Source organism: Arcicella gelida, assembly GCF_034931025.1.
Taxonomy (GTDB): Bacteria; Bacteroidota; Bacteroidia; order Cytophagales; family Spirosomataceae; genus Arcicella; species Arcicella gelida.
Genome location: NZ_JAYGIL010000033.1, coordinates 1 through 57,671, shown reverse-complemented (window position 1 = coordinate 57,671; position 57,671 = coordinate 1). Strand labels below are relative to the sequence as shown.

Annotated in this window: 45 protein-coding genes (1 of these 45 running past the window's edge); 30 read left to right on the top strand and 15 right to left on the bottom strand. The window is 33.6% G+C overall.

All coding sequences use genetic code 11. The features are described 5' to 3' along the window. The 4 genes from VB776_RS20375 to VB776_RS20360 all read left to right on the top strand — a co-directional run. On the top strand, window positions 1–1,588 hold the 3' portion of the coding sequence (locus tag VB776_RS20375; protein ID WP_323698712.1) for a hypothetical protein. 137 nt of this gene lie to the left of the window's left edge; the window shows 1,588 of its 1,725 coding nt (coding positions 138–1,725); its start codon lies off the left edge, out of view; the stop codon is at window positions 1,586–1,588. 302 nt (window positions 1,589–1,890) lie between these two features. Then, window positions 1,891–2,307 (top strand): hypothetical protein, encoded by a 417-nt coding sequence (locus VB776_RS20370; protein WP_323698711.1) that lies wholly within the window; start codon window positions 1,891–1,893, stop codon window positions 2,305–2,307. 159 nt (window positions 2,308–2,466) lie between these two features. Then, on the top strand, window positions 2,467–3,228 hold the full coding sequence (locus VB776_RS20365; RefSeq protein ID WP_323698710.1) for a hypothetical protein: 762 nt from the start codon (window positions 2,467–2,469) through the stop codon (window positions 3,226–3,228). 157 nt (window positions 3,229–3,385) lie between these two features. Further along, entirely contained in the window at window positions 3,386–3,955 is a 570-nt protein-coding gene (locus VB776_RS20360; protein WP_323698709.1) for a hypothetical protein, read from the top strand. A 97-nt stretch (window positions 3,956–4,052) separates the two neighbouring features. On the opposite strand, the gene frr is transcribed toward VB776_RS20360, so the two are convergent. The 6 genes from frr to dusB form a co-directional block, all read right to left on the bottom strand. Then, window positions 4,053–4,613: a ribosome recycling factor gene (gene frr / locus VB776_RS20355; RefSeq protein WP_323255326.1), complete on the bottom strand. Its 561-nt coding sequence runs from the start codon at window positions 4,611–4,613 to the stop codon at window positions 4,053–4,055. A gap of 78 nt (window positions 4,614–4,691) precedes the next feature. Next, the gene (gene pyrH, locus VB776_RS20350; protein WP_323698708.1) at window positions 4,692–5,402 is read right to left on the bottom strand and encodes a UMP kinase; all 711 of its coding nucleotides are present in this window, start codon (window positions 5,400–5,402) and stop codon (window positions 4,692–4,694) included. Window positions 5,403–5,482: 80 nt separating this feature from the next. After that, a complete protein-coding gene (locus VB776_RS20345) occupies window positions 5,483–5,980 on the bottom strand; it encodes an acetyl-CoA carboxylase biotin carboxyl carrier protein subunit (RefSeq protein WP_323698707.1) in 498 nt (165 codons plus the stop codon). An 11-nt stretch (window positions 5,981–5,991) separates the two neighbouring features. After that, on the bottom strand, window positions 5,992–6,900 hold the full coding sequence (locus VB776_RS20340) for a DMT family transporter (RefSeq protein ID WP_323698706.1): 909 nt from the start codon (window positions 6,898–6,900) through the stop codon (window positions 5,992–5,994). A gap of 74 nt (window positions 6,901–6,974) precedes the next feature. Then, a complete protein-coding gene (locus tag VB776_RS20335) occupies window positions 6,975–7,853 on the bottom strand; it encodes an Rpn family recombination-promoting nuclease/putative transposase (protein ID WP_323698705.1) in 879 nt (292 codons plus the stop codon). Between the two features lie 128 nt (window positions 7,854–7,981). Continuing rightward, a complete protein-coding gene (gene dusB, locus VB776_RS20330) occupies window positions 7,982–8,995 on the bottom strand; it encodes a tRNA dihydrouridine synthase DusB (RefSeq protein ID WP_323698704.1) in 1,014 nt (337 codons plus the stop codon). Between the two features lie 93 nt (window positions 8,996–9,088). Between dusB and VB776_RS20325 the strand changes: the two genes are divergently transcribed. The 5 genes from VB776_RS20325 to VB776_RS20305 all read left to right on the top strand — a co-directional run bounded on the left by VB776_RS20325 (window position 9,089) and on the right by VB776_RS20305 (window position 12,877). Beyond that, on the top strand, window positions 9,089–10,021 hold the full coding sequence (locus tag VB776_RS20325) for a CPBP family intramembrane glutamic endopeptidase (RefSeq protein WP_323698703.1): 933 nt from the start codon (window positions 9,089–9,091) through the stop codon (window positions 10,019–10,021). A 39-nt stretch (window positions 10,022–10,060) separates the two neighbouring features. Next, a complete protein-coding gene (locus VB776_RS20320; RefSeq protein WP_323255314.1) occupies window positions 10,061–10,288 on the top strand; it encodes a putative signal transducing protein in 228 nt (75 codons plus the stop codon). Window positions 10,289–10,314: 26 nt separating this feature from the next. Further along, the gene (locus VB776_RS20315; protein WP_323698702.1) at window positions 10,315–11,151 is read left to right on the top strand and encodes a phosphatidate cytidylyltransferase; all 837 of its coding nucleotides are present in this window, start codon (window positions 10,315–10,317) and stop codon (window positions 11,149–11,151) included. 122 nt (window positions 11,152–11,273) lie between these two features. Beyond that, window positions 11,274–11,999: a carboxypeptidase-like regulatory domain-containing protein gene (locus VB776_RS20310; protein ID WP_184135297.1), complete on the top strand. Its 726-nt coding sequence runs from the start codon at window positions 11,274–11,276 to the stop codon at window positions 11,997–11,999. Window positions 12,000–12,142: 143 nt separating this feature from the next. Next, window positions 12,143–12,877, top strand: a complete 735-nt coding sequence (locus VB776_RS20305) for an acyl-[acyl-carrier-protein] thioesterase (protein WP_323698701.1) — start codon at window positions 12,143–12,145, stop codon at window positions 12,875–12,877. A gap of 59 nt (window positions 12,878–12,936) precedes the next feature. Here VB776_RS20305 and VB776_RS20300 read toward each other — a convergent pair whose 3' ends face one another. The 4 genes from VB776_RS20300 to VB776_RS20285 form a co-directional block, all read right to left on the bottom strand. Beyond that, entirely contained in the window at window positions 12,937–13,584 is a 648-nt protein-coding gene (locus VB776_RS20300) for a response regulator transcription factor (RefSeq protein WP_323698700.1), read from the bottom strand. Window positions 13,585–13,594: 10 nt separating this feature from the next. Then, window positions 13,595–14,386: a sensor histidine kinase gene (locus VB776_RS20295; protein WP_323698699.1), complete on the bottom strand. Its 792-nt coding sequence runs from the start codon at window positions 14,384–14,386 to the stop codon at window positions 13,595–13,597. A 705-nt stretch (window positions 14,387–15,091) separates the two neighbouring features. Then, the gene (locus VB776_RS20290) at window positions 15,092–15,538 is read right to left on the bottom strand and encodes a hypothetical protein (protein ID WP_323698698.1); all 447 of its coding nucleotides are present in this window, start codon (window positions 15,536–15,538) and stop codon (window positions 15,092–15,094) included. A 59-nt stretch (window positions 15,539–15,597) separates the two neighbouring features. Continuing rightward, window positions 15,598–16,146, bottom strand: a complete 549-nt coding sequence (locus tag VB776_RS20285) for a hypothetical protein (protein ID WP_323698697.1) — start codon at window positions 16,144–16,146, stop codon at window positions 15,598–15,600. Window positions 16,147–16,463: 317 nt separating this feature from the next. Between VB776_RS20285 and VB776_RS20280 the strand changes: the two genes are divergently transcribed. Further along, complete coding sequence (locus tag VB776_RS20280; RefSeq protein WP_323698696.1) at window positions 16,464–18,221, top strand: ABC transporter ATP-binding protein; 1,758 nt, start codon at window positions 16,464–16,466, stop codon at window positions 18,219–18,221. Between the two features lie 113 nt (window positions 18,222–18,334). Here the strand turns inward: VB776_RS20280 and VB776_RS20275 are convergent, their stop codons facing one another. Together VB776_RS20275 and VB776_RS20270 are read right to left on the bottom strand one after the other, a co-directional pair. After that, entirely contained in the window at window positions 18,335–19,291 is a 957-nt protein-coding gene (locus VB776_RS20275; protein WP_323255294.1) for a sulfite exporter TauE/SafE family protein, read from the bottom strand. A gap of 153 nt (window positions 19,292–19,444) precedes the next feature. Next, a complete protein-coding gene (locus VB776_RS20270; protein WP_323698695.1) occupies window positions 19,445–20,032 on the bottom strand; it encodes a DUF4202 domain-containing protein in 588 nt (195 codons plus the stop codon). 352 nt (window positions 20,033–20,384) lie between these two features. On the opposite strand from VB776_RS20270, the gene VB776_RS20265 reads away from it, so the two are divergent. The 6 genes from VB776_RS20265 (at window position 20,385) to VB776_RS20240 (ending at window position 30,711) form a co-directional block, all read left to right on the top strand. After that, window positions 20,385–22,964, top strand: coding sequence for a PAS domain S-box protein (locus VB776_RS20265; protein WP_323698694.1), 2,580 nt, complete (start codon window positions 20,385–20,387; stop codon window positions 22,962–22,964). Then, the gene (locus tag VB776_RS20260) at window positions 22,961–23,362 is read left to right on the top strand and encodes a response regulator (RefSeq protein ID WP_323698693.1); all 402 of its coding nucleotides are present in this window, start codon (window positions 22,961–22,963) and stop codon (window positions 23,360–23,362) included. The genes VB776_RS20265 and VB776_RS20260 overlap by 4 nt, the downstream gene beginning before the upstream one ends. A 602-nt stretch (window positions 23,363–23,964) precedes the next feature. Then, window positions 23,965–24,330 carry a hypothetical protein gene (locus tag VB776_RS20255; protein WP_323698692.1) on the top strand — a complete coding sequence of 122 codons (366 nt, stop codon included), beginning with the start codon at window positions 23,965–23,967 and terminating at the stop codon, window positions 24,328–24,330. Window positions 24,331–24,928: 598 nt separating this feature from the next. Further along, a complete protein-coding gene (locus VB776_RS20250; RefSeq protein WP_323698691.1) occupies window positions 24,929–28,330 on the top strand; it encodes a PAS domain-containing sensor histidine kinase in 3,402 nt (1,133 codons plus the stop codon). A gap of 126 nt (window positions 28,331–28,456) precedes the next feature. Next, entirely contained in the window at window positions 28,457–29,692 is a 1,236-nt protein-coding gene (locus VB776_RS20245) for a TCR/Tet family MFS transporter (RefSeq protein WP_323698690.1), read from the top strand. Between the two features lie 284 nt (window positions 29,693–29,976). Then, window positions 29,977–30,711, top strand: a complete 735-nt coding sequence (locus tag VB776_RS20240; RefSeq protein WP_323698689.1) for an outer membrane lipoprotein-sorting protein — start codon at window positions 29,977–29,979, stop codon at window positions 30,709–30,711. Between the two features lie 95 nt (window positions 30,712–30,806). On the opposite strand, the gene VB776_RS20235 is transcribed toward VB776_RS20240, so the two are convergent. After that, window positions 30,807–31,772: a hypothetical protein gene (locus VB776_RS20235; RefSeq protein WP_323698688.1), complete on the bottom strand. Its 966-nt coding sequence runs from the start codon at window positions 31,770–31,772 to the stop codon at window positions 30,807–30,809. Window positions 31,773–32,765: 993 nt separating this feature from the next. Between VB776_RS20235 and VB776_RS20230 the strand changes: the two genes are divergently transcribed. From VB776_RS20230 to VB776_RS20210, 5 genes are all read left to right on the top strand, one after another. After that, window positions 32,766–33,878 carry a hypothetical protein gene (locus VB776_RS20230; protein ID WP_323698687.1) on the top strand — a complete coding sequence of 371 codons (1,113 nt, stop codon included), beginning with the start codon at window positions 32,766–32,768 and terminating at the stop codon, window positions 33,876–33,878. Between the two features lie 104 nt (window positions 33,879–33,982). Beyond that, the gene (locus tag VB776_RS20225; RefSeq protein WP_323698686.1) at window positions 33,983–34,192 is read left to right on the top strand and encodes a hypothetical protein; all 210 of its coding nucleotides are present in this window, start codon (window positions 33,983–33,985) and stop codon (window positions 34,190–34,192) included. Window positions 34,193–34,198: 6 nt separating this feature from the next. After that, window positions 34,199–34,636: a nuclear transport factor 2 family protein gene (locus VB776_RS20220; RefSeq protein ID WP_323698685.1), complete on the top strand. Its 438-nt coding sequence runs from the start codon at window positions 34,199–34,201 to the stop codon at window positions 34,634–34,636. Between the two features lie 164 nt (window positions 34,637–34,800). After that, entirely contained in the window at window positions 34,801–35,910 is a 1,110-nt protein-coding gene (locus tag VB776_RS20215) for a family 20 glycosylhydrolase (protein ID WP_323698684.1), read from the top strand. Window positions 35,911–35,923: 13 nt separating this feature from the next. Beyond that, window positions 35,924–37,117, top strand: coding sequence for a DUF5009 domain-containing protein (locus VB776_RS20210; RefSeq protein WP_323698683.1), 1,194 nt, complete (start codon window positions 35,924–35,926; stop codon window positions 37,115–37,117). Window positions 37,118–37,151: 34 nt separating this feature from the next. On the opposite strand, the gene VB776_RS20205 is transcribed toward VB776_RS20210, so the two are convergent. Together VB776_RS20205 and VB776_RS20200 are read right to left on the bottom strand one after the other, a co-directional pair. Continuing rightward, window positions 37,152–37,838: a LytR/AlgR family response regulator transcription factor gene (locus VB776_RS20205; RefSeq protein WP_323698681.1), complete on the bottom strand. Its 687-nt coding sequence runs from the start codon at window positions 37,836–37,838 to the stop codon at window positions 37,152–37,154. Between the two features lie 217 nt (window positions 37,839–38,055). Beyond that, entirely contained in the window at window positions 38,056–39,597 is a 1,542-nt protein-coding gene (locus VB776_RS20200; RefSeq protein WP_323698680.1) for a sensor histidine kinase, read from the bottom strand. 1,133 nt (window positions 39,598–40,730) lie between these two features. On the opposite strand from VB776_RS20200, the gene VB776_RS20195 reads away from it, so the two are divergent. The 9 genes from VB776_RS20195 to tnpA all read left to right on the top strand — a co-directional run bounded on the left by VB776_RS20195 (window position 40,731) and on the right by tnpA (window position 57,284). Beyond that, window positions 40,731–42,992, top strand: a complete 2,262-nt coding sequence (locus tag VB776_RS20195; RefSeq protein WP_323698679.1) for a fasciclin domain-containing protein — start codon at window positions 40,731–40,733, stop codon at window positions 42,990–42,992. A gap of 69 nt (window positions 42,993–43,061) precedes the next feature. Continuing rightward, window positions 43,062–46,328 carry a SusC/RagA family TonB-linked outer membrane protein gene (locus VB776_RS20190; protein ID WP_323698678.1) on the top strand — a complete coding sequence of 1,089 codons (3,267 nt, stop codon included), beginning with the start codon at window positions 43,062–43,064 and terminating at the stop codon, window positions 46,326–46,328. A 46-nt stretch (window positions 46,329–46,374) separates the two neighbouring features. Further along, window positions 46,375–47,877, top strand: a complete 1,503-nt coding sequence (locus tag VB776_RS20185; RefSeq protein WP_323698677.1) for a RagB/SusD family nutrient uptake outer membrane protein — start codon at window positions 46,375–46,377, stop codon at window positions 47,875–47,877. A gap of 113 nt (window positions 47,878–47,990) precedes the next feature. Continuing rightward, on the top strand, window positions 47,991–49,652 hold the full coding sequence (locus VB776_RS20180) for a fasciclin domain-containing protein (protein ID WP_323698676.1): 1,662 nt from the start codon (window positions 47,991–47,993) through the stop codon (window positions 49,650–49,652). A gap of 39 nt (window positions 49,653–49,691) precedes the next feature. Continuing rightward, on the top strand, window positions 49,692–51,152 hold the full coding sequence (locus tag VB776_RS20175) for a fasciclin domain-containing protein (RefSeq protein ID WP_323698675.1): 1,461 nt from the start codon (window positions 49,692–49,694) through the stop codon (window positions 51,150–51,152). A gap of 31 nt (window positions 51,153–51,183) precedes the next feature. Further along, the gene (locus tag VB776_RS20170; RefSeq protein ID WP_323698674.1) at window positions 51,184–54,396 is read left to right on the top strand and encodes a SusC/RagA family TonB-linked outer membrane protein; all 3,213 of its coding nucleotides are present in this window, start codon (window positions 51,184–51,186) and stop codon (window positions 54,394–54,396) included. Between the two features lie 69 nt (window positions 54,397–54,465). After that, window positions 54,466–56,274: a RagB/SusD family nutrient uptake outer membrane protein gene (locus tag VB776_RS20165; RefSeq protein WP_323698673.1), complete on the top strand. Its 1,809-nt coding sequence runs from the start codon at window positions 54,466–54,468 to the stop codon at window positions 56,272–56,274. Window positions 56,275–56,504: 230 nt separating this feature from the next. Next, window positions 56,505–56,675, top strand: a complete 171-nt coding sequence (locus VB776_RS20160) for a hypothetical protein (RefSeq protein WP_323698672.1) — start codon at window positions 56,505–56,507, stop codon at window positions 56,673–56,675. Between the two features lie 156 nt (window positions 56,676–56,831). Further along, window positions 56,832–57,284 (top strand): IS200/IS605 family transposase, encoded by a 453-nt coding sequence (tnpA, locus tag VB776_RS20155; protein ID WP_323698671.1) that lies wholly within the window; start codon window positions 56,832–56,834, stop codon window positions 57,282–57,284. Window positions 57,285–57,671: the final 387 nt, after the last annotated feature.

Genomic DNA, 57,671 nt, shown 5'->3' with positions numbered 1-57,671 from the left:
ACTTTCCTCGCCACAGCGACAACTTCTATATTTAGCGGGTTTAAATGTTACATCCGAAATTCCAGCTGCAGGACTTAAAGCTAAATACAGCGATGAAGACTTAGATCACATGAAAGTGCTATTGAATGGAATAGAAAATGGATATACAGAGTTTTTTTACCCTAGGCCCGCCGATGTAGTTGATGAAGACTGGAAAATGAGAAGAATGATAGCAATGCCAACATTCTTGGGGTATTTCAATCACGGACTGCTAAACTATGAAGAACAAATCATTGAAAGAGTACAGGAGTATTTCACTCCATTTAACGAGGAAATAAAAAATCATTTCAAATTAGAAGTTCAAGATTTTATAAATATTTACAACTACATCGATAAACTACCCAATGAATTTCTAAATCAAAAGATTAATAAAAAAGAAGGGCAACAAACTTGGGAAGAGTTTTGTGATGAAATGAAAGAAAAAGACCTCATGCCGATGGAATGGCAGGAGCATCTTCCACAACATTTACAAGATTTATTCGATTGGATGTATGATAAGGGTAAAATGTATCGCTATTCTAAACAGCAATTGGTTGACAATTTCGGAATTGATAAAGCTGAAGCTTTCCTAAACACTTTCACAAGTAAAAGAGAAAAGACAGGCTTTCTATATTATACAGAAAGCAACATCATACATTCAAGACCAATTTTTAAAGTGTCCGATGATGAATTTCAACTTGTTGAGGCACATCAATTAATTCAGGCAGTTTACAATGCCTTGTTCGAATTTTGCACCCAAGCAACATTTAGAGAAAAATTTTATGCAGTACGTGGCAAGAAACTTGAAATAAAAATCGAAAATGTTTTTCAACGGTTTTTTAAAGGGAAGGCTTTTATTTACAAAAGTTTTTTTACCCAGGATGGGCATGAACAAGATTTACTTTTTCTTATTGATGGCATGGCTTTAATTGTTGAGGCTAAAGCTTCGAAAAGAGACGAACCAAGACGAGAACCAGACAAAGCATATCCCCTTATTCAATCAAATTTTGAAGAAACAATTCAAAAAGGCTACGACCAAGCATATCGTGTAAAATCAAAATTTATAAGCAAAGAAGCTTTGAATATTTACAGCGATGAGAAACTAAAAAAACATGTGATTGATATTAGGACTAAAAATTATCATTCCGCCTTCTCAATTATAGTAACACTTGAAAGGTTTGGACAAATTCAAACGGATTTAAGTAGTCTACTTGAAATTTACGATGATGATGAATTTCCTTGGAGTGTTTGTATTGACGATTTAGAAATATTTCTTTTACAGTTAGAAAAACTTGGAAAAAATAAATCTCAATTAATGGCATTTCTAAATCTAAGAGAAAAACTACATGGCAAATTGATTACTGCTGATGAATTAGAAGTTTGCGGTGCGTTCATAAATGAAAAAATAACTACCAAAGAACTCAATTCCGATGCAACAGTTTTTGCCTTAACTCCTGACTTGACAGATATTTTCGACCAGACATATCAAACTAAAGGACTTGGCTTTGAAAATGAAAAAAACTTGAAAATAAAGACAAGTGGAAAATATTTACCTATTGGTGGCATATAGTTTGACGAAAAGCACGAACCGCTAACAAAAGGTTTTGTGCAATTGGGGCTTGACGGAAGTACAATCATCAGCAGTGCATATCCAAGCTTTGGTTTCGGCGGACGGAATTCTGTTGGGCAGTAGTTCTAAACTTCAACTTTTATTTATAAATTTAACTCAAACTGGTCGTAGGTTAAGCGTAGCGTTCCTACGACCCCAAACATCAAAGAGCGTCTCGCTCGCAGTGTGTATACAACAGAACTAATATGTTTTCCTTCAATTTTGATTGAAAAACAAGAATTATATTGACAACAAATATAATTATGGTAGTACTTAAACGATATATTTCTCCATACTCAGGAAAAAACATTGTGCTTGGTGTTTACAGCACAACTAAAATTGCAAATGATGCAAAACAATTGTATTTAGAAAAATGTAAAACCGTAGATAAATGGTCAGAACAACCGTACAGAAAAGTAAATCTTGATATAGACGTAAGCATTGAAGACATTTCTGATATTTTAGTTTTTCACGAGGGGTTATCGAATGGAATTATATATTTAATTAATTCAGTAGAAGAAGGTTTTGGACAAATTGGTAGTAGAATTATCAAGGTTTTTTTTGACGAATCAGATGCTAAAGAGTATGTTATCGAAATGGAGAAACAAGAAAAAGAATATGAACCTAGTTGGTACGAAATTGAAATCAAGACACTTGATAGTTTTGACCTCGAGGATTAAGCCCTCGCTAGTCTAAGTGTTTTTTCAATTAGACTGATTAGAATATGTTTTTTGTTAAGAGTTGTACGCCATTCGTAGAACAATTGTTAAAAATTTTCGTAAATGCACTACTTCAATACCACCATTAGCACTAATTTAAACTGAACATTAAAAAAAACAATGAAGACATCAAAAACACCAATATTTTACTTTCTTGTTAGCTTTTTTATCTTTTCTTGCTCACCAAAAAGTAATCTAGAACCAGAACCTGTCGAAATAATTGAAACTGCAAAAATTTCCTTCACACTGGACACACTTGGAAAAGTACAATTTTATTTTAAACCGACAAGTACGAATACTTTTAAAGTAGATTTTGGAGACTCAACAAAAACTACTTTAATTGAATCTACTTTTTCACATAAGTATGAAAATGCAGGTATTTATCCAATTATTATTAAAAATACAACCAATAAAATAATCGCTTTAGACACATTAATAATTCCATTTATCTCGAAACCATACAACTTTAGCCAAACAAAGTTTAATTGTGGGGAAAATATTTTGAGCTTCGAAGATAACTTAAATAACATTGGATGCTTACCTCAAGGAGAACAAAGTTTTAGGTACACAAAAGAAAACTCAATTCTAATCTACTATGTTAAACAAAACCCTTACGTAAATATCGTTTTTGAGATAAAATCATTTACTTCAAATGGTTCATATCTTATCGACAAAAGAAAAAAAGTTGAAGGTTATTATCTTTCAGAGATAAATAAGTTTGGTAATGGACAAGGGTATTGCAATTTGTTTTTTGACAATTCTTCGAAAAAATTTACAGGCGATTACAAAATGGATTTAATGAGTAACACAACAAAGAAAAAAGTTATCGTAATGGGTAATTTTAAAAATATGAAATCAGAAAAATTTAATTTTTTTTATTAAAACCTGTTTTACTGAAAAAGTGAATTGGAAAGCATTTGAAATTGGAAAAGATTATAGAGCCTTTTTAATCACAAAAAGCTCGGTAGCTTTTGTAGTTCCATACACTTCTTTACAAATATTTTTTCGTAACAAATAAACATTATTTTGATATACCAAAATGCTTTTAGAATATATCAACAGAAAAAAAGAATCCCATTTTTTTATCTCTAAAATGACAAAAAATGGAAAGGAACGCTTCTATGTTGTGAAAGATAAAAGCAAATACCCAAAATCGGAGCTATTAATAGAGCTTCCAAAAGGCTTTGAGTTTTATGAACATCCAGAAGATGCAAAGGTCGTCCTCAGAAAAGTATTGAAATCTGTAGTCTTGCAGGACGAAGTTGAAATTGTTACGGAAATAATGGAAAACCATATAACAGCCAAAGACTATATTATTGATAAGACTGAAAATTCAATTGATGTTTATTTGGGACATCTTGACAAAGACGACTATATAGAATTACAAAAACATTATTACAAAATTCAATCATACAGACACATACTGAGATTTGAAAAAGTGAACAATACAACATATAAAGCACAACGCTTTTGTAGTTTGAGTCGCTACTACGGTTGGATAACAATGGAAACAAGTGAAAGTCTAGATTACTTAGCAGACAAATATTGTTTTCACATTGACAAGGAAAGTCTATTAGAATTTTGGATTGAAGGAGAAGAAGATTGGTGATAACAATTTAGTATCTTGTAAAAACACCCACAAAAAAAAGTTTTGAATACTAAAATTGTCATTCAGCATTCAAAACTCTTCCCTAAAAAATCTTTACTTACACCGACATAATATCTTTTTCTTTATCAGCAAATACTGCATCTACTTTAAGAATATAGCTATCAGTCATTTTTTGAATACGCTCCTCTCCTGCTTTTACAGCATCTTCAGAAACGCCTTCATTTTTCAATTTTTTAATAGAACTGTTCGCATCTTGACGAACGTTTCTTACATTAATTTTCGCCGTTTCAATTTCCGCTTTTACTCTCTTTACTAAATCACGACGACGTTCTTCAGTAAGTGGAGGAATGTTTAAACGGATAATTTCACCATCGTTCATCGGTGTTAAACCAATGTTTGAGTTACGAATTGCTTTTTCACATTCAGCAATCATTTTTTTCTCGAAAGGTTTAACAACAATTGTACGAGCATCAGGCGTATTGATTGATGCTGCTCCAGTAAGTGGAGTCATCATTCCATAATAATCTACTTGAATACCATCTAACATTGAAGGCGTTGCTTTTCCTGCACGAATTTTAGAAAGCTCAATTGCTAAGTGCTTGAGTGCTCCATCCATCGTTTCTTTGGCTGCATCAATGTAAAATTCTATTTCTTCCATTGTTTAATTTGGGATTTTCTATATTGATTACAAGGTTTTCGATTGAATTAGAAAATCTTCATCGGTTTACCTAAACCATTAACTAATTAAAGTTCCTACTTCTTCTCCTCTTGCTAAATCTACTAAGTTGTTACTTTTGTTCATATCAAATACAATGATTGGAACTTTGTTTTCTTGGCATAAAGTAAATGCCGTAGTATCCATAATTTTTAAACCTTTGCTAATTGCTTCTGCAAATGAAAGATTTGTATAACGAGTAGCAGTTGGGTCTTTTTCTGGGTCGGCAGTGTAAACGCCATCAACTCTAGTTCCTTTCAATACCACATCTGCTTCGATTTCAATCGCACGCAAAGCCGCAGTAGAATCTGTTGTAAAATATGGGTTTCCAGTTCCTGCTCCGAAAATAACAATACGTCCTTTCTCTAAATGACGCATCGCTCTGCGACGAATAAATGGTTCACAAACAGCATCCATTTTGATAGCAGTTTGTAAACGAGTAAACATTCCGTGTTTTTCTAAAGAACCTTGAATAGCCATGCCATTAATAACGGTAGCGAGCATTCCCATATAATCGCCTTGAACACGGTCAATACCTGCTTTAGCTGCTGCTGCCCCACGGAAGATATTTCCTCCGCCAATCACAATGGCAATTTCAACGCCTAATTCCTTTACTTTCTTAATTTCAAGAGCGTATTGCTCTAAAATTGATGGGTCAATAACTTCACCATCTGAACTGAGGGCTTCGCCTGATAGTTTGAGAAGAATTCGTTTATACTTCGGTTTGTCCATGATTTAAGGTTTTTTTCGGAGGCAAAGATATACTTTTTTTTTATTTGGAGGGGAAAATTGTCGCTTATCAGGATAAAGACTTACTCAAATTCTATTAAAACTTGATTCTTTTCCACATTCTGTTTATTATTTACTTTAATGCTTTTTACTTTACCGTCGCCAATAGCTTTCAAAACATTTTCCATTTTCATCGCCTCTAATATCAATAAAGAATCTCCTTTTTTGATATTATCACCCACTTGTACTTGTATTGATACGATAAGCCCTGGCATGGGTGCTTTCAAATCATTTACTTTGGCATTGGCAGCGTCAGTCATTCCTAATTGTTCTAACAATATATCAAAACGGTCTTTAACGTTTACCACAAATTGTTTTTTGTTCAAACTTAGTAAAAAAGACTTTGTTTGAAAATCTGCTTCTAATACTTCGGCATTGTAAGAACGATTTTTATACAGAATATGAAAATGATTTTTGCGGATTTCAACAATGTCCCAGTCCAATGTTTGACCATCAATGATAGTGGCTGAATCATCAGCATGAATATTAAATGTTTGCTGGTTTACGATGGCTTTCAACATGAGAAAATTAATTAAGATTTGTTCACCAAATATACACCAATAAGAATAATACTCATTCCTAAATAATGCTGAAATAATATAGTTTCACCATCAATTACTCCCCAAAGAATCGCTACGATTGGAATAAGATAAGTAACAGAACTTGCCAACACGGCACTCGTCATCTGAATTAAACGGTTGAAAAGTACCATTGCAATGGCAGAACCCAATACGCCAAGTAATACTGCAAACACTAAGGCTTGAATTGCATTAGGTTCTTGTAATTTTGAAACAAAGTCGGTTGAAAATAAAACGCCCGCTGCAATTGGTCCAATCGTCATGAAAATACATGAAGTAATCAAGAATGAGTCCATTCCTAAACCTGTCAAGTATTTTTTAGTAATATTCAAATTAATGCCATAGAGTAAAGTAGCAAGAATTACAAAAAAAGCATAGCCATTTACATGGAAACCTGAAGCACCAGCTAAAATCAATAAAATAGCACCGATAAAGCCAAGTATAATTCCAAAACTTTGGCGTTGGGTGATTTTATTTCCAAAGAAACTTGCCCCAATAATCAATGTAAACAAAGGCGTTGTTGAATTTAAAGCACCAGAAACACCACTATCAAGTTTTGAACCTGCTAACGAAAATAAGAAAGCTGGCAAAAGATTACCAAGTAAACCTGCTAATAAAAAGTACTTGGCTTTAGCAAAAGGTATTTTTTTAAGGTTATAAAGAAAGAATGGGAGGAAAAAACAAAAAGCCGAGAAAATACGCAATGAACCGACTTGGGCAGGGTCAAAAACGACTAAGCTTTTTTTGACTAAAATAAAAGAACTTCCCCAGATGCCAGCTAAAAGTGCTAATAAGCCCCAAACAAGTAAAGGATTTTGAAGTTTCGTGGAGGTTGTTGTTGAAGTAGTAAGGGTTGTTTTCATAAAAAGATAACCCTTGCAAAATCAAGAAAGTTTCTTCTGAATTGAAGATAACCCTTTAAAGGAGAATGTTCAACTTAACCATCACTTAATTTTTTAATTTCCTCCTCAGAAAGTCCAGTCGCTTGCATAATAATATCAGTAGAAACATTCATAGATAACATATTTATGGCTACTTCAATCTTACCTTCTAACTTCCCTTTCAATTTACCTTCCATTTCACCTTCTTCTCTCGCTGTATCTAAAGAGTTCTTTAAATCTCTGTAATACTTCAAACTATCTTCATAAGATAATACTTGTTCTTGGCTAAACTTAGCTATTTCAGCTGTTTCAAATACTTTTTCAAAGATTTGTTCTCGTAAACTATCGGGGATTCTATCTAATTTGTTAAGGTTACTGATAACATACAACCATTTATCAAATCTCGTTTCTAGTTGCTCTATCGTTTTTTTAAATTTAGGCATTTCTAAATAAATGAAAGTCAATTTATCATAGAATACTTTATTGGTTTCTATGTCTTTTAACTTTACATCGTATCTGAACTTTTCTGGTTCATTTTTATCTGCTTCAAATACAAAGTCAAGAATTGCGATGGTATAAACAGCTTTTAATTCGTAATTCCAATCTGCTCTTTTAGCTTGTTCTCTGATTGGGAAAGTTGAATAATAAACTGTTCTATCTTTAAAGAAATTCTGCTTCGATTTTTGTAGCTCTACAATAAATTTCTCGCCACGTTCATTTTCACAATACAAATCAAAAATTGCTTTTCTATCTAGCTCCGTCAAACCTAAATGTTCTGTTTTTAGGTAAGTCAGTTCCTTGATTTGCCCTTGTTCTTCTTTTAATAATTCGTTCAGAAAATCCATTAACAAATCCTTGTTCAACTCTTCGCCAAACAATTTCTTAAAACCATAATCGGTAAAAGGATTAATGTATTTCTCTACAAACTCTGCCATTTGTCTATAATTTTAAACAAATATACAATTTTTGGAAAACTGATAGATTATTTTCTTTATTGCTAAAAGTCAATCCTACTAAAACTCAATTTTATTTAAAAACTAAAAAGGCGAAGTAAAATCAATGTTTACTTCGCCTTTTTAGTTTTTACGAGCAATTCTTCTTCGCCGTAAAATATTGAGACTTCATTGAGAATTCCTAGAATCTCTTCATAGTCCATCGAAGTAACTAATCGCATTCTGAACTCTTTGAAATGCGATATCCCTTTGAAGTAATTAGAATAATGTCTTCGCATTTCAACGATACCAACATGGTTTCCTTTCCATCGAATACTAAAATCTAAATGTTTTTTACAAACATCAATTCTATCTTGAATCGTTGGCGGAGCAAGATGTTCTCCAGTTTCCATAAAATGTTTGATTTCATTGAAAATCCAAGGATAACCGATTGATGCTCTGCCAATCATGATACCATCTACGCCATAACGATTTTTGTATTCTAGTGCTTTTTCTGGCGAATCAATATCTCCATTGCCAAAAATGGGAATTCTAATTCTTGGGTTTTCTCTTACTTTAGCAATCAATCGCCAATCGGCATCGCCTTTATACATTTGTACTCTGGTTCTTCCATGAATCGTAAGAGCCTCAATACCAATATCTTGTAAACGTTCGGCTACATCTTCAATATTTTTGGTCGTATCATCCCAACCTAAACGAGTTTTTACGGTTACGGGTAAATGCGTAGATTCTACAACGGCTTTGGTCATCAATACCATTTTAGGAATGTCTTGCAATAAAGCCGCACCAGCACCACGACAAGCCACTTGTTTAACAGGACAGCCATAATTGATGTCAATTAAATCTGGACCAGCTTTGGTAGCAATTTCTCCACAATTTCTCATGGTTTCAATATCCGAACCAAAAAGCTGAATGCCAATCGGGCGTTCGTATTCAAAAATATCTAATTTCTGAATGGATTTTGCTGCATCACGGATGAGTCCTTCAGAAGAAATAAATTCAGTGTACATTAAATCGGCACCATTTGCTTTACAAACTGCACGGAAGGGAGGATCGGAAACATCTTCCATCGGAGCAAGTAATAAAGGAAATTCGCCTAATTCTATGTTTTTAATCTTGACCATTGTTCTTTTTTGTGTGAATATTAATTTAAACAGTTCTTTACACTGTTTTCAATAATTGTCCACTGCTAATTTTTACGTAAATTTACAACCATTATGACAGAATTCGATACTTTTCGTCCACAAACTGAACGCCCCTTTATAGCTAAGCTAATGATTTTAGTGGGTTTGACCTTAATTTTCTTGTTTGTTGGTTCTACAATAGGACTTTTTGCACTTTCAGCAATTACAGGAATGCCTTTTGAGGAGGCTGCAAATTTCCAACAACATCTCAACGATTATCCAAATGTTTATCTTGGAGTGATGGTACTTCAGATGATTTCAACTCCGATGGCATTTATTGGAACATCTCTGTTTTATTGGTCGGTTATCGAAAAACAAAGCATTCAAGCTTTAAGTTTCCAACCTACTACTTTGCAGGTACTGGCACTTGTTGCTATTTTAGTGATTGGTTTTATGCCTTTCGATGCTGTTTTTATTGAATTGAATCAAAAAATGCAATTACCAGCATCAATGAAAGGCGTAGAAGAATGGATGAGAACATCAGAAAAATCAATGGGCGGACTCACCAAATTTTTGACTAATTTTAAAAATCAAGCACAATTTGCTTTGGCGATTTTTGTTGTTGCAGTCTTGGCAGGTATAAGTGAAGAATTATTGTTTAGAGGCGTTTTACAAAATTTAGCTTTAAAAACCTTCAAAAATCCTCATATCGCTATTTGGTTTGCTGCTTTTTGGTTTAGTTTTATTCACTTTCAATTTTTTGGATTCATTCCAAGAATGCTATTAGGAGCTATGTTTGGGTACTTATATTATTGGACTCAAAATTTGTGGTTATCAATGTTTGCCCATTTTGTAAATAATGGTTTTACTTTGTTGATGGCTTACCTTTATCAAATGAAAGTAACTAAAACTGATATTGAACAAACAGAATCTGTACCTGTTGGCTTTGCATTAGCATCATGTTTATTTACTGTTTTGTTACTTCGTTGGTTTTGGCAACATAGTATTTATAGAAGTGATGATTGATTTATATTTGTGTTGAATCTTAAAAATAAGGCTTACTTAATGAATGATTGGAAGAAAATTTACGAGTCTGCAAATCCATTTAAAGCAGAATTAGCCAAAGCTTATTTGGAAGATGAACATCAAATCAATGCGGTTATCGTCAGTAAAAGAGATAGTTCTTATCTTATCGGGCTGTGTGAAGTATATGTTCACCAGAAAGATGCTGTTTTAGCCAAGTTTTTATTGGATAATGAAGGAGGTTTGGAAGAAAGTAAAGAAATTGCATAAGTATCACTAATTAAAAAATAATCAATATGAATGAAAAACTACAAGGAATGTCGAATCTGAAACAAAGGGTAATTGCAGCGGTTGTGGCTGTTCCTTTTTTGATATTTTGCATTGTTTTTAGCGATTGGACTTTCTTTGGGCTTTTTGCTATTATTGCCATCTTAGCACAGCTTGAATTTTATAAATTATTGGGACTAGATGGTGACGAACCTTTAACTTATTACGGTACTTTTTGTGGCTTTGTGTTGGTTTCAGTTACTTTCCTTATCGAAAAAGGAATTATTCCCGAAGCCAATTATTACATACTTTCACCTTTGATGGCTTTGATATTTTTTATCAAACTTTACAAGGTTCAAGATGAAAAACCATTTAAAAATATCGCTTATACTTTTTTAGGCGTTATTTATGTAGCATTGCCATTTGCTTTAATTATCATTTTGGCATTTTTAAATAGTACAAATTTTAGTTGGCAACGTCCTTTAGGTTGCTTATTTTTGTTATGGGCAAGCGATACAGGTGCTTATTTTGCCGGAACAAAGTTTGGTAAAACCAAGTTATTTGAAAGAGTATCCCCAAAAAAATCATGGGAAGGAAGTGTTGGTGGTTTTTTGGCTTCAATGCTTGTTTCTTTTATTCTTTCAACATATTTTACTGACCTTTTAACTTGGCAGTGGTTTGGTTGTGGAGCAATTATTGTAGTAGCTGGTACTTATGGAGATTTAGTAGAATCATTATTTAAAAGAAGTATTAAAATAAAAGACTCTGCTTCAACAATTCCTGGACATGGTGGTTTCTTAGATAGATTCGATGGTTTGTTACTTTCTATTCCATTTATCATTACTTTTTTAAAGCTGTTTCCGTAAATTTAGCCTGAATTCTACTAGACTTACGAAACGTTAAAAACTGTTAAAGCAACACAAGATTATCATTTGAAAGCGTTAAATTGAGTAAGTTTACATAAAATTCATCATCTGAAAGTGAAACGATGTTATTAAAATTAAAATACATATTTACAATTGCTTTTATCATTTGTCTATCTCAATATACAAGCTTTGGACAAGGACAAGACAAATCCGTGATTTTTTCGGGTAGAGTTGTTGCCGACCGTAGTTCTGAGTTTCTACCGAATGCTTATGTTTTCAATCCACAGTCAGGAAGAGGTACTTTGACAGACGATTTTGGCAATTTTTCTTTGTATGTATATCCTGGCGATAGCGTGGTATTTACTTACGTTGGCTATAAAAAGAAGTACTACATCATTCCAAGAACCAACGATCAGACTCAAGTAGCTACCATTTTTATGACAGAAGATTCTAAGATGTTGGCAGAAGTAAAAATTTATCCATACAGAACAGAAGATGAATTTAAAAAGGCATTTCTGGACATGAAATTGGATAATGAAGCAGGAAGAAAAGCTTTAGCTAAAAACCTTGAGCAATCGAAATTAAATGTATTGGCTTTAAGAGCTGGATTGAGTGGTGCAGGAAATTTCAAGAATTTTTCAGACCAAATGACTTTCTCAGCTGCTAATAGAAGCTTCGTGCAAAGTCCTTTAATGGCATTTACCAATCCTTTTGCTTGGGCAAATTTCATTAAGTCAATTAAAAATGGAGATTTAAAAAAGACTGAGTACAAAAAAGCTTATGAAGATGCTCCTTCAGAGGGAATTTCTCGTCAGAAATTCTTGAAAGAACAAAAAACTGGAAATTAGATTGAATGTTATTTTGCTTAGTTACCATTTTCCAGTAATTTTCACAGCATTTATCAATTATAAAAACTTCCAGAAAAACGGTTCGTTTAAACTGTTTTTTGGAAGTTTTTCATTTTTATAAACATATTTAACCACTTTGAGTATTGGAGTTTATTACTGAATCATACCGAATTAGAATTACCGAAGTAGATGCTCACAGCAATCTAACAATTCCTGCTTTGAATGGACTGTTTCAAGAAATGGCTTGGCGACATTCTGTTGTTGCTAATGTTTCTGCCCCAGATTTGAGTGCCCAACATAATATTACTTGGGTGTTATCCCGCATGAAAATATGGATTGAACAATTGCCATCTTATGATGAAACAGTTGTTGTAAAAACTTATGTTCAAGAAATAGACAAGTATTTTTATTACCGAGATTTTAAAGTCTACAATGCAGCTGGCGTTGAAATAATTCGTGCCAATGCTCTATTTGGCTTAATTGATATTGCTCGTCGTAGAATTACTTCTGTGCCAGATTGGATGCGTGCCATTACTCCAACTTGTGGAAGTGAAGAACCCGTGCAAAAGGTTGCTGGTAAAATTTCACCCTTGACCTCTATTGAAACACAAAGATCTTTCGATATTCGTTGGCATGATATTGATTCAAACCAACATGCGAATAATAATCGATATGTAGAATGGCTGATGGAAAGCGTTCCAACCAATGTGTTGAACGATGGAGTACTGAAAACTTTTGAAATTATTTTTAAGAACGAAAGTATTTTTGGAGATAAAATCATCACTCAAAGCCAAAGAGGAAATGATGGATTTATCCACAAAATGGTCAATCAAAACGGACTAGAATTGGTAACAGGCGCAACCGTTTGGACTTTGTAAGCTATCAGTAATGAGCTTTGAGTCATCAGCCATGGCAATCCAACGCTGATGACTCAAAGCTACAAAGTAACAATTCCTAGTTTTATTGCAACTACAACAACTCCTGTTCTTGTCTTTACTTTCATTTTGTAGAATACTTGTTCACGATAGCCATCAACCGTTCTGACACTACAACACATCAAATCTGCTATTTGATTATAAGTAAGTTCTGTACAAGCATGACGAACAAATTCAAGTTCACGGTCGTTCAAACCTAATTCTTTGATGGGATTTTTAACTTTTTCAGGATTCAAGCTTTTCAATAATTTATCCGTCACGAATTCTGTGTAGTGGAATCCTTTATTGATAATATTATCTAAAGCCGTTCTGAGTTCAGAGGGTTTACAGCCTTTCAGTAAATAACCTTTAGCACCATTTCTTAACATGCCAACAATCGCCTCCTCTTTGTCGAACATCGAAAGTGCTAATACTTTTACTTCTGGATGATTATTTTTTAACCATAAAGCCGTTTCGTAGCCATCCATTTCAGGCATATTAATATCTAACAATACCACATCAGGAATCATTTTTAATTTAAAGTGATGTATTAATTCTTTTCCATTACCAACCTCAAACATCACTTCATAAGTTTCCATTTTTTGAACTAAACCTGCCAAAGCGTTAGCAAATAAAGTGTGGTCATCTACAATAGCAATTTTGTATTTCATCTTTAAAATCTTAGTGGTTTAAAGTAATTGTAATCTTTGTTTCTTTCCCAATTTCAGAACTAATCTGGCAAGTACCTCCTATCAATTTTACTCTTCTTTGAATATTTCTAAGTCCCGCACCCGATTGATTCATTTCATTTTGCTGAATCATTTCGATATCAAAACCTTTTCCATCATCTTTGATAATTAGCTCAAAAGTTTCTGGCGTGTAACTTAAAAGTACTGTTAAATTTTTGGCTTTAGAGTGTTTGAGTGCATTATTTAGAATCTCTTGAGCTACTCTAAATAAAACAATTTCACGTTCATAACCAAGCGAATACTTTTCGCCAACAATATTGATTTCAGTAGCAAAGCGTTTTGTTTTACGGATTCTAGTGATTTCGTGCGAGAGACTTTCTTCTAAACCAAATTGTTGTACAAAATCTCCATCAAAGCTTTTTGTTAAAGCACGCAAATCGTTAATTGACTGATTGATAATTTCGTTCGTTTGTTTGATATAACCATCTTTATCATCGCCTTCCTCTTCCATCACATTCAAATTAATCCTAGCCACAGAAAGTAACTGACCAATATTATCATGCAATTCTTGAGCAATATCCTGCAAAGTCTGGTTTTGGATTTCTAATTGAGATTTAAGAATCTCTTGTTCGTAAGCGATTTTGAGAGCTTGCTTTTCTTGGCGGTGTTTTGCTTGGCGTTTTTGGAAGAGAAAAATAAAGCTTACAATGAAAGAAGTAAGACCTAAGAAAATAATTGTTCCGAAAGCTAAAACCAATACTACGTCATCTATCTTCTTTTGCATAAGAATCCTACAATAAACATAATGTATAAAAATATATTAAGAATAGTATTTATATTAAATAAAGGATTTACCAAATCGGAGTGCATCCTTTCTAAAGTGTCTATTAAACCCATTAAAAAAAAATTACCTGCATAAAAAGCAAAATTACCAACACTTATCCAAAACATAGGTAGCCTAGTCAAAATTACGACCTCATCCTTTTGGTATAATTCATAAAAATAAAACAGCGATAATCCAATAATAAGTAAACACCTTAAAAGAAAATTATATGGAGTGTCTGTTAACTTCTGAAGATAAATAGAGCTAAAAATTGAAAATAGAATAAAAATTATGATTGAAATTAAAGTCGTTTTCTTCACAACTAAACTTTTGAAACTTGAGTAATAAATAAAAGCAATACAAGTGTACTCAATAGGTCCATAAATATGGAATAAAATTTGATTATTCATCTTCAATATCCTATTGATTGTATATCCACTTGTTTCGACAATGATGATAACAAATAATAAAAAAGTGAATACTTTAAAATAATTTTCATGATATTTTTGATTCTTCAATGAAACAAAAAAGCAAATTATCACAATAATGATATATACAATTTGTAAATACATATTATCATTTGTTTTAAAATTTCTCGAAAAATTGATAGACAAAAATAGCACCTCTACACACTTTTGTGTGTAGAGGTTAAAACTAAATTCATAGCTATTTGTCTGGTTGTAATGTTTTTAACAACTCATAAATTTTGCTTGGTGGATGACCTGTGCCATCTTCCTCTCCCCAGATACCTTCTTCAATGATTATTTGTTCATCAATCTTTCTTTGTCTTTTATATACTATTGGGTTATTTTTTATGTCAACTGCAAATAAAGCTACTGATATTCTCCCAAGATATTTAACAAAGTATATTGATAATCCTTCATAACCAGGCTGGTCTGTTAGTCTTTTTATACTATCTTTATCGAATAAATAAGCTTTATATTTAAAGGCATTTGCAATAATTTCATTAGAGAATTCCGTTATCATTATTGCTAATTCTTCTCCAGAAAAAGTTCTTCCTCCTAGGTCAGGATCTTCATCAATAGGGATTAATGATAAGTCATCCATTCTCTCATCATAATTTCTACTTTGGGTTACAAAAAGTTTTACCATAATAATTAGGGGTTTAAATTGTGAAACGGTTAAATATTTATAGTTAAATTTAAATACTCTTAATTGTAAAGGCTGGTTTTCTTCCTCCATTCTGATTCGGTGAATAAATCATTTTCAAAAAAACATGCTGGAGGACAAAGTCCCATTTGGTCTTGTATTTCTAGTTGAGGAGAGTTTGGATTATTACTATCCCACAACATTTTCCCATCTTTCTCTATCATCATAATAAATGTTAAAGCTTCGGTATTTCCTTGCTTTCTTAATGCTGGGTAAATTCTAATTTTTAGTACTTCAGATTTGTTAGCAGGGTCGTTTGCAAAATTCACTAAATCATGTTTTTCAATAATTTGATTAAAGTATCTAAAATCCAAAGCATAACTTCTATTAAATAGAGCTGGAGTCTTTTCTGGATTTTTCTTCATAAAAGCATACAAATTGCTAATCATTTCTTTGGCATCATTAGGGGAAGTATCCATCACCAAAGGAGCTTTAGCTGTGGCTATCAACTTCTCTTCTTTTTGTACTTCTAACGAAGCAGGTTTGAAGTTAAAAATGAGGTTGAGGCTACCAACAAAAATGCCGAGTAATAGAATCAGTGTATTTTTCATAATAATTTAAGTGGTTTAAGTTTTAGAATCGATTTAACTATTTGAAACTACTATTTAATCATCATTTACACAATAGGCATTTTTACTAAAACCATCAAAATCAACAATTTAAAGGCTTTTTATACTAAAATACCGTATTTCTACGCTATCAATACGGGGAAAATACGGGGTCATTTTTTAGTCTTTTTATATCCTCTTTGATGTCCGAAAACTGATAGCTGAAAGCTACTTATTTCCTCCATACTAAACCATTCCCCAAAATCTTATGTTAATTTTGAAGTGTTATTGAAAACCACCTCAATATTTCAAACAAATTAATGAGAAAAGAAGAAAAAAGCGGGCAAATATTTGATATACAAATCCTTCAAAGAATTTATAGTTTCCTTACTCCTTATCGATTACGATTTTGGTCTTTGGTTGTCATCATCATGGTTTCGGCTTGTGTAGTGCCACTCAATCCATTGCTAATTCGCCATACCATTGATAATTATATTGTCGCTGGCAATTACCCGATGCTTGCCAACATGCTTTTGTTGATGATTGGGGTTTTACTCTTACAAGGTTTTCTGCAATTTGTAAGTGCCTACATGGCTGGCTGGTTAGGACAAACTGTTATTCGTGACATCCGTGTGCAACTATACGAGAAAATTCTTTCGCTTCGACTAAAGTTTTTTGATGATACGCCCATCGGTCGTTTGGTGACTCGTACTGTTTCGGATATTGAAACCCTCAATGATGTATTTTCAGAAGGCTTGGCGGCAATTGCTGGCGATATTTTGCAATTGGTTTTAATTACAGGCGTAATGTTTTGGACAGATTGGCGTTTGACTTTGATTTGTCTTTGTACCGTTCCGTTTATGGTAATTTCCACTTATTTGTTCAAAGAATATATCAAGAAAAGCTTTAATGAAGTACGTTTGGCAGTTGCCAATTTGAATTCCTTCGTGCAAGAACATATTACAGGAATGAACATTGTGCAAATCTTTAATTCCGAAAAATTAGAGTACGATAAATTCCTAAAAATCAACGAAGCGCATCGTAATGCACATATTCGTTCTATTTGGGCATATTCTGTTTACTTTCCAGTTGCCGATGTAATTTTAGCCGCTGGAACAGGTTTAATTGTTTGGTTTGGTTCAAAACAAATTCTTACACATGATATGACTTTGGGTACACTCACAGCTTTTATCATGTTTATGAACTTGTTTTTCCGTCCAATTCGCTTTCTGGCAGACCGTTTCAATACGCTTCAAATGGGAATTGTTTCAACCGAAAGAATTATCAAATTGTTGGAATCGGACGAATATGTGGTGAACAACGGTACTTTTAAAGCCGATAAACTAAAAGGAAATGTTCGTTTCGAAAACGTTTGGTTTGCTTATAACGACGAAGAATATGTGTTGAAAGATATTTCCTTTGAAGTAAAACAAGGAGAAACCATTGCTTTAGTCGGAGCAACTGGTGCTGGAAAATCTTCAACGATTAATTTACTAAGTCGTTTTTACGAAATCAATAAAGGTAAAATTTTTGTGGATGATGTTGATTTACAAGATTATGAATTGAATAGCCTCAGAAGTAAAATTGGTGTGGTTTTGCAAGATGTATTTTTGTTTTCTGACACGATTGAAAACAATATTACTTTAGGAGATAAAAGTATTACGAGAGAAAAAATCATTGAAGCCGCAAAATTGGTTGGTGCGCATGATTTTATAGAACGTTTGCCCGATGGTTACGATTATAATGTAATGGAAAGAGGCGCAACACTTTCGGTTGGACAAAGGCAATTGATTTCATTTGTAAGAGCCTTGGTTCACGACCCGAAAGTAATTGTGTTGGATGAAGCTACTTCGTCGGTCGATACCGAAACTGAGGAAATGATTCAGAATGCCATTGCTAAATTGATGAAAGGAAGAACAGCTATTGTAATTGCTCACCGACTTTCTACCATCCAGAATGCACACAAAATTTTGGTATTAGATAAAGGCGAAATCAAAGAAGAAGGTACACACGATGAATTATTAGAAAAAGATGGTTGGTATGCAAGTTTACATAAAATGCAGTTTGTAACGGCGTAGATTAAAAAATCAATAGGGGTGGACTTAAGTCCACCCCTATTGATTTTAATATTGATATTGCAAGATTTATTACACGAAAATCTGAAATTTATATTCCAAAATCCATAATCGGATTATCCTAAAATCTTCTTTAAACTTGCTAGTATTACCACAATACCAACCATAATCATCAAAGCTTTTACTGGTAATTTACTTGATAAACGTGCTGCGATTGGTGCAGCTACGATTCCACCAAGAATTAAACCCAAAATTACTTGCCATTGCGAGAAGCCGATGACAAAAATAAAAGTTAATGAAGAAGAAAGTGAAATAAAGAATTCAGCCAAGTTTACTGAACCAATAGTATATTTTGGATGACGACCAGAAGCTATCAAAGTTGATGAAACAATTGGTCCCCAACCGCCACCACCGATAGAATCCATCATTCCACCAAACCAAGCTAATGGTCCAATCATTTTTACATTTTTCTTTTGTTGACGTTTTACTAAGGCTTTCTGAATAATTACAACACCCAGAATTAGAGTATAAACTGAAACCGCTGGTTTTACATAGTGCATATAACTTTCGGCTAATGTAGAAAGAGCATAAGCTCCTAAAACTGCTCCAATTACACCCGGAATAAGTACTGCTTTAAATAATTTAGAGTTTACATTTCCAAATTTCAAGTGCATATATCCCGAAACACCACTGGTAAAAATCTCCGAAGCGTGAACACTCATAGAAATAACCGCTGGTGAAACTCCCACATTGGCAAGGAAAGTAGAAGCCGTTACACCATAAGCCATTCCCAATGCTCCATCAATCATCTGAGCAATAAAGCCCCCTAAAATATAGTATAAAATATCAGAATTGATTTCTTGTAAGCCTGTAGTGATATTTTGAATGGTGAGATATGTAAAAACAAAATACCCAACTATCATTAAAGCCAAGGCATTGAAAAAATGAATAGCTACTTCATAAATCGTTCTTTCTCTTTTCCAAATTTTAATAATTGCTTCCTCAAAAGGATTTTTAGAAGACTTTTTTTTCTCAACAACTGGTTCTAATTGAGCCGGTGATTCTATTTCCATAAAATTAAAAATTCTTTGTTTCCTACAAAGTTAATAGAGTTTAATTAATCTACAAAACAAGTAGAGTAACTATTTGAAAAATTAATTTACAAAACTATTATGAAGTACATGGAAACATCAAATTGGCAACAATCAAATATGTTTTTAAAATCTTTAAGCTAATAATTTTAAGGCTTCTTGAATATATGACAATCCTTTTTCAGAATATGGCAAGGACAATGCAAACTGATGCCCGTGTGTATCCATTTTCAACAATGATTTTTTTAGAATATTAATTACTTTTTCGGCATCATGTTTTGTATGAAATTCTTCATACTGAAATTGTAAAAAAACAAGACACAAAGCATTTTCCATTGTTTGTACTTCTGGGTCAGTTTTAATTTTTTGTTTAAGTACAATTCTCTCAACTTTAGCAATTTCTTCTAAATCAAAACCAACATCAAGTAGTATTTCTTTCGCCTTCAGGGCATGAAAAAGTCCCAACTCTTTACGCCAAGTTAAATAACCAACTCTTCCATCTGGATAACTTTCTCTGGCTATTTCCCAACGCCCAATATGCTGGCATCTCGAAGCAAGTAATAGTGCTTGGCTTGCTTCGGGTTCTAATTTTAGCACCCAATTGTATAATTGTATTGCCAAAAAATATTCTTGAGGATAGTTTTTTCCCTCCCACTCAAAAACATGTTTATCGGTTTTGTTATATTCATCAAATTTTTGAAAAGCACTTGCTAGTTTTTCCATCGCCTTGAAATTGGTTAATTAATTCATTCAGATTTTAGGGTTCTGAAAGTAAATCTCATAAATAAAATTTTACTAAACAATAAGGCTTTGTCCTGATATTTTTAAAATTTCAGGGTTGATATTTATATGTTTTTCATAACACTCTGGAAAAAAAAGGGTTATCTATTAATTTACAAATATTAATAATTAATAAAATAGCATCTAATACTTATTTTCACTAACTTAAGTGACGAAAATCCAACATAAATAAAACAATGCGTATAACAATGTAACTTTTTTTCATTAGTTTGCATTAAGATTGATTTGGAACACCACGCCAGTCAATTCTTATTAAAACTGCTTTCAATTCGATATGAATAATTTCACTCCGCCAAATGAATTTATTACAATTCAAATTGAAGCCCTACAGGAAAACGATTTCGATCTCGTTCTTGATGTCGCTTCAAACATATTTGACTCCTCGGTCATTTGCCTCTCTTTTTTAGGGGTTAAAAAGCAATGGCATAGGTCGGATAATGATTATTCTCTCAATTTCGATTTCAATCTAAGTAGCTACTTAGTCCAATATCAATTCAGTAATTCTGAAGATATTTTCAATATTAAGCACCCTCAAAAAGCCTTTTTTGTAGAAAACGGAATAACTTCTATCATTAGTAAAACATTGTATTTATCTAATGGCGCAATATTAGGTCATATTTCTTTACTTAACTCTTCGATTTCTGAGCTTTCAGCCAAAGAACAAAAAATATTAAGAACGCTTTCCCAAAAAGCAATTGCATTAATAGAACAAAACCAGCTTAATTTAGAAGAACTCGTTTTTGAAAAAAACCAGTTAAAAGTACTACTAAGTACTACTAATGATTATATCTGGTGCATCGATAAGAATCTTAACCTTATTTCTGCCAACAAAACTTACATTGATACCATCAAAAAGCATACTGGCAAAATACTAAAAGGTGGAAATTCATTTCTATTGAAAGATTATTATACAGATGAATTAATTGAGTTTTTTAAAATACAAAGCCAGAAGGCCTTTTTAGGAAATGCTTTTTCAGTAGATACTTACATTCCTGCCACTAAATGGTATAATGAACAATGGATGGAAATATCATTCCAGCCAATTTATGAGAATGGAGAGGTAGAAAAGTTAGTCATTAATGCCCGAAATATTACCAAAAGGAAAAAGGACAAAGAAAAAATAAACAAAAGTAAAGAACAATACGAATTACTTTTCCTTTCTAATCCACAACCCATGTGGATTTATGATATTGAAACCCTTGCTTTTTTGGAAATCAACAATGCAGCCATCCAACATTATGGTTATTCAAGAGAAGAGTTTTTACAAATGACACTTTTGGATATTAGACCCAAAGAAGATGCTTACAAATACCTCGACCATTCGAACCCAAAAGATGAACTTGAGGCAAATCAATACGAATGGCGACACATCAAAAAAAATGGAGAAACAATTTTTGTGCTGATAACCACACATGGTATAAAATATCATGGAAGACGAGCTCGCCATGTACTCATTAATGACATAACAGAACAAAAACTTTATCTTCAACTTCTTGAAAAAGAAAAAACCAACACTGCAGCACTTATCAACAGTACTGATGATTTGGTTTGGAGTATAGACGAAAACCAGTGCTTAGTTACAGCCAATGATGCTTATTTGAATTTGATTGAGCATTTTGGAGGCATAAGAATCAAACAAGGAGACTGTATCAATAATATTAAAGGATTTGATAATGAAGTAAATCTTTACTGGAAAACACTTAATGAAAGAGTTTTATCTGGAGAAACCTTTACCCATGAATTGTACTCGCCAAATATAGATTCTAATTGGGGTTATTGGAGTGAAATCAGATTTAATCCTATTAAAGATGGCGATAAAATCAGAGGTGCAGCAATGTTTGCCAGAAATATCTCTAACCGTAAAGAAATAGAACTTGCCCTTGAAACCAATCAAAGAATTTTACTAGAAACCAGCGAAGTTGCAAGAGTTGGTGGTTGGGAAATAGATTTAGTTAATCAAACAGTTTCATGGTCAAAAATCACTAAAGAAATCCATGAACTTCCATTAGATTATGATGTAAAAATAGATGAGATACTTCATTTTTATAGAGAAGGCGAAAACCGAGAAAGAATTAGAAAATTAATTGATACAGTAGTTGCAGAAGCGAAGGATTTTGATTTTGAAACCCCAATTCTCACCGCAAAAGGTAATGAAAAATGGATTAGAGTAAAAGGCGGTGTAGCTACAGTTGAAGGAAAATCAGTTAGAATACATGGAATGGTTCAGGATTTAGAAGATATTAAAAAGTTTGAAATACTTCTAAAAGAAACCAGTGAAATTGGACGTGTTGGTGGTTGGCAATATGATATTCCTACCCAAAAAGTAACGTGGGGTTCTATTACAAAAGAAATTCATGAAGTACCAATCGATTATGAACCTACGTTTGAAACTAGCATGAGTTCCTACAAAGAAGGGGAAAGCAGAGATGCAATCATTGAAGCAGTGAACAATGCTATACATTCAGGAACGCCATACGATTTAGAGGTACAAATCGTTACAGCTAAAGGAAAAGAAAGATGGGTAAGAGCTAAAGGAAGAGTAGAACTAGCTCAAGGAAAACCAATAAGATTGTATGGAATGATTCAAGATATTAACGACCAGAAGAAACATCTTGGAGAAATAGAAGCACAAAACAAACAACTCCGTGAAATTGCATGGATGCAATCACACGTTGTGAGGGCGCCAGTGGCACGTATCATGGGGATTATCAATTTATTAAACGATTTTGATAGTGTTGAACTAAGTAAGGAAGAACTTCTGCAAAATATTCTTGATTCTGCTTACGAACTTGATGGAATTATTCGAAAAATCAACAACACAATTAAAACAGATCACAACAATATTTTAATATGAAACTCAATTTATTAATAGTAGATGACGACAAAATGGTGCAAACATTGCACTCAATTATAGCAAAAAAAAGTGGGCTTACAGATTCTCCGATAAATTTTGCCGATGGTAAACAAGCATTTGACTTTATTATTCAAAACAATGGAGATGATGCCTATTTGATATTGCTCGACATCAATATGCCTGTAATGAATGGTTGGGAATTGTTAGAAGCCTTGCAAAAACAAGCCCTGAAAAATCAAATTTTTGTGGTAATGGTAAGTTCTTCAATTGACCAGCACGACCTCGACAAAGCAAGTACTTACGAACAAGTAATTTCTTATGTTTCAAAACCTTTAACGAAAGATATTCTGGAAGGATTAAAAACCCAACAACAAGTAAAACGTTTTTTTGAACATTAAAAACAAGACTTTCCAATCACAAAATGGAATTAATGAAAGTTTAATCTTTTGTTAATTCCATTTTTTTTGAAATTTATTTTAAGTATTTATACTTATTTTGTTTTTAATTTTTAGGACTAAAAATATATTCATAAGCTTAAAAAAGGCTGTTTTTTATTATTTATATCTTAAAAATCAAATGCTTTTTTTGTATAAAAACATTGTTTTTGTCTTTTCAAGGGCATTTTTACAGCTAAACATATCATGACCTTCCAAAAATATTTTTTGTTTTTTCAATTATCCAAATCTTACTATTTCAAGTAGTAATTAACCACACTTCTTACTATCTAAAAGAAAATTCTGCAAAATAGCCTATATTTTCTATCATAATTTTATAGAAAAAACTGTAAATGGCTAAAAATCAGTTAAAAACTTCAGCTTTCATCCTTCAAATCCATCATTTGGCAATCAAAATTTTTGGTTGCAACTTTCGTTATCTAAATATAATAAGTGTTTTTACTCACGCTTATTACAAGGCTCAGTTAAATTTATTTTCAATACTGAGACTTTCTGAAAAAGTAAATTCTGAAACAAAACATACAAAACTTAAACATTACATTGTCATGAAATCTAAAGTTTTTTGGGCGGGCTTGTTACTGGTAGCAAGTTATGGTTCGTTCGCTCAGGAGGTTCCATCAGGTGACCCTGGGTATAGCACAAGTAATTACAAACATCCTAATAAAGCAGCTGCGGCAGCTAAAAAAAATAGTAGAAAAGGATTTCCTATCAGCGAGAATGTAGCAATTAATAGGAACTACAAACAAGTAGGTACGCAAAATACTGAAAAAGGCTTGAGTATTATTAGGAATCAGCCAAAAGAAGAGTATTTAACTTGGCAAAACCCAAAAATGCCTTTTACCAAAAAAGCAGTAAAAGACACTGAGCTGGCGAACGATACAATTAGAAAGAACGATACAACTATCGACTAATTTTTGAGGACTTATCAAGCAACCTCCTTATGAACGTTTTCAACAGACAATCATAAGGAGGTTTTTTTATTTGGCAAAAATAAAAAATTGAACTATTCCAATCCAAATTAAAACTTATTCAATATTAATGACCGTAAACTAAAAAATGAATTGTCGTTTGCTTTCGACATAATAAATTAGATGAGTAAATAGTTCTACACCACTCTATTTATACCTCAATAAACTTCTCTCATTACTTTATATTTAATTAACTGCAAGCACTCGGTGTGACTCTTCCTTTAATCTCCCAAAAACCCTAAGCTTTAATTCAAAAAAAATATTACGCTCTCTTACATTCACTTTTAGGCTTCCATCAAAATTACAGTAAAATATTGCCGAATTTTTCACTTTTAATCTAGTTGTTAGCAAACTTTTATGTAAGTTGTAATATCAATCACACTTTCTTTAATCTATTATCTTTAAGTTTTATTTTATTGATTTAATAGATGTTAAAATAGGCTATTCCTCTATCATAATAATTTCAGTTACGACTCTTTATTATTAAATAAAAATTTAAAACATCCTGAATAAATTGGAGAACACATCAAATAAAAATCAAATGTTTGAAAAAAATATTGATAATTCACCTGTGGCAATGTTTCAGTTAGCATTATCAGTCGATGGAGATATATCATTTCCCTATGTTAGTAGGGAAATTGAACATATATTTTTCGAAGTAGATAAGGTTACTTTTCAAAGCACCCCTTCTATCTACTTTGCGTCTATATTAGAAGAAGATTATCAAAGCTTTTTCACCACTCTTGAAAATTCGCAAAAAGAGCATTCTAATTGGTTTTATGAATTCAGAATCAAACAGAACGAACATGATTTTCGTTGGATAGAAGTATTGGCAAACCCTGAAGTAAATCTTGATGGCTCAATTATTTGGCATGGCTATTTCAAAGATATTTCTGTGCGTAAAGCTAAAGATGAAAGTACTAAAATGATAGAAAAACGCTTTAGCTCTATTATTGAAAACTTTACAGAAGGCTTTTCATTAGTAGATATTGAAGGTACAATTTTAGAGATTAGTCCATCTGGTAAAAAAATATTAGGTTTCTACAACGATGAAAACACGAGTACGATTAAAGACAAATTAAATATCCATCCTGAAGATAGAGCAGCTTTAGCTAATCTTTTCTCAGCCGTAATCGCTAATCCGACTCAAACCGAAACGATGGAATTTAGGATTATTATGCCCGACGGCACCGAAAAATGGCTTGAAACTACCATCCATAACTTACTTGAAAACCAAGCTATAAAAACTGTTCTAATGAATTTTAGAGATATTAATGAGCAAGTTTTAACAAGAAAACAAAAAGAGTTTGATGCCAAAAACTTGAAATCATTAATTGATAACACCTCAGACATTATTTGGAGCATAGATACTTCATTTCGTTTAATCTCTTTTAATGCAGCTTATGAAAAGTTAATTCTTGACTACATTCAAGAAAGTATTTACCCTGGCAAAAATATTCTTGAAACACTTGCTTTTAGTCCAACTCATTTAGCCTTATTTACTTCATTCTATAAAAGAGCATTAGCAGGAGAAACCTTTACGGCGCAATATAATATTGCTTACATAAAAGATTTATGGAGAGAGGTTTCATTTTATCCAATCAAACTTGACGGTAAAATCATTGGAACGGCTTGCTATGGCAAAGATATAACCGAAAGAAAATTGTACGAATTTGCTCTACAAAAAACGAATGAACAATTATTGGCGGCACAAAATATTGCAAAGTTAGGCTTTTGGGAAGTTGATTTGGTTGGAGAAAATCATTTCTGGTCGGAAGAAATGTATCATATTTTTGAAATTGATTTTACACAAACACCACTCAATCTAACCGAAGCTTTAGATTATGTGCATGAAGACGATAGAGAAAAATTACTTGAAGAACATCAATTAATGATGACAGAAAACAAGTATTTGAATCTTGATTTCCGTTTGAAAATGCCTAATGGACAAATAAAGTACTTGGTCATGAATGCCAAGCTCAATAAAGACGAAAACGGGAAAAATATTCAAATAAGAATCACCTCACAAGATATTACAGAAAAGAAAAATGCTGAAAATGAAATTATTCAGCGAGAAAATAGACTCAAAGCACTTTTTGAAAAAAGTATTGAAGGAATTGCTATTGTAAATACTGATAAAAAAATTATTGATATTAGTCCCATTGGGAAAAAGATATTGGGAATAAATACTGTTGAAGAATACGACAGAAGCTTAGTCCATCCTGACGATGTAAACGAATTAGGTAAAGTTTTTCAACAAGTTTATGAACAACCTGATTATTCCCCAACTGCAAGTTTTAGGTATATAAAACCTAATGGCGAAATGTTATGGATTGAAACCCATTTTAATAATCAGTTGGCAGAACCAGCAATTCAAGGTATTATCATGAACTTCATGGATATTACAAAAACAAAAAAAGCAGAGCAGTTGCTTAAAAGTGAACAATATCTATTGAGGACAATCATCGATAATTTGCCTTTAAATGTTTATGTAAAAGATTTAGCATCAAGAAAGACTCTAATTAACAAAGCTGAACTTGAATTTTTAGGATTCAAAGATGAAAAAGAGGGTCTTGGCAAAAATGATTATGAAACATTCACCGCAGAATATGCCAAAATATTTATTGAAGAAGACCAAACGGTTTTCAAGACTGGAAAAGCAATTATTAATAAAGAAACCTTAATTGAAGACCCTACCAAAAAACGTGTATGGTATTTATTATCTAAAATACCACTTGTTAATGAACAAGGAGATGTTGATGGATTAATAGGAATTAGTATTGATATTACGGAACAAAAACTTGTGCAAGAGCAACTCAGTGCAAGTGAATTAATGTTTAAAAACCTTGCCAAAAGTGTACCAGGAGTAGTATATCAGTTATGTATTGAACCAGATGGAACAACATACTTTCCGTATTTGAGTGCTAAAATGCAAGAAATATTCGGAATTGATTTTGACAAGAAGGAAAAGGATTTAGCCAAACATATTTATTCAGAAGATAAAACTTCTTTTTTAAACTCTATTTATATTGCTATGATTAGCAAAAATAATTGGAGCTATGAAGGAAGAGTCCAAGCTGATAATGGTGAAATTAAATGGTTCCAAGGGATGTCTAGCCCGACAATTATGGGAGACAGAGTAATTTTCAATGGGATTCTGATAGATATTACCGAAAGAAAAAATGCCGAAGAATCTAAAAAACAGCTTCGCCAGCTAGAACTTTCTTTAGAAAAAGAGAAGGAAATTAATTTGTTGAAGTCGAGATTCATCTCATTTGCTTCGCATGAGTTCAGAACACCACTGGCTACGATTGTTACAAGTATTGATATTTTAGGGATTTATACCAATATGTTATCAGATGTTGAAATAAAAGAAAAATTAAAACATCATCTCAATAGAGTTACTTCACAAGCAAATAGATTAACTGAAATGCTTTCGGATGTGATGTTATTGGAGAAATCTGCCAATGATAAAATTAATTTGCAGTTAGAACATATAGATATTATTTCTTTGATTAAAGAACTTAATAATCAGTATTATAGTGAAAGAAAAGACAATCGAAAACTAGAACTGATTTTGCCTACCGAAAATAAAGAAATTTATTCTGATGCTTCTTTGTTAAAACACATTATTAATAATTTGATTGATAATGCTTTTAAATATTCCAAAGATGCACCAAACCCTAGTTTAATACTAGCAATTAACGACAAGAATTTCAAAATCATTATTCAAGATTATGGCATTGGTATTCCTTTAGAAGATCAACAACACTTGTTTGAGATATTTTTCAGAGCCAATAATGTTTTAAACATCGACGGCACAGGCTTAGGATTAAACATTACGAAGGAATTTACGCATAAACTTGGCGGGACAATTAGCTTCAAAAGTGAGGTTGGAAAAGGAACAGAATTTACGTTGATTTTCCCTAAGCATTATTCTTGAGTGCTAATACTCAAATTATCAAGAATATTATTTATTGATGGCAACGAAAGCGAAAAATAGCAAACTCAACAAAATCAAAAAAATGATTAACTTGCTAAACAATTATCCCTGAATTCAAAACTCCCCATGTCGGCAAAACGCAATCCCGCAATTCTATTTATTTTTATTACTATCCTTATTGATGTGTTAGGAATCGGAATTATTATTCCTGTTTTACCTAAATTATTACAAGAACTTACTGGTAAAGGACTTAGTGAAGCTTCACAATATTCTGGTTTTATGATGGCGGCTTATGCAGTTATGCAATTCATTTTTTCTCCGATTTTAGGTGGATTAAGTGATAAGTATGGTCGTCGTCCTATTATTCTAGGTTCGCTTTTTGGTTTTGGTTTAGATTATATTCTTTTGGGTTTTGCTCCAACTATTGCATGGCTTTTTGCAGGAAGAATTATTGCAGGCATTACGGGAGCAAGCTTTACAACGGCTTCGGCATATATTGCTGATATTTCAAATGATGAAAACCGTTCTAAAAACTTTGGAATGATTGGTGCAGCTTTTGGTATTGGGTTTATCATTGGACCAGTCATTGGTGGAGTATTAGGAGATATAGGTGCAAGAGTACCTTTTTTTGTAGCGGCAGGACTAACACTTCTTAATTGGCTTTATGGTTATTTTGTATTACCAGAATCTTTGTCACAAGATCATAGAAGAGATTTTGATTGGAAAAGAGCAAATCCAATTGGTTCATTAAAAAACTTAGGTCGTTATCCAGTTGTGTTAGGTTTAGTAGGTGCATTTTTCTGTTTACAATTGGCAGGACAAACGCATCCGAGTACATGGTCGTATTTTACCATGAAAGAATTTAATTGGACATTGGCAGAAGTCGGATACTCACTTTCTTTTGTGGGTTTAATAGTTGCCATTGTACAAGGTGGTTTAAATAGAATTATCAATCCAAAGTTAGGAGATAGAAACTCTGTTTTGGTAGGATTGCTATTTTATGCCGCAGGTTTTGCTTTATTTGCTTTGGCAACAAAAGGTTGGATGATGTATGCCTTTATGATTCCTTTTGGTTTGGGTGGTATTGCTGGTCCAGCTTTACAAAGTATTATTTCGAAACAAGTACCAGCCAATGAACAAGGTGAACTACAAGGAGGTTTAACAAGTTTACAAAGTGTTACTACGATATTTGGTCCATTATTGGCATCTAATTTATTCGCTTACTTTTCAGCAGACGATGCGCCAATATTCTTTCCTGGAGCAGCCTTTATGATGGCAGCTTTTTTGACAATTATTGCTTTGTTGATAGCTTTAAAATCGTTTCCTAAAAATAAATTGACAGCGGAGGCAATTGTGAATTAGTGAGTTGTGAATTTTGATTGGTATGTAAGAAGTTAACTATTGTTTTAATTTGAATGGAGTTAATCACAAGAAAAAAGTAATCCATTTTAATTCACTAATTCAAAACTCATCACTCACAACTCAAAAAGCTTCTCCATTCATCCTCCAAAATCACTGATTATCATGATAGTGTTTTGTGATGATTATAATCCTTGCTACATTTCAATCATAATTAAATACACAAGTATTTACTGAAAACCAAAACGATTAAAATCAATCCAAACATATTTAACACAAACATAAACATGAAATTTTCAAAAATGATAAGTGCTGCTTTGGTTGTTATGATAACAACAGCAAGTGCTTTTGCACAAACAGCCGACGAAATTGTAACAAAACATATTGAGGCAATTGGTGGTGCAGAAAAATGGAAAGCATTAAAAAGCTTAGAAATGAAGAATAAGTTTTCGGTGCAAGGAATGGATATTGAAAGTAAAACAGTTATTGTATCAGGAAAATCGTTGAGAACTGAAGTATCTGTAATGGGTCAAGATATCATTACGGTAGTTGATGGAGAAACAGGTTGGACCGTGAGACCAGTAATGATGCAAGGAACAGGAGCGCCTGAAGATATGCCATTATCAATGGTTAGAGAAACACGTAAACAATTAAATTTAGGCGGTTCATTGATTGGCTATAAAGACAGTGGTTCAACCGTAGAATTAGTAGGTACAGAAAAAATAGATGGTGCTGATGCTTATCATTTAAAATTAACAGAGAAAAACGGAGACGTATCAAACATTTATGTATCGACGTCAACTTACTACGCTTTAAAAACAAGTGGAAAACGTAAAGTTCAAGGACAAGAAATAGATGCAGAAGTGACATATTCAAACTTTAAACCAATTGAAGGTTTAATCTTTGCACATACGATGGAAACGCCTAGTCCAATGGGTGGAAGTATGACGATTGAAACAGAATCAATCAAATTGAATCCAAAGGTAGATGAGGCAATCTTCAAAAAACCAGCAAGTAAGTAATTAAAACATTATATCAATAAAAAGGAGTCATTTTTCGCCGAAAAATGACTCCTTTTTTATTCAGTCGTATGAATTATTAGGTCATCAATAACCTTCTATTTCTGTACTTTAATATCAAGGCTAACAGTACCAGCCACACCCGCTACTACACTGTTTACTTTGATAAGTCCTTTCTTGCCTCTACCGTTCAAGAAAGCATAAACTTTCCCTGCTTCAATCGCAATAAATTGTGGTGCAGTATTCGAGATACTTAAAGCACCCAATGTTAAATCATCAGCCGTAGCAAAATCAACCGCAGTTGGTGCCACTGCAAAATAAGTAGCAGAACCTCCACCTGTATAAGAACCTGAACAATCTGTAGCAGTAGCAACAGTGCTTAAACTAAAGTTTGCACTTCTAGCTGGATTAGACATCAAGGTAGATTTTACAGGCGAACCTACAGAAGCATACGTAATATCTACATACTTCATGTTCGAATCTAAGTCACATACTTTATAAATATCTCCCGTTGCAGAAGTTACTCTTGAACCTGCCGCATTCGACTGTGCCCCTAAAGTAATTGAAGGCCAAGAAGCAATCTGTGCTTGTGAAGAAACATTCACTACCAAAGTTCTACGAGTTACGTTAGCCGAAGTACTGTTGGCATCAGTTGAAGTATTATCATACACATCAAAGTGAATATATACTTTTCCAGAAGTTGGCGAAACAGTGTATTCAATTGTTTGTGTTTGCTCGTCCTTATTTTTCAATTTAATTTCAAACAAAGGCGTTGCATTAGCAGGACGGTAATTTGCAGTAGTCTCAACAAATACTCTCATGATACGTGGCTTACCACCCGATGCTGTTTTTTTAATTAATAACGAAACGTTTACATTATCGCCATTAGCCGCTACTACAGACGACGTAGCATTGATCGTTGGGTCAGTAAAAGTAACATCTAGTCCACCCGTTGCAGCAGGCAAAGTATTGTCAACAGTTGTTGGTTGAATATCTGGCGTAACACCGCAAGCAGAAACCAAAGCCACTAAAATGGCTACAAAAAAGATAGAAAGTTTTTTCATGATATTTGAATAGTAAAATAAAAAGCAAGGATTACCTCAATGTATTTGATAAGAAAATCGTGCCATGATGCTTATCATAGCTTAAATAGAAACAGAAAGAGTATTGAAAATCAATATGTAACAAATAATCGTCGGCAATTTTCCTCAAATTTACGCACATCGGCTGTCTTTAGCAAACGAAGCACATTATCATGTGGTTAAGAAAAATAGGCTATTTCACCTTTTATTACTGATTACAAGTTGTTTTTGGGCGAAAAGTGACCATAAATATTTGCTACTTATTTACGAAGCATAAGCATAAAAAGGATAATTATTTCCTCTTTTTACCCCAATTTTCAAGTACCAACACTCCTTCTTTTAAGCAAGAAATTGCGGTTTTTAACTGAATTAACTTAGTACGATTAATCAAAAATGGCATCAGGAATATGTTTTCTTGATGTCGTTTTTGTACACTTGATATAAATAAATCCCAAAGGGAATACATCCCTAAGAGCTTTGACAAATTTCAAAAAGTCGTTAATACTAATTTAGAATATTATTTGGTTTTATGCTTATTTTTGAACAACAAACCAAACGAATCCTATCTCCGAGATAGGATTTACCATCTTTTTGATAAGTTGTCCTATCTCGGAGATAGCTTGTTCCATCTTTTTGATAGGTCGTCCTATATCAGAGATAGGTTTTCCTCTCTTTTTAATAGGTCATCCAATCTCAAAGATAGGTTTGCCTGTCTTTTTGATAATTTGAAGGCTTTCTGAAAAATGTTATTGAGCTGCTTTATTTTATTCAATTCTTGATAGGAATATAAATACTCTTTACTGATGGCATGAATTGAAGTCTAGCCATGAGTAATTTAAATGGATTTTATAAAAATACTCCCTTATCATCATTTCTAACTTTCTAAAAGAATTTATTGATAAAAAAGAAGTAACTATTTCATCATTGTGATTTTAAAAGTAATTTAGGGAATATTAATCCTAAAAATACACCCTAATGAATTTAGAATCATCAACAGAAAATAAGTACTTTAAAAAAGGTATTTCCATGATAATTATGATAATTATCATCTATTTAGCTATTCCGTTTTTATTATTAGTATTAGCAATTTTCCATTCAATTAATAATGATGTAGATTTTGCAAGTAGCTTAAAAGAAATTGTTGAATCTACTGGCCCGTTAGGAGACACTCTTGGTGGAACACTTGGACCAATTGTAGCAATAATAGCTGCACTTTTAACATACTGGGCTTTTATGGAGCAAGTGAAAGCAAATAGGCAGCAAGCCGAACAGTTTCAAATACAATTTAAAGACGGTAATAGGGCAACGTTTGAAAATAGGTTTTTTGAATTATTGGCTATTTGTAACTTAAAAAGAAATGAAGCAAATTCATCAGACCAAAACCATGATTTTTTTCAATATGCTTTAAGATATTTCGAATTTCATCGAAAAATATACTTTTATACTTACAATTGTAATGAACTAGATTACTCTAACAAAGAAAGTTTTGAACAACAACTAAACACTGATTTAGAGAACAGGTATGTATTTTTCAGCAAATCCATTTATAATATTGGCTACCCGATGTTTTTTGGTATAAATAATTACCTTTCAAATAATAATGATTCAGAATGTGTTTTATATATTAAATCACTTAATAGTACCACAGATTCCAACAGCTTTAGGGTAATAGATTTAAGTAATCCTGACTTGTTTCGTTATTATGATAAGTTCGAGTTAAACGAAGTTTTACATTCTAAAGCAGGTATTTACAAAAATATAATCTCATACTTAGAGTCTTTACGATTACTTCTAAATTATATCTCTATTTCAAAAAATAAAGGAATAATCGATTCTAAAGATATGATATTTTTTTATGATATAATTAGAAATGAGATAACAGAATATGAAGCTTTATTCTTATTCATTTTTCAGATAATGCAAGAGTATAGTGGAAGCTTTTTCACAAAAGAAGCAATAGAGAGTTCAAATTTATTTCAAAAGATAAATATGGAAATGCTATTTGATTATTTTGACCCTACAGTTGGTCTAGTTCCATTTTCAAGCATAGAGGAATATTATGCAACTAAAGCAAGTCTAAATTTATAAATATCATTTCCCTAATCTATTTCAGCTTATTAACTTTGAGACACTAGGAAGCTTATATTCAAAGCCATAAAACCAAAATCTACTCAACCGAAAAAATAAAGCCAATGAAAACCCAACACTCGACTCGTATATTTTCAGCACTCTCTTTTGTATTGGCATTTTATTTGGCTAAATATCCAAATGGTTTTGAAACAATAAAAATATGGCTAAAAAATTATGATACTTTAGATATACTTTGGTATGTATTCGGAGTTTTTTCAGGTATTTTAACTGTATATTTATCCAACAAATTTGAAGTCAAACTTAAACCTTGAAAACACATGAAAAACCTTGTTCTAGTTATTATTTCATTCACTTGTTTCGCTTGTAATTCTACTGAAAAACCAAGCACTTCTGCCAATCCTCACGAGGCGTTTATCAAACAATATTTTGAGTATTTCAATCAACATGATTGGACAAAAATGGCAAGTATGTATGCCGATACCGCCGATTTCAAAGACCCATCTTTAGGTCAAAGTATCGTCAAGCAAACGCATGAACAAACGATTAAAAAGTACAGCGAATTAAGCCAAGCTTTTCCAGACCTTAAAGATTCTATCACCAATATTTATCCCGCTGGCGAAAAACATATCGTTGTAGAATTTATTTCAAAAGGCACTGCTCCAGATAAATCTGCTTTTGTTTTACCCATTTGTACCATCTTCACGATTGAAAATGGAGTAATCACAAAGGATTTTACTTATTATGATAATTTCTGATTTCCATATTCATTTATAGCTCACCAAGTAACATATTTCCGATTTGTTTATTTTATAAGCCTAAAACTGACCTGTTTTGTCTGCTTTTAGGCTAAAACGCCTTGTTATCCTTATTGAATTTAGCCAAATTGTAGTGTTATCTAATTTAAAAATTCCTCTTCATCATGGCTAAGTTTTCTCTCTTACTCTTTGTTAGTTTCTGTGCTACTTTCTGGAATAGTTTATTGGCACAATCCAAAATTGATAGCTTGCTTCCTACTCGTGGCTTTTGTATTTCAGCACCAAAACCTCAAAAAGTAGATGATTTTGTCAAGTTTATTCAAGAAGAATTAGCACCCAGACAAGTAAATACACTCATACTCAGAGTTGATTATAACTATCAATTCGAAAGCCATCCAGAACTCCGTGACCCCGAAGCACTTTCTAAGAAAGATGTTAAAAAACTGGTTAGCGTTTGTAAGAAAAATAATATTCGTATCATTCCGCAAATCAATTTATTGGGGCATCAGTCTTGGGCAAGTATTACAACAAATCTGATAAAAGTATATCCTGAATTTGACGAAACACCAGCCGTAAAAATGCCAGAAAAATATGTTTGGCCTAATCCAGACGGTTTATATTGTAAAAGTTATTGTCCGCTACATCCAACAGTGCATCAAGTAGTTTTTGCGTTGATGGATGAAATTTGTGATGTCTTTGAAACGAATGCTTTCCATGCAGGAATGGACGAAGTATTTTACATTGGCGATGATAAATGTCCGAGATGTTCGGGCAGAGATAAAGCTGAATTATTTGCAGGCGAAGTAAATGAAATCAGAAATCATTTAGCTTTAAAAAATAGAAAACTCTGGATTTGGGGCGACCGACTAATTGATGGAAAAACCACAGGAATCGGTATGTGGGAAGGCAGTTTTAACAATACACACAAAGCAATAGATTTGATAGCCAAAGACATCACCATTTGCGATTGGCATTACGAACGCCCCGACCAAACCGCTGTTTATTTTGCTATGAAAGGTTTTGATGTAATTACTTGTCCTTGGAGAATGCCCAAATTTGCAGTCATTCAAACGCAAGATATGCTTAAATTCAGACAATCGTCCACTGCCACGATGAAACCACATTTTCAAGGGATGATGCAAACGGTTTGGTCGGGTGCAGAATCATTTTTGGATGAGTTTTATGGAAGAAATCCCAACAAACCAGTAGAAGAAAACTCCGCTACCAACTGTTTTAAAGCCATGTTTACCGAAATCAATCAGCAAATAAAGTAATCATTTGAAGCCAATGGGAAACGCTAAACGTATTTTTTCAATAGATGTATTCAGGGCATTAACAATGCTTTTAATGATTTTTGTAAACGACCTCTGGACATTGAAAAACGTTCCTTTGTGGTTGGAACATGCCGAAGCAAACCAAGATTTCTTGGGTTTGTCGGATGTGGTTTTCCCTTGCTTTTTATTTATTTTGGGCATGGCGATTCCTTTTGCCATTAAAAATCGCATCGCAAAAGGAGATACTCCTTTACAGTTAGTCAAGCATATTGTTACTCGTTCTGTTGCTTTGTTAATCATGGGCGTTTTCACGGTGAATGTTCCAGAAATTAATGTGGAAGCAACGGGAATGAGTAGCGAAATTTTTCAAATATTAATGGTGCTTGGCTTTTTTCTTATCTGGAATGTGTATCCTAAAACAGATACTTTTAAAAGTAAAATCTTTTTAGGTTTACAAATTATTGGTGTACTTATTTTGCTAAGGTTAGCCTACATTTTTAAGGCAGGAACAACTGATAATTTAATAGGAATGACGCCGCAATGGTGGGGAATTTTAGGTCTTATCGGTTGGACTTACCTTACATCAGCCATTATTTATTTGTTTACCTATCAAAAAACTTCCTTACTACTCTTCTTCTTTTTACTTTTCAACCTTTTGACAATTGCAGGTCATGCAGGATTATTACAAAAAATATGGACTAACGGCCCTTCTGATTGGATTTTAGGAAATGGAGCTTTCTTTGCTTTTGCCTTTTCTGGCATTTTGGCAAGTGTATTATTAGAACAATTTTCAAAGATTGAAAACCAATATCAATTGATTGGAAGATACGTATTGTTTGGTCTTGTACTCATCATCCTTGGTTTTATTGCCAGAAATTTCTTTATTATTTCTAAAATTCAAGCTACACCTACTTGGGTTTTTCTGTGTAGTGGAATCGCTTTTATCTTTTTTGCAATAGTTTATTATTTAGTTGATATTAAAGGAAAAGCATTTTGGTTTAGAAGTATTAAAACTGCTGGAACAAGTACTTTAACCTGCTATTTAATTCCTTATTGGTATTATAGCATTGCTGATTTATCGGGGATTGCTTTACCTGATTTTCTTACTGATGGCATTGTCGGTTTAATCAAATCTTTAGTTTACTCATTTATTGTTATTGGAATAACAGCTTTATTGGGAAAGCTTAATATTAAACTGAAAATTTGAGATTCGACTTGGAAAGTCGAGGTACAGATTTGTGCTATGCCTTCAATTTATCTTTAATCAAAGACAGACTTTCTTCGTAGGACGCTCCGACTGGGATTTCTGTTTCTTGAATAAAGATAGATTGGCGAGCAATTTTGCTTACTTTTTGATAAGCGATGATGTAAGAACGATGAATTCTAACAAAGTACTTTTCTGGCAATATTTGTAGGACATCCGTCATGGTTTGGCGACTCAAAAGCTTTTTGTTCTTCAAGAAAAAAGTAAGATAATTTCCTTCGGCTTCAATATAGAGTAAATCATCAAACAATACTTTTTCTTCTTCATAGCCTGTTTTGATGAAAACATAATTACGTTCATCAACTTCTTTACTTTCTTTTATAGACAAGGCTTTATTGCAAGCTTTGGTAAATCTTGCTAAAGAAAAAGGCTTTAATAAATAATCAACAGCATCTAATTCAAAACCCTGTACGGCGTACTCCGAATACGCTGTAGTAAAAATTATCATGGGTACTTTTTGTAAGCAATGCACAAAGTCGATGCCCGAAATATCAGGCATTTTGATGTCCAAGAAAATCAAATCTACTTTATTATTTTGCAGATAAGGAATTGCCTCAAAAGCATCGGTAAAAGTGGCTTTTAATGCTAAAAAAGGAATTTTAGCAGCATGAAACTGTATTACTTCTAAAGCTTTTGGTTCATCGTCGATGGCTATTGCAATCATTTTAAGTGGTGAATTGTTGTTATATTTTTTTGTAAAATTGATTTTCAAAATAATAATTAGCCTGATTACTCGATATTTTCTTTTAGAACCTTTTTCTAATTGTAACGGCAACTCTTGCGGTTGCCCGCACACAATGGGTGGGCAATCGCAAGGCTTGTCACTACTGATTCTTTGGTGTAAAATATGACCATTCGATATCAATCACTCAAAGATATATCTAAAAAATACCTAAAGTCAACGACACAAAATAATCTTGTTCAGATTGTTGAATTTCTAAAGTATGTCTTTGAGGATATATCAATTCCAGTCGTTTTTGTACATTATCCAAACCTATTCCCGATTGCTTTTCGGTATCATTTTCATTTTTAGGATGCAATGAATTATGTACTTTAAAATAGAGTTTTTGGGCATCAAAAGTAAGTGTAATGTAAATCCAAGAAGGTTTTCTGAAACTGATGCCATGTTTAAACGCATTCTCAACAAAAGGATTCAATAACATCGGAGCAATATAAATCTCGTAGTCAAGCTGCTGGATATTTACCCTAATTTCAATATCATGCGATTCGTCCAAACGCATTCGTTGGATTTCGATAAAATTTTCTAGATACTCTATCTCTTTGCTTAGTGGAATACGTTCTTGATGATTTTCATGCAACATAAATCGCATCATATCGCCTAATTTTTGTATTCCGTTTGATGTCTTTTCAGCATTTTCTTTCAAAGCCACAGCATACAAAGTATTTAGTGCATTGAATAAAAAATGTGGATTAATCTGCGAACGTAAAGTAATGAGTTCAGCGGATTTTTGAAATACTTGTGTTTGTAATTGTTTTTTTTCCTGAAAAAACAACCAACGAACCAATGCAGAAAAGAAACCCAATAAATGCGGAAGAATGATTAAGCTAAAGTAAAAGCCAGTACCTGCAATTTTGTACCAAAGTAAATAGAGAATGATATTAAATAAGCCATATACAAAAAGCCAAAGCATAGGAATGATAAGCTCATTCTTTTTTGCATAATTTATTTGGGCAAAATAAGGAATTACAATGCTGAAAGAAAGATAATGTAAACCAGCAATTAAGAGTACCTGTAGAAGCCCAATTAGTAATCCGCTCAGACCGACAATTAAATTGGCAACCTCTCCAAAAAGTGTAAAAAGAGAAATCGAAGCCAATGCTAAAAACAAAATTAGGTTATTCAAAAACTGTTGTTTGGGTTGGCGATCTTTTTCAAATAAATCGGCGGTGTAATAATATAATTGAGCAACGACTTCATAAAGTGCGATGATGATAATGCACCCAAAAGCATCCGTAAGCACATGTAATTTCCTAAAAAGTGAAAATATTTTAATGCCAATGGGATGCCTGTGAACATCATAAGTAAAACGCCAAAAAAGTTTATATTCTTTGTAAATAAAGCAACTAGCAAGCACTAAAATAACAACAAAAACTAACCATAAAACAGTTGGTATATCATAGTTTTTCTGTTTGATGGCAGGAAAGAAAAAGTAATGAAAAACAAACCAAGCCGCAGTAAAAAGTACTGCGGCAGCAATTGTTGGAAAAATATTATTAAGGTATTGGTCATAAGAAGCTAAACCTCTCCAAATGATATGATTGGGTAATGGAATTTGCTGAAGATATTCAATATACTCATCAAAATCATGGGCAATTTCCAAAAGTCTTCTTACGACATAAAAAATGACGGCAAAAAGAATAAAAAATGCTTCGTAGGTTCTAAATTTTTCGTGTGAATTCATTGTCTTTTTTTCATCAAAGCTAGTATTGCTTGAAAATGTAAATTAAAAAATGTTTTGAACTAGCTAACATTTGGGTTGAAATTTAAAAAAGAGCAGGTAAGCTTGATGAAAAAGCTGTATTGAATATTTTTTTCAATGCTTTCGCCCTAAAAAACCCGCAAAAAAGGACAGAAAATAAAAAAAACTTCATTTTTATCAACGAAGTTTGTATTAGAAAAATACAACAGATTTTACTTATAATGCTTCAAATTTTTAATACAAAACGAATAGCCAGCCAATTCAGTGGCTAATCTATAGTACTTATCATGATAATTTAAAAACACCATTTCTCATAAAATTCATTAGTAATAAAGCTTTATTTTGGCTTTTTACAGCTTAAAATACTACTTCAATTCAGTAACACTTCTAGTAAAAAATACTCATTACTGACTAAAAATCAGCCGATAAGGGCAGTATAATTTGCAAAAATCCAACATTATTTCCCAAAATAGCTTTTTATTGATTTTTAAACCCTGAAGAAAAATCTTTTTGAGGGCTATGGTTAATCTGTCTTTTCATGCCTTTTACAAGAAAGATTCATTATGAAATTTCTTAGAAAATACATTTTTTTTCCAAGTTGACTTAATAATTGCCAAGTATTGTACTATTCTAATATTTAACATAATTTACAGGATGGTACATGATGGTTCGGGAAAGCCAAATGGGTTATTTTACAATAAATAATTTATAAAATACAATATAAGGTTTTATAAAACATTTAAATCACTCTCTTAATATATACTAAATTTTGATAATGATGGAAGGAAACACGACATCTTTTAGCCTCACTGTGGAATCATATTTCCATACCTTTTCATAATTCTCTGAGCATTTTCAATGCAATTATTTCATTTAATCACATATAAGCAATCCATTTTATTTATGAAAAAACTGTACTTCTTCAGTAAACATTCAAAATGTGTTAAATCCACACTATCCTACAAATTAGCTCATTCAAAGGCTTTGGTTAGTTTTTTTCAATAGAGGTATTTTCCTTTCCAATGAAGGTTCGTAACCTTCATTTTGTTGCTTTGCGACGTATTTTAATTAGCATAAATCACAATTCCTATAATATACATAAACCATAAAGAATGATGTTTCAATACTCTTTCCGTTATTTTTTTGTCATACTGGGTGGCGTATTCACTTTACTTAGTAGCTGTACTAAAGAAGAGCTGGATATTTACAAACGCCCAGCAACTTTAGAGCCACCAATTTATCAAACCCTTCAAAGCAAAGGCAATTTTACTTCGCTTTTGAGTGTGATTGATAAAAGTGGTTACCAACGTACTTTGAGTAGTGCTGGTTATTGGACTTTCTTTGCTCCAAATGACGATGCCTTCAAAACTTATTTTACAAGTACTGGACTTACGCTTGCGGCAATTGATTCGGTGAAAGCCAGAGAAATTGTACAAAGTATGTTAGTGTTCAATGCTTTTGACCAAACTCGTTTACCAGACTATCAGTCACCTTTGGGTTGGCAAGAAGCTAGAGCTTTCAGAAGAAAAACCGCTTATTATACAGGTTTTTATGATGAAACTACTTTTGAAGGAACAAAATTGAAAGCTGTTTCACTCAATCGTCCAAACAACAATTACATCGTTGGTGATAACAACAACAAACACATTTCATACTTCACTAACGAATACTTCTCTGCAATTGGCTTAAGTGCTACAGATTACAATTACTTCTATCCAAACACACCATATACAGGTTTCAATGTGATGGATGCAAAAGTAGTTAACGCTGACATTTTTGCTGAAAATGGAATGATTCATGAAATTGATCATGTATTAAATCCGCAACCATCAATTGATGAGTTTTTACGTACTAAACCACAATATAGCGTTTTTAGAAATTTAATTGAAAAATACGCATCTACTTACGCTTTGAATGACCCAATGACTACAAAATACGCCAACTTAACTGGTAAAGGCGATAAAGTCTATGTGAAAACATTCAACAAACAAGCAAGTAGCGGTAAGTTTTTAACATTCGCTCCAAACTGTGAAAACTTCTTGAAAAATGCTGAAAATGATTCTCAGTTAGATATGTGGTCTGCATTTATTCCTACAAATGATGTTTTGACACAGTATATCAACAATGTATTATTGGAAAACTATACTTCTTTAGATGCCATGCCTCCGGGTATCATTATCGACCTTATCAATGCACATTTGTTCCCTACTACAGTTTGGCCATCAAAATTCAGAAACAGTTTCAATGCTTTGGGAGAAGAAGCTCGCTTTGATGCAAATGCAGATGTAGTAGAGAAAAAAGTATTGAGTAATGCCATGTTTTATGGAACAAACAAAGTACAGGCATCAAACCTGTTTTCTTCGGTTTATTCTAAAGCTTATTTAGATCCTAAATTCAGTATAATGACTAGAATCTTGGATATGGATTGGAAAAATACCATTCTTAACCCAAGAGTAAACTATACTTTATTCATGATTAGCGATGAGGCTTTCAAAGCTGCGGGCTATGATTATGATCCTTCAAAATTTGTGTCTAACATTGCCAACAGTGAATGGGGTTATACTCCACCAGGCTCTACAACTCGTACTCCTGGAACTTCAGTATTGGCAAGTCTTCAAAGAATTGTGGCTACCAGTGTTATTTATACGCCACAAAATCAATTGGGAGATTTATCAGGAAAAGGAGTAATTGATGCCATCAATGGTGAATATATCAAATTTGAAAACAATAAAATATATTCAACAGGTACTAAAAATGCACCCATCAGTGTAACAAGTGCTAAAACGGCTTCAAATGGAAAGGTTTATTATACAAATGGTTTATTAAACTTTGCACCAAACAATACATCCATCGCTGACCCAATCGGGAAAGACCTTTCTGTACTAGGTGCTACTTCAGATTTACCTTATTATAATTTCTATCAATATCTTAAAAACTCAACGCTTTTTACGGCGGCAACATTTGCCATCAATGGCGTGAATGAAGGTAGTTTTTATACATTCTTCGTGCCAGATAATGCTGCAATCCAAGCAGCGGTAAATGCTGGTCTTTTACCGGGAACAGGCACAGGAGCAGTAAAAACTCCAAACTTTAATCCGACGAGTTTACTAGACAAAAAGATTGTTGAAGATTTCATTAACTATCATATTCTGAACAAAAAAGTAGTTGCTACTGACGGAAAAGAATCTGGAGCAATGGAAACTTTATTGAAAGATGCAGTAGGTGATCCAGTAAAAATCTCTGTAATCAATGCGGTGGGTTCAATGCAATTGGCTGATGCTACTTCAAAAAAATCAAATGTTAGGGTTGATAAAAGTAATAATCTCTCTAACAGAGCTATGATTCATTTGATTGATGGATATCTAAAGGCTAATTAAATCTCAATCTTGGAAAACCAAGTGGATTTTTAGGTCACACAACTCGTTTAAAAATTTGCAAATAAGCCAATGAAAATTTTTACCAAATTACTAATCATAACGGGTGTATTGCTATTATGTCAACACATTTCAATAGCACAAACATCTACTTTACATACCGTTCGAGGCAAAATTGTTGACCTCAAAGATAGCTCTGCCGTAATAGGTGTTACGGTTGCTGAGCTTGACCGTGACAATCGTATTATTAAAGGTGTAAGTTCTGACGTAGAAGGTAACTTCGTTATCAGAGTTTCTAATGCCAATAATAGACTCTCGTTTTCGAGTATCGGTTATAAAACACAAAAAATTGACATCAAAGGAAAAAGCTCTTTCAAAATCTGGCTAGAAGCTACCACTTCTGACCTTGACGAAGTAGTTGTTTCTGCAAGACCAACTGATAATGGTTTGATGTCTGTATCTGAAAGAAATACAACCATTGCTGTCGCTAAAATTGATGCTAAAATGGTTGAAGACATGCAAGGAACATCAATCGACCAAATGTTACAAGGGCGTTTGGCTGGGGTAGATATTACTGCTGCTTCTGGAGACCCAGGTACTGGTATGCAAATCAGAATTAGAGGTACATCATCTATCAACTCTTCTGTTGAACCAATGATTGTAGTAGATGGTATGCCTTACGAAACATCTATTCCGTCTGACTTCAACTTCGGTACTGCCGATGAAATGGGTTATGCTTCTTTATTGAACTTAGCACCTTCTGATATTAAAAACATTGCTGTTTTGAAAGATGCTGCCGCTACAGCAATGTGGGGTTCAAGAGCTGCCAATGGTGTTGTGGTTATTAATACAAAAAGAGGAACGGTTGGTACTCCAAAAGTTACTTATACTTTTAAAGGATCGGTTTCAAAACAACCAAATGCCATTCCAATGCTTTCGGGTGACCAATATTCTATGCTGATTCCAGAAGCATTTATGAACAGAAACGGTACTCCTTTGAATACGCAAACCGTAAAAGAATTCCAATATGACCCAAATGACCCATATTGGTATAATAACTATGGACAAAATGTAAATTGGGTAGATGCGATTACACAGTTGGGTTATTCGCAAGATCATGCTGTTTCGATTACGGGTGGTGGTGAAAAAGCGAAGTATTATGCTTCAACTGGTTATTTCAACCAAACAGGTACAACTATCGGAACAGGACTTAGCCGTATCAATACTCGTATCAACCTTGACTATAACGTTTCTAACAGAATTCGTTTCAAGACCGATTTATCGTTTACTCACTCGGATAATGCCAGAAATTACGTTTCAGATTTGACTGGTAATAAAGATTTAATTCGTTCGGTAGCGTATAGCAAAATGCCCAACATGAGTATTTTTGAATACAATGATTTGGGGCAATTAACGGGCAATTACTTCTCGCCACTTACTAATATTCAGGGTACGTTTTCAGGAACTTATAACCCTGTGGCGATGGTTAAATCTGCTAAAAACAATATCATTTCTGAAAGAATTATTCCTCACTTTCAGGTTCAATATGATTTAGTACCACAACAATGGGTGGCTACTTTTGATATTCAGTTTGATATTAACAACAACAAAACCAATTCATTCCTACCACAAGTAGCTACTGGACAAACATTCACTAGCCCAGCGGTGAACGTTGCCACAGATGGCGATGCAGATGGTTTTGCGGTTACCACAAAAACAAGTTTGATTTATACGCCAAAAATCAAAAATACGAAACACGAATTAACAAGTTTGTGGGCTTTGAATACTTCTGATGTAAAATCTGTTTGGCAAGAAGCTTATGTAACTAACACCGCATCTTCTGATTTAACAGATGTTACTAACCCTGCACGTTTAACGACTTCTAAATTATCTTCAGGGGTTTCACAAACTCGCAATATAGGTGTGTTGATGAATGTTCACTACGGATTTTTAGACCGTTATATTTTTGATGTAGGTATCAGAGGTGATGGAAACTCTCGTTTTGGTCCAGCTTATCGCTATGGTTTATTCCCTTCTATTTCTACAAAATGGATTATTTCTGATGAGCCATTTATGAAAAGACTTGATAACATTATCGAGCATTTAGGTTTAAGAATGAGTTATGGACAAAGTGGAAATGCCCCACGTAAAGATTATTTGTACTATGGGAAATTCAACACTTTGGGTTGGTCATACCTTGGTTCATCGGCTGTAGTGCCACAAACAATGCAATTGAATAACCTCCGCTGGGAGCGTATTATTGGTAGAAACGTCGGTATTAACTTAATTACTCGTAATAGAAAATTAACAATTGATGCTGAATTCTATAAAAACAGTACTAAAGATTTATTCTTTGAAAACCTACAAATTCCAGCATTTACAGGTTTCAACACTGTTCAAATGAACGTTGGAACAATGGAAAACTCAGGTTGGGAATTCAACTTGAACTTGAACGCTTACAAAACAAAGGATGTCATGGTTGATTTCAACATGAACATTGCTCATAACACAAACGTAATCCGTGAAATCTCAGATTTGTATCCTCGTCAAGGTGGTATTGCTACAGTAAATGGAGCTTACATGACTTACATGCAAGTAAACAATCCGTTCGGTTCATTTTATGGCTACAAATATTTAGGAGTATATAAAGACAAAGCGGCAACAGTAGCAAGAGGGAAAAGTGGCGAGCCAATCATTACGCCTGATGCACAATCTGTTTATATGCGTTTTAACTATCCACAAACAGATTATATTTTCCAACCGGGCGATGCAATGTATGAAGACATCAACAAAGATGGTAACATCAATTACATGGACTTAGTGTATTTAGGAAATAGTAATCCTGCTTTTACAGGTGGTTTTGGTGCAAGTGCTTCTTACAAATCTTTCAAATTGACTACTTTCTTCAACTTCCGTAGCGATTACGACGTAGTAAACGCTACAAGAATGAGTACTACAAGTATGTTCGGTTTCGGAAACCAAAGTACTGAAGTGTTGTCTCGTTGGAGAAAAGAAGGAGATGAAACAATGGTTCCACGTGCTTTATACAATACTGGTTATAACTGGTTAGGGTCAAGCAGATATGTTGAAGATGCTTCTTTCGTGCGTTTCAGAACAGCTACGTTAAGCTATACATTCACTAAAAAGGCTTTAAAAGCTTTAAACCTTACAGCACTTAGAGCTTACGGAACAGTAGAAAACTTAATGACTTGGACAAACTATAGCGGACAAGACCCAGAAGTACAAATGAGAGGTAGCGACCCGTTCAGAGTAGCAACAGATAACTCAATGACTCCTCCAGCTAAAACGGTGACTTTTGGTTTAGTAGCGACTTTCTAAACGAAGCATTATCAAGATAGATACAACAATATAGATAATAGAGACAATGTTGAAAAAAATATTTTATAACCTGATTTGTGTAAGCTCACTATTGATTGTAAGTTCTTGCGATAGTTGGTTGGCTTTGAGCCCACAAGACGGAATCGTGCAAAGCAGATTCTGGCAAAACAAAGAACAAGTAGAATCTGCTGTTGGTGGAATCTATGCGTCTTTGATTGATGGATTACCTGAAAAGATGTTTATCCTCGGCGAAATCAGAGCTGATATGATTACTACTTCTTTCAGAATTACGAATAATGAATTAGATATTATCAATAGTAATATTCTTCCTACCAATCCTTTGACTGACTGGCGTGATTTCTACCGTATTATCAATTATAGCAATACCGTAGTTGCCTTTGCTCCAAGTGTTTTAGACAAAGATAAAACCTATACAGAAGCAGCCTTGAAAGGTCATGTGGCAGAAGCAAAAGCCATGAGAGCTTGGATGTATTTCTATTTGGTAAGATTATTCGGTGAAGTGCCTTTGAAATTATCGGCTACCAGTAGCGATGATGAAATTGTTCCTTTGGCAAAAAACACTAAAGATGAAGTATTGGCACAAATCGTAAAAGATTTGGAAGAAGCAGAAAAGGATATTCCAAGTACTTATGGGAACAAAGAAAAAGATCATAGCAGAATTACAAAGTACATGATCAATGCTTTGCAAGCAGATGTGTATTTATGGATGGAAAAACCAACTGAAGCACTTGCTGCTACCAACAAAGTAATCAATAGTGCAAAATTCGGTTTGGTTTCAAACCAAGAAAGAAGTTTAGCATGGTTCAATACGGTTAAAGCTGGGAATTCAAACGAAGGTATTTTTGAATTAGCATATGGTAGCGATTATACCATTCGCTTTATCAACGCTACTTATCCTTTCTTTGCCATTTTTGGTTCGGGGGCATCAAGTTCTTTCAGAAGATACCAAGCAACTACTTATGTTACTGAAACACTTTTCACTGAAGATATTATTGACCCAACCAATTATGATACTCGTGCTGATGATGCTTCTTTAAGTACTGCTACTGGTGTAATTACAAAGTATAATCGTCTTTCTGGCGATTCGCCTTTCAACTTTATTGTGTATCGCTATGCTGATGTACTCTTAATGAAAGCTGAAGCTTTGGCATTGTTAAATAGAGGACAAGAAGCTTTAGACATTGTTTCACAAATCAGAAAAAGAGCTTGGGCAATTCCACAAACTGAAAAATCTCCAGACGCTAGTAATATTGATGGCACAGGTGGTGTATTAGAATATATTTTAGAAGAACGTGCCAGAGAATTCGCTTTTGAAGGAAAACGTTGGTTTGATATGCTCAGAAATGCTAAAAGAAGTAATTACAAACGTCTCGACTTATTGATTGAATTAACTGCAAGAAGTGTCCCTAGTGAAAGACAACAATCGGCAATTGCTAAAATCAAAGATCCAAACAGCCATTATTTGCCAATTTATCAATACGAAATTCAAACAAATACGCTCTTGGTACAAAATCCATTTTATAAGTAAACATCAAAATAGCACCGCAAATGGTTGATTGAATGTTTCTCAATATTCAATCATTCCAATTGTAATATTCTATTTTTTAAAGATGATTTTGGAGACATTAAAAAAATAAACAAATGAAAAAGTTAATACAATCGCTCACATTACCATTGCTTGGTCTTTTATTGGGACTAAGTATTATGAGCTGTTCGGATATAACTATTGTTGAAACCACCACTGGTGATGCCAACCTTTATAGTTATTTACAGAAGTATCCAGAGAAGTATTCTGATTTTGCAAGTATTATTGACAAATCTGGTTACAACAGTTTCTTGGATGCTTATGGTGCTTACACCATGTTTGCTCCGAACAATACAGCCGTAAAAGCATATTTAACACAAATTGGCAAAACAGCTGACCAGCTTACGAAAGAGGAAGCACAGGGTATTGTAAAAATCCATGTGATTAGAGATACACTTACCACGAACTCTTTCAAAGACGGTAAATTACCATTAGTTACCATGTATGGGCAGTACTTGCTTTCTGGTGTAACAAACGGCACGAATGGATCAAGTTATACTTTGAATCGCCAAGCGAACATTGTTGAATCGAACATCAGAACTGGTAACGGAATGTTGCATATTTTGGATGGCGTGTTAAAGCCTGCTACTAAAACAATTGCTCAATTAACAGAGGCGAATCCTGATTATTCTATTTTCACACAGGCTTTAAAAGAAACAGGTTATTACGATTCTTTAAATATTGTTAATGAGAATCTGGATAAACGCTTTATGACTTTAGTGGCAGAATCTAATACTGTATTGGCACAAGCAGGATTTACCAATTATGCTCAATTGAAAGCAAGATATTCTAAATCAGGAAATCCTAAATTAAAATCTGATAGCCTTAATATTTTTGTTGCTTATCATATTTTAGATGGAGCAAAATATCTTGGAGACATTATTACTGCCACTTCACACATCACAAAAGTATCTACTGAACCTACTGTTGTTAGTTCAAAACTAGAAGGACAAACAGTATTATTGAACGATGACATTTTTAATGGCGTCAGAGAAATGGGCGTTGAATTATCTCGTACTTTAAGCGACAACACGGCTACTAATGGCGTATTACACAGCACTTTAGGGCATTATGGAGTAAAATTACGTTTGCCAATCAGAATCGACTGGGATGTTTGCGATTTCCCTGAAATCAAAAAGCTTTCAGCTTATTATGGAAAGAGAACTTATGGTTTTCCAGTTGGTACTGTATTAAATGATATTAAATGGGCAAATGCCACTTTCCCTCCTACTTATGTGTATTCAGGTTCTGAAAACGCTGCCAAAAGAGATTATCTGCAAGTACCAATGGGCGTACCAAGTAGAAACTTATGGTTAGAAATGAGAACACCTATCATTCCAAAAGGAAAATACAAAGTGTGGATGTGCTACAGACGTCAACGTACTTCAAACAGTTTTACCATTACTTGTACTGGTGCAATTGACGGAGAAACACTTACTCGTCCATTCTTATTTATTGACCAAGTTCCAAATTTATCTTCTGGAGAATTAGAATCATTGGGTTGGAAAAGATATATGTCGCCAGGAACTGACATTAACGCTGCGGGTCGTTTGCTTGGAACAATTGATATTAAAACAACTGACAGACACCTTTTCCGCTTGACAGCCATTAATGGTACGCACTCTCCAAATAATATTGATATGATTCAATTTATTCCTATTGATCAAAACCAGTTGAGTCCACGTCATTTACCAGATGGAACTTTAATCGCTGAATAATTGAAATCAGTCAGTTTTAAAACATTAAAAGAAATTCAAATGAAAATAAGATATTTATATTTTTTGCTCATAGTTACTTGCGGTATAATACTAGCGTCGTGTAAGACTTGGGACGACCGCTTGGTTTCAGAGAATGATGATTTAGGAAAATCATTATATGCTGAAATTAGCACACAAACCAACTTGAGTAAATTCAAAGAACTTTTAGATAAATCAGGTTACGATAAAGTAATTTCATCTTCTAAAAATTATACAGTTTGGGCGCCTACCAACGACGCATTAGCTAACTTAAGCACAACAATTATCAATGACACTACCGCTTTAAAAGCTTTTGTGGGAAATCATATCGGTTTACAAAGCCACGTGATGCCGTCAACACAAACGTCTGAATTAGTAGGTTTGTTAAATGGAAAATATGCCAACTTCAGTAAGGATGTTTTTGCTACAGCAGCCATTACTTCTTCTAATAAATATGTTGGAAACGGTGTATTGCATATCATTGGTAGTGCTGTACAAGTATTGCCTTCACTTTGGGATTATGTAAATTCAACTAAAACTACTTCTCTACAAAGCGGTGCTATTGTAAACCTTACAACACTTGTATTTAACCCTAACACTGCAATTGTTGATAGTATCAGTGCTACTACGGGCGAGCCAGTGTATCGTCCGGGAACAGGATTTCAATCTGTAAACTCATTTACACAAAACGTATATGATTTGAACGATGAGTCAAAACGTTATACTTATTTCTTATTACCAAATGATGTTTTCACACAAGAAGTAAATAAGTTATCGCCTTACTACAAAACAAGTACTTCTGACAGTACTTACAGAAAAGCAGCTTATGAAACCATCAAAGATTTAGTGATTGAAGGAGAATATTCTCTTGAACAACTTCCAACGGCTATCAAATCTAAATTTGATGTAAACTATACGATTGATAAATCTGCTATCACTCAAAGTTTCAAAGTAAGTAATGGTATCGTTCATGTATTGGGTAAAATTAATGTAGATGTTGTAGAGAAATTTAAGCCAATCATTATTCAAGGTGAAAATTATATTGCTAGAATGCCAACTGCTTCAAATTTAGGGGCTGCTGTCATCGCTACAAGAACTTTGTTAAACCCATTAACTAACACAAGTTTCAAATCAGTTTTTGTGGTTGGGCATGGTAATGCAGGTTTTTGGTTAAGATATGTAGCTCCTGAAACTCCTTCTATCAAGTACAAAGTGTATTGGGTGGCAGTAAACGATTTATATAATTCAAACACGGCGACAGGCGAAACAGCAACTTTTGTTATCAACCAAAAGTTAGCGATGGGTTCTTTAAGCTCTACAACTTTTGCTTATCCAACTACTGCCATGCCTTCGAAGAATTATACAGAACAATTACTGGGAGAATATACAGTCGGTACTTATGGAACTCTTAATATGTACTTGGTTGCCAATGGAACAAATGCAATGGCACTCGATTATATCAAACTTGTACCAGTGCTTTAGTTAGCTACATAAAAATTTAACGATGATTCAAATGAAGTATTTCATACAAAATATACAAGCATTTCCCAAAACAACAGTTGCTTTAGCATCTTTTTGTGGAATCATGATGTGCGGCACGGCTGTACAGGCACAAGACCCTAAAATTCAAGAAGTAGTAAAAATTCTTCCGAAATATAATACCGAAATTACTGGTGTTGTAATAAGTGCTTCTACAGGAAAACCTGTAACGGGTGCAAGGGTTTATTTTAAAAACATGACTTCGTCTATTACCGCTGAAGACGGAACTTTTAAACTAAGTGTACCTAGTCCGAAAGTTTCAGTCTCTGTAGAATGTCCTGGCTATGAAAGTGCTGAAATAGCCGTTGCTAAACGTAGTAAAATCACTATCACGATTCAAGACCAATCAGGGCTTGAAAAATCTTTTGGATTACCAACTGGTACTTCAACAGGGAAACGTGTTATTGGTGCAGCTAGTGCTTTGGCAATTCCTGACGCTTGGGCAAGAATTACCGATTCTCCAGATAGTTATTTACAAGGAAGAGTAGCTGGCTTAAATGCTACTCGCTATTCAGGTACTACTAACAGTGGAGCTTTCACTACTTTACGTGGTTTAAATTCTATGCAAGGAACAAACCGTCCTTTATATGTAATTGACAATGTTATTTATGATGCAGGAATATATGGTAGCTCATTGAATAACAATTACTTCGATAATCCATTGGCTTATATTGATGTAAGAGACATCAGCAATATTACTGTATTAAAAGACGCTTCGGCATCGGCAATTTATGGTACAAAAGCAGCTAATGGAGTTATCATGATTACGACTTCAAGAGCAAAAGAATTAGGAACAAAAATTGACTTCGCCATGTATGGTGGTGTAAATGCTGCTCCCAATAATTTGCCTGTGATGAATGCCAATAGTTATAGAAGTTATCTAACAGACATTCTTTCATCAGCGGGTTATTCAAATACGCAAATGGAAAGTTTGCCTTTTATGAATGATAGCAAGTCGAATCCTGATTATTATACTTATCATAACGATACCGACTGGCAGAAAAAAGTAATGGCAAGTAAACCGCTTACCAACATGTATTTACGTGTAACGGGTGGTGATAACATTGCAAAATATGCCCTTTCTGTAAACTATTTAAGTAATAAGAATGGCGTAGCGGGTTCTACTTTAGAGAAATACAGTACTCGTTTCAATGCTGATATGAACCTAAGCCGCAAACTTACAGCAGCAGCCAACTTGAGTTTCTCGTACAATGAAGCTGAAACCAAAGATTTTGGATTTGCCTCTAAAACAAATCCTCTTTACTTAGCTTTAATCAAAGCACCAATCTTAACAGATTATAGTGTTTCTAGTCAAGGGATTTTTTCTCCTTTCTTAGCTGATGAAGATATATTCTCGGTGGGTAATCCTGCTGTGGCTGCTACAAGTACTTTGGGTGGGAATAAAGCTTACCGTTTCTTTGGTGTGATTGACTTCCAATATGCCATTTCAAATGCTTTCAAACTAGGAACGAACATTGCAGTTACTTTCGATAAAGTAAAAGAAAACCGTTTTATTCCTAACTATGGTTTGGTAAGTGATACCCTTAAAAATGTGTTGGCATTAAACCAGTTGAGTTCACAAACAAAACGTTTATTTAATGTATCAAATGAAACGTATTTAGCTTTCAATAAAACCTTCAAAAACGTTCATGAGTTTTCTGGTCGTCTGGGTTTGCGTTTTATTAGCTCTAAAGTAGAACAAGACAAAGTATTGGCTTATAATTCAGCAACCGACCAATTAATCAGTGTAAACAATGGTTCTGTTTTATACAACAATATTCAAGGTGGTATTGGTACTTATAATTGGTTGAACACTTATTTCAACTTAAATTATACTTATGCTGATAAGTACTTCTTGGCTTTCACAATGGCAATGGATGCTTCTTCTCGTTTTGGGAAAGATGTTTCTACAAGCGATGCTGTCAGAATTGGCGGTACTCCTTTTGCAGTGATGCCTGCTGTATCAGCAGCTTGGCTACTTTCTTCTGAACAATTCTTAGCAGATGGTCCTTTCGATTTATTAAAACTTCGTGTTTCTACAGGTCGTGTTGGAAATGATGACATCGGTAATTATGCTTCAAAACAATATTATGTTGGTCAAAACTTATTAGGTCTTCAAGGGATTGTTCGTGGAAATATTGCTAATCCGAACTTGAAATGGGAAAATATATCTAAACAAAATGCTGGTTTAGATATGAGTATTCTTCACGAGCGTCTGGGTTTAAGTGTTGATATATTCCGCAACAAAACTACAGACATGATTATCGCTGAGAAATTACCAACTGTAGCAGGTGTAGGTTATGTAATGACGAACAACGCTGCCATGAGTACTTCAGGTGTTGAAGCAAGTTTAAATATCAAATTATTAAACAAATCTGATTTGAAATGGGATTTGGGTGTAACCATCGCTAAATCAAACACTAAATTAGATAAGTTACCAAACGCCAATGCGGACATTATTTCTAATTACGGTCAGGCTTCTTTCTTGAGCCGTGTGGGTGAAAGTCCGAATGTATTCTTTGGTAATACTTCTAAAGGTGTTTATGCTTCCAATGCAGAGGCTAATGCTGAAGGTTTATCGTCAAGATTGCCAGATGGTTCTTTAAGAGCTTTCCAAGGTGGTGATGTTAGATTCGAAGATTTGAATGGCGATAAAATAATCGACGACCAAGACAGAAAGATTATCGGAAATCCAAACCCAGATTTCTATGGTGGTATTACAAACCGTATTATCTACAAAAACTGGACATTGGATGCACTTTGTAGCTTTGTTTCTGGCAACGAAGTATATAATTATACTCGTAGAAGTATTGAATCTGGTGCAAATTTCAATAATCAATCAGCAGCGATGGTTGCTCGTTGGAGAGGCGAAGGACAAATCACAGATATTCCAAGAGCTACTTATGGCGATCCTGTTCAAAATGCACGCTTCTCAAACAGATGGGTTGAAGATGGTTCATATTTTAGATTAAAATCAGTTTCAGTGTCGTATAATTTCTCAATCGACAAAAGTATTTTGAAATATTTAACAGTATATGCTGCGGCAAACAACGTGTTGACTTTAACAAAATACCTTGGTTATGATCCAGAATTTAGTTCAACAAATGCAGTAGTAGGACAAGGCGTTGACAATACTTTAGAGCCTATCCAAAAATCATTTCACTTAGGGCTTAGAATTGGTTTATAATATCAAGCTAAAATCCCTTAGTCAACTGACATTATTAATCGTTAAAATTATCGAAATAAGATGAAATCAATGTTTAAAAAAATAATCTTCAATCTAGCTGTACTTTCTTGTGTATGGGTTGGTAGTTCGTGTAAAGAAGTATTCGACCTTGACCCTGAAGAAGCACTCACTAGCCAACAAATGTATCGTGATATTTTCGATGCAGATGCTGCTATCATTGGTCTATATGGTAAGTTTTCGACTCTTGCAAAGCAATATGTCGTATTAAACGAACTTCGTGCAGATTTGCTAGATGTTACTGATAATGCTGACATAGCATTGCGTGAAATCAATAACCATAATGTTACAGAAAGTAATGCTTATGCGAACCCTCGTCCGTATTATGAATTGATTCTTAACTGTAACGACATCTTGAAGAATTTCAAGATTATGGTTGAAACTAACAAAATCAAAAGAACAGAATACAACCAACGCTATGCTGATGTAATTGCTTTAAGAAGCTGGATTTATTTGCAATTAGCCATTCACTACAACAGTGTTCCATACATCACAGAATCAATTGAAAAAATTGGTGATGTATCAGCCATTGCAAGTAAGCCTGCTATTCCTTTAAAGGAAATGATTAAGCAACTTATCACGGATATGGAAACGATTCCAAGTGTATATCTTGACCCTTATACTTTGGATAATACTTTCGTTTCAAACAACGTGGATGGCTACTCGCCTACTACTTTCTTCATTAATAAAACTATTTTATTGGGAGATTTGTACTTGTGGGATAACCAATTTACCAAAGCGGCTACTATGTACAAATACATTATGACAACATCCGACCGCCTTGGTTTTGAAGCAACTGATATTAACGTTTGGTATCATTTATACAAAATTACTCGTGGACAAATCAGCAGTAGTATGGGTCCAATCGCAGTAAGTTATGATGCCAACATCAACGACGAAAACAGATTGCTTGATAACAACAACACTGGCTGGCGTTCAATCTTCGCACGTGACCGTTCGAATACTACTTATAATGGAATATCGAATACTTCAAACATTTCTCGTGACCCAGAATGGCTTTGGTTATTGCCTTTCGACAATAAGTTTTTACCAGAAAATCCTTTCGTAGAATTGTTCTCGAATGTAGGTGGTAAATATTTGTTACAGCCTTCGCAACAAGTACAAGATATGTGGAGTTCGCAAACACAAACGAACAACTTCAACTTTGATGCTCGTGGAAAGATGTCTTACAAAACAGTTAATGGCAAACCAGTAGTGTATAAATACCTTTATAACTACCTAAATCCAAACTTGACGGGCTCTGTGATTTCCTTAGTAGGTAAAAGTTTACAAGAAAAAAATGGACGTTGGTTCTTGAACAGAGCAGCCAATGTACACTTGAAATTTGCTGAAGCTGCCAACCGTGAAGGACGTAGAAAGCTAGCTTTCGCTTTATTGAACAGCGGTGTAGCATCTGTATATAACGGTACATCTTCTGATAAAACCAACTTGATGAATACTTTCGATGTTCCTCCATTCGACTTTGATGCTAGAAACGGCGATGCACCAGTACGTTATCGTTCATCATGGCACTTAGCAACAGGAATCAGAGGAAGAGCCATGTTGAAAAATACTGCCGTAGTTGGTGACAGTACCATTGCTATTGAAAACTCAATCATTGAAGAAGGGGCTTTAGAATTAGCTTTTGAAGGACATCGTTGGGGCGATTTAGTAAGAGTTGCCCTTCGTAGAGAAGACCCAACTTTCTTGGCAGATAAAGTATATGATAAATTAAGAAAAGCCAACAACCCTAATGCAGCAGCCGTAAGAAGCAAACTGATGAACAAAGAAAACTGGTTTTTACCATTCAAATTGCAATAATCGTATCACTCTTTTTATTACAAACACATCCGTTCACTTTGAGCGGATGTGTTTTTTTTGATACCCATCAAGCCATCAAAAACAAGGAAAAATTCTTTTGTATTCTGATTTTTCGGTAAATTTAATATATCATAAAAGCCCTGAAAGAGCATAATCTCTATCAACAATGGATAACGCCCATTGAAAAACGCATAAATCAAATAGCCCTGTAAAGGCGTAATCTATTAACAATGGGCATCGCCCATGGAAAAACGATAAATCAAATAGCCCTGAAAGGGCGTAATCTATCAACAATGGGTATCGCCCATGGAAAAACGATAAATCAAATAGCCCTGAAAGGGCGTAATCTATCAACAATGGGCATCGCCCATGAAAAAACGATAAATCAAATAGCCCTGTAAAAAACGCATAATGTGAACCCTCATATTCACGTGAACATCATCCATACCTCACAAACCACAGGGCGTTGCCCTGTGCTATGGGATTTAGCCCTTTCAGGGCTAGGGATGGCAGACTACATTTTTGATTTATAGTTTTAACCTTAAAACGATTAATAGATGGGACAATCACTTGTAAAAAACTATGTACATATTGTATTTAGTACCAAATATCGTCAGCCACTTATACACCCGCCTTACGAAAACGAACTTCATCATTACTTAGGTGGTATCTGCAAAAAATTGGATTGTCAACCCATCATTGTCGGGGGATATACTGACCATATTCATATACTTTGTATGCTATCTAAAAAAATAGCCCTAATGAAATTGGTAGAAGAGCTTAAATCGAACGCTTCAAAATGGATGAAAACCAAAGATGAATCGTTAAAAAATTTCTATTGGCAAAATGGCTATGGAGCGTTTTCGGTGAATCCAAGTCAAATAGAAATAGTAGTAAAATATATCCAAAATCAACATGAACATCACCGAAAAAAGACTTTTCAAGATGAATACAGAGCATTTCTAAAAAAGTATAAAGTTGAATTTGATGAACGATATGTTTGGGAATAACTGGGGATACTTCGTAAAAGACGTTTAGTTTAGTCCTGAAAGGGTGGCGACCCAAAACCATAGATAACCTCAATTCTAAAATTATAAAAACTTCACATCAAGCAAAAAACAAAATGTATTTATCATCATCGGTATTGGAGGTTTAGCTTCTGAACCATCAGAATTTTTCATTATTCTGTTAAACAAAATTGCCAGTACATTTTTGGGGAAAGACTTTTTGAGTAACTATAAAAAAGAAAATTTCAAAGAGGCAAATTTATTTTATGACGGCTTCCCTTTAATCTTGTAAATATTTAATAATCAACACATTGCCAATAAAATAACCCCGAAGAAGTGTCAATACTGGCAATTTTCGGGGTTTTTCTGTATTTTGTTACTGCTAAGAAA

Excerpts from the sequence above, each read along its gene's own strand:
- pyrH (WP_323698708.1), bottom strand. The coding sequence starts at position 5,402 with ATGGACAAACCGAAGTATAAACGAATTCTTCTCAAACTATCAGGCGAA.
- tnpA (WP_323698671.1), top strand. The coding sequence starts at position 56,832 with ATGGGACAATCACTTGTAAAAAACTATGTACATATTGTATTTAGTACC.
- VB776_RS20175 (WP_323698675.1), top strand. The coding sequence starts at position 49,692 with ATGAAAATAAGATATTTATATTTTTTGCTCATAGTTACTTGCGGTATA.
- VB776_RS20325 (WP_323698703.1), top strand. The coding sequence starts at position 9,089 with ATGACAGAATTCGATACTTTTCGTCCACAAACTGAACGCCCCTTTATA.
- VB776_RS20270 (WP_323698695.1), bottom strand. The coding sequence starts at position 20,032 with ATGGAAAAACTAGCAAGTGCTTTTCAAAAATTTGATGAATATAACAAA.
- VB776_RS20320 (WP_323255314.1), top strand. The coding sequence starts at position 10,061 with ATGAATGATTGGAAGAAAATTTACGAGTCTGCAAATCCATTTAAAGCA.
- VB776_RS20365 (WP_323698710.1), top strand. The coding sequence starts at position 2,467 with ATGAAGACATCAAAAACACCAATATTTTACTTTCTTGTTAGCTTTTTT.
- VB776_RS20345 (WP_323698707.1), bottom strand. The coding sequence starts at position 5,980 with ATGTTGAAAGCCATCGTAAACCAGCAAACATTTAATATTCATGCTGAT.
- VB776_RS20260 (WP_323698693.1), top strand. The coding sequence starts at position 22,961 with ATGAAACTCAATTTATTAATAGTAGATGACGACAAAATGGTGCAAACA.
- VB776_RS20295 (WP_323698699.1), bottom strand. The coding sequence starts at position 14,386 with ATGCAAAAGAAGATAGATGACGTAGTATTGGTTTTAGCTTTCGGAACA.
- VB776_RS20180 (WP_323698676.1), top strand. The coding sequence starts at position 47,991 with ATGAAAAAGTTAATACAATCGCTCACATTACCATTGCTTGGTCTTTTA.
- VB776_RS20190 (WP_323698678.1), top strand. The coding sequence starts at position 43,062 with ATGAAAATTTTTACCAAATTACTAATCATAACGGGTGTATTGCTATTA.
- VB776_RS20285 (WP_323698697.1), bottom strand. The coding sequence starts at position 16,146 with ATGAAAAATACACTGATTCTATTACTCGGCATTTTTGTTGGTAGCCTC.
- VB776_RS20310 (WP_184135297.1), top strand. The coding sequence starts at position 11,274 with ATGTTATTAAAATTAAAATACATATTTACAATTGCTTTTATCATTTGT.
- VB776_RS20275 (WP_323255294.1), bottom strand. The coding sequence starts at position 19,291 with ATGGAAATAGAATCACCGGCTCAATTAGAACCAGTTGTTGAGAAAAAA.
- frr (WP_323255326.1), bottom strand. The coding sequence starts at position 4,613 with ATGGAAGAAATAGAATTTTACATTGATGCAGCCAAAGAAACGATGGAT.
- VB776_RS20200 (WP_323698680.1), bottom strand. The coding sequence starts at position 39,597 with ATGAATTCACACGAAAAATTTAGAACCTACGAAGCATTTTTTATTCTT.
- VB776_RS20315 (WP_323698702.1), top strand. The coding sequence starts at position 10,315 with ATGAATGAAAAACTACAAGGAATGTCGAATCTGAAACAAAGGGTAATT.
- VB776_RS20195 (WP_323698679.1), top strand. The coding sequence starts at position 40,731 with ATGTTTCAATACTCTTTCCGTTATTTTTTTGTCATACTGGGTGGCGTA.
- VB776_RS20160 (WP_323698672.1), top strand. The coding sequence starts at position 56,505 with ATGGGCATCGCCCATGGAAAAACGATAAATCAAATAGCCCTGAAAGGG.
- VB776_RS20370 (WP_323698711.1), top strand. The coding sequence starts at position 1,891 with ATGGTAGTACTTAAACGATATATTTCTCCATACTCAGGAAAAAACATT.
- VB776_RS20265 (WP_323698694.1), top strand. The coding sequence starts at position 20,385 with ATGAATAATTTCACTCCGCCAAATGAATTTATTACAATTCAAATTGAA.
- VB776_RS20235 (WP_323698688.1), bottom strand. The coding sequence starts at position 31,772 with ATGAAAAAACTTTCTATCTTTTTTGTAGCCATTTTAGTGGCTTTGGTT.
- VB776_RS20210 (WP_323698683.1), top strand. The coding sequence starts at position 35,924 with ATGGGAAACGCTAAACGTATTTTTTCAATAGATGTATTCAGGGCATTA.
- VB776_RS20170 (WP_323698674.1), top strand. The coding sequence starts at position 51,184 with ATGAAGTATTTCATACAAAATATACAAGCATTTCCCAAAACAACAGTT.
- VB776_RS20250 (WP_323698691.1), top strand. The coding sequence starts at position 24,929 with ATGTTTGAAAAAAATATTGATAATTCACCTGTGGCAATGTTTCAGTTA.
- VB776_RS20225 (WP_323698686.1), top strand. The coding sequence starts at position 33,983 with ATGAAAACCCAACACTCGACTCGTATATTTTCAGCACTCTCTTTTGTA.
- dusB (WP_323698704.1), bottom strand. The coding sequence starts at position 8,995 with ATGGTCAAGATTAAAAACATAGAATTAGGCGAATTTCCTTTATTACTT.
- VB776_RS20255 (WP_323698692.1), top strand. The coding sequence starts at position 23,965 with ATGAAATCTAAAGTTTTTTGGGCGGGCTTGTTACTGGTAGCAAGTTAT.
- VB776_RS20290 (WP_323698698.1), bottom strand. The coding sequence starts at position 15,538 with ATGGTAAAACTTTTTGTAACCCAAAGTAGAAATTATGATGAGAGAATG.
- VB776_RS20360 (WP_323698709.1), top strand. The coding sequence starts at position 3,386 with ATGCTTTTAGAATATATCAACAGAAAAAAAGAATCCCATTTTTTTATC.
- VB776_RS20335 (WP_323698705.1), bottom strand. The coding sequence starts at position 7,853 with ATGGCAGAGTTTGTAGAGAAATACATTAATCCTTTTACCGATTATGGT.
- VB776_RS20245 (WP_323698690.1), top strand. The coding sequence starts at position 28,457 with ATGTCGGCAAAACGCAATCCCGCAATTCTATTTATTTTTATTACTATC.
- VB776_RS20340 (WP_323698706.1), bottom strand. The coding sequence starts at position 6,900 with ATGAAAACAACCCTTACTACTTCAACAACAACCTCCACGAAACTTCAA.
- VB776_RS20215 (WP_323698684.1), top strand. The coding sequence starts at position 34,801 with ATGGCTAAGTTTTCTCTCTTACTCTTTGTTAGTTTCTGTGCTACTTTC.
- VB776_RS20165 (WP_323698673.1), top strand. The coding sequence starts at position 54,466 with ATGTTTAAAAAAATAATCTTCAATCTAGCTGTACTTTCTTGTGTATGG.
- VB776_RS20205 (WP_323698681.1), bottom strand. The coding sequence starts at position 37,838 with ATGATTGCAATAGCCATCGACGATGAACCAAAAGCTTTAGAAGTAATA.
- VB776_RS20300 (WP_323698700.1), bottom strand. The coding sequence starts at position 13,584 with ATGAAATACAAAATTGCTATTGTAGATGACCACACTTTATTTGCTAAC.
- VB776_RS20280 (WP_323698696.1), top strand. The coding sequence starts at position 16,464 with ATGAGAAAAGAAGAAAAAAGCGGGCAAATATTTGATATACAAATCCTT.
- VB776_RS20240 (WP_323698689.1), top strand. The coding sequence starts at position 29,977 with ATGAAATTTTCAAAAATGATAAGTGCTGCTTTGGTTGTTATGATAACA.
- VB776_RS20220 (WP_323698685.1), top strand. The coding sequence starts at position 34,199 with ATGAAAAACCTTGTTCTAGTTATTATTTCATTCACTTGTTTCGCTTGT.
- VB776_RS20185 (WP_323698677.1), top strand. The coding sequence starts at position 46,375 with ATGTTGAAAAAAATATTTTATAACCTGATTTGTGTAAGCTCACTATTG.
- VB776_RS20230 (WP_323698687.1), top strand. The coding sequence starts at position 32,766 with ATGAATTTAGAATCATCAACAGAAAATAAGTACTTTAAAAAAGGTATT.